General features: G+C 71.7%; 57 protein-coding genes, 1 tRNA gene and 1 riboswitch (2 of these 59 only partly in view). Of the genes, 30 read left to right on the top strand and 28 right to left on the bottom strand.

Annotated features, from left to right (window positions below):
• On the bottom strand, positions 1-405 hold the 5' portion of the coding sequence (locus EV384_RS04635; protein WP_130330436.1) for an SPFH domain-containing protein. 690 nt of this gene lie to the left of the window's left edge; only the first 405 of its 1,095 coding nucleotides appear in the window; its start codon is at positions 403-405; its stop codon lies beyond the left edge, outside the window.
• A gap of 75 nt (positions 406-480) precedes the next feature.
• Here EV384_RS04635 and EV384_RS04630 point away from each other — a divergent pair, with 75 nt between their 5' ends.
• Positions 481-1,164, top strand: coding sequence for an NUDIX hydrolase (locus EV384_RS04630; RefSeq protein ID WP_130330434.1), 684 nt, complete (start codon positions 481-483; stop codon positions 1,162-1,164).
• 123 nt (positions 1,165-1,287) lie between these two features.
• On the opposite strand, the gene EV384_RS34675 is transcribed toward EV384_RS04630, so the two are convergent.
• Positions 1,288-2,049, bottom strand: coding sequence for a hypothetical protein (locus EV384_RS34675; RefSeq protein ID WP_165439875.1), 762 nt, complete (start codon positions 2,047-2,049; stop codon positions 1,288-1,290).
• 503 nt (positions 2,050-2,552) lie between these two features.
• Here EV384_RS34675 and pdhA point away from each other — a divergent pair.
• The 6 genes from pdhA (at position 2,553) to EV384_RS04600 (ending at position 11,754) form a co-directional block, all read left to right on the top strand.
• A complete protein-coding gene (pdhA, locus tag EV384_RS04620; RefSeq protein WP_130330432.1) occupies positions 2,553-3,731 on the top strand; it encodes a pyruvate dehydrogenase (acetyl-transferring) E1 component subunit alpha in 1,179 nt (392 codons plus the stop codon).
• Positions 3,731-4,720 (top strand): alpha-ketoacid dehydrogenase subunit beta, encoded by a 990-nt coding sequence (locus EV384_RS04615; protein ID WP_130330430.1) that lies wholly within the window; start codon positions 3,731-3,733, stop codon positions 4,718-4,720. The genes pdhA and EV384_RS04615 overlap by 1 nt, the downstream gene beginning before the upstream one ends.
• 5 nt (positions 4,721-4,725) lie before the next feature.
• The gene (locus EV384_RS04610) at positions 4,726-6,186 is read left to right on the top strand and encodes a dihydrolipoamide acetyltransferase family protein (protein ID WP_130340241.1); all 1,461 of its coding nucleotides are present in this window, start codon (positions 4,726-4,728) and stop codon (positions 6,184-6,186) included.
• Between the two features lie 223 nt (positions 6,187-6,409).
• Positions 6,410-6,547 carry a hypothetical protein gene (locus EV384_RS34670; protein WP_165439874.1) on the top strand — a complete coding sequence of 46 codons (138 nt, stop codon included), beginning with the start codon at positions 6,410-6,412 and terminating at the stop codon, positions 6,545-6,547.
• 350 nt (positions 6,548-6,897) lie between these two features.
• Positions 6,898-9,804 (top strand): LppU/SCO3897 family protein, encoded by a 2,907-nt coding sequence (locus EV384_RS04605; RefSeq protein WP_130330428.1) that lies wholly within the window; start codon positions 6,898-6,900, stop codon positions 9,802-9,804.
• A gap of 117 nt (positions 9,805-9,921) precedes the next feature.
• Complete coding sequence (locus EV384_RS04600; RefSeq protein ID WP_130330426.1) at positions 9,922-11,754, top strand: NHL domain-containing thioredoxin family protein; 1,833 nt, start codon at positions 9,922-9,924, stop codon at positions 11,752-11,754.
• Positions 11,755-11,791: 37 nt separating this feature from the next.
• On the opposite strand, the gene EV384_RS04595 is transcribed toward EV384_RS04600, so the two are convergent.
• Genes EV384_RS04595 through EV384_RS04585 form a run of 3 tightly spaced genes read right to left on the bottom strand, consistent with a single transcriptional unit; the run spans position 11,792 to position 14,073 of the window.
• Positions 11,792-12,541, bottom strand: a complete 750-nt coding sequence (locus EV384_RS04595; RefSeq protein WP_130330424.1) for a LamB/YcsF family protein — start codon at positions 12,539-12,541, stop codon at positions 11,792-11,794.
• Positions 12,525-13,406, bottom strand: a complete 882-nt coding sequence (locus tag EV384_RS04590) for a 5-oxoprolinase subunit C family protein (protein WP_130340239.1) — start codon at positions 13,404-13,406, stop codon at positions 12,525-12,527. Before EV384_RS04590 ends, EV384_RS04595 begins: the two co-directional genes overlap by 17 nt.
• A gap of 43 nt (positions 13,407-13,449) precedes the next feature.
• Positions 13,450-14,073 carry a 5-oxoprolinase subunit B family protein gene (locus tag EV384_RS04585; RefSeq protein WP_130330422.1) on the bottom strand — a complete coding sequence of 208 codons (624 nt, stop codon included), beginning with the start codon at positions 14,071-14,073 and terminating at the stop codon, positions 13,450-13,452.
• Between the two features lie 106 nt (positions 14,074-14,179).
• Here EV384_RS04585 and trhA point away from each other — a divergent pair, with 106 nt between their 5' ends.
• The gene (trhA, locus tag EV384_RS04580; RefSeq protein WP_130330420.1) at positions 14,180-14,857 is read left to right on the top strand and encodes a PAQR family membrane homeostasis protein TrhA; all 678 of its coding nucleotides are present in this window, start codon (positions 14,180-14,182) and stop codon (positions 14,855-14,857) included.
• A 61-nt stretch (positions 14,858-14,918) separates the two neighbouring features.
• Here the strand turns inward: trhA and EV384_RS04575 are convergent, their stop codons facing one another.
• On the bottom strand, positions 14,919-15,206 hold the full coding sequence (locus EV384_RS04575; RefSeq protein ID WP_130330418.1) for a DUF6458 family protein: 288 nt from the start codon (positions 15,204-15,206) through the stop codon (positions 14,919-14,921).
• A gap of 115 nt (positions 15,207-15,321) precedes the next feature.
• Between EV384_RS04575 and EV384_RS04570 the strand changes: the two genes are divergently transcribed.
• Positions 15,322-15,858: a SixA phosphatase family protein gene (locus EV384_RS04570; RefSeq protein WP_130330416.1), complete on the top strand. Its 537-nt coding sequence runs from the start codon at positions 15,322-15,324 to the stop codon at positions 15,856-15,858.
• Between the two features lie 41 nt (positions 15,859-15,899).
• Here the strand turns inward: EV384_RS04570 and EV384_RS04565 are convergent, their stop codons facing one another.
• From EV384_RS04565 to EV384_RS04550, 4 genes are all read right to left on the bottom strand, one after another.
• On the bottom strand, positions 15,900-16,169 hold the full coding sequence (locus EV384_RS04565) for a DUF6458 family protein (RefSeq protein WP_067300694.1): 270 nt from the start codon (positions 16,167-16,169) through the stop codon (positions 15,900-15,902).
• Between the two features lie 267 nt (positions 16,170-16,436).
• Positions 16,437-18,293: an acyl-CoA dehydrogenase gene (locus tag EV384_RS04560; protein WP_130330414.1), complete on the bottom strand. Its 1,857-nt coding sequence runs from the start codon at positions 18,291-18,293 to the stop codon at positions 16,437-16,439.
• Between the two features lie 114 nt (positions 18,294-18,407).
• Positions 18,408-18,767, bottom strand: coding sequence for a DoxX family protein (locus EV384_RS04555; protein ID WP_130330412.1), 360 nt, complete (start codon positions 18,765-18,767; stop codon positions 18,408-18,410).
• A 12-nt stretch (positions 18,768-18,779) separates the two neighbouring features.
• Positions 18,780-19,448 carry an NAD(P)-dependent oxidoreductase gene (locus EV384_RS04550; protein WP_130330410.1) on the bottom strand — a complete coding sequence of 223 codons (669 nt, stop codon included), beginning with the start codon at positions 19,446-19,448 and terminating at the stop codon, positions 18,780-18,782.
• Between the two features lie 87 nt (positions 19,449-19,535).
• Between EV384_RS04550 and EV384_RS04545 the strand changes: the two genes are divergently transcribed.
• A complete protein-coding gene (locus tag EV384_RS04545; RefSeq protein WP_130330408.1) occupies positions 19,536-20,024 on the top strand; it encodes a MarR family transcriptional regulator in 489 nt (162 codons plus the stop codon).
• A gap of 8 nt (positions 20,025-20,032) precedes the next feature.
• On the opposite strand, the gene EV384_RS04540 is transcribed toward EV384_RS04545, so the two are convergent.
• Both EV384_RS04540 and EV384_RS04535 read right to left on the bottom strand, forming a co-directional pair.
• Positions 20,033-21,160: a PP2C family protein-serine/threonine phosphatase gene (locus tag EV384_RS04540; protein ID WP_130330406.1), complete on the bottom strand. Its 1,128-nt coding sequence runs from the start codon at positions 21,158-21,160 to the stop codon at positions 20,033-20,035.
• 100 nt (positions 21,161-21,260) lie between these two features.
• On the bottom strand, positions 21,261-21,887 hold the full coding sequence (locus tag EV384_RS04535; protein ID WP_207232235.1) for a septal ring lytic transglycosylase RlpA family protein: 627 nt from the start codon (positions 21,885-21,887) through the stop codon (positions 21,261-21,263).
• 130 nt (positions 21,888-22,017) lie between these two features.
• Between EV384_RS04535 and EV384_RS04530 the strand changes: the two genes are divergently transcribed.
• Positions 22,018-22,635: a phosphoribosyltransferase family protein gene (locus EV384_RS04530; RefSeq protein ID WP_130330402.1), complete on the top strand. Its 618-nt coding sequence runs from the start codon at positions 22,018-22,020 to the stop codon at positions 22,633-22,635.
• Positions 22,636-22,711: 76 nt separating this feature from the next.
• Positions 22,712-23,731: a questin oxidase family protein gene (locus EV384_RS04525; protein WP_130330400.1), complete on the top strand. Its 1,020-nt coding sequence runs from the start codon at positions 22,712-22,714 to the stop codon at positions 23,729-23,731.
• Here the strand turns inward: EV384_RS04525 and EV384_RS04520 are convergent.
• Positions 23,724-24,239, bottom strand: coding sequence for an alpha/beta hydrolase (locus EV384_RS04520; protein ID WP_130330398.1), 516 nt, complete (start codon positions 24,237-24,239; stop codon positions 23,724-23,726). The two genes, EV384_RS04525 and EV384_RS04520, sit on opposite strands and share 8 nt — an antisense overlap.
• A gap of 109 nt (positions 24,240-24,348) precedes the next feature.
• On the opposite strand from EV384_RS04520, the gene EV384_RS04515 reads away from it, so the two are divergent.
• A complete protein-coding gene (locus tag EV384_RS04515; RefSeq protein WP_130330396.1) occupies positions 24,349-24,780 on the top strand; it encodes an ASCH domain-containing protein in 432 nt (143 codons plus the stop codon).
• A 12-nt stretch (positions 24,781-24,792) separates the two neighbouring features.
• Here the strand turns inward: EV384_RS04515 and EV384_RS04510 are convergent, their stop codons facing one another.
• The 3 genes from EV384_RS04510 to EV384_RS04500 all read right to left on the bottom strand — a co-directional run bounded on the left by EV384_RS04510 (position 24,793) and on the right by EV384_RS04500 (position 27,510).
• The gene (locus EV384_RS04510; protein ID WP_130330394.1) at positions 24,793-25,674 is read right to left on the bottom strand and encodes an LLM class flavin-dependent oxidoreductase; all 882 of its coding nucleotides are present in this window, start codon (positions 25,672-25,674) and stop codon (positions 24,793-24,795) included.
• 59 nt (positions 25,675-25,733) lie between these two features.
• A complete protein-coding gene (locus tag EV384_RS04505; RefSeq protein ID WP_130330392.1) occupies positions 25,734-26,804 on the bottom strand; it encodes a MerR family transcriptional regulator in 1,071 nt (356 codons plus the stop codon).
• 145 nt (positions 26,805-26,949) lie between these two features.
• Positions 26,950-27,510 (bottom strand): NUDIX hydrolase, encoded by a 561-nt coding sequence (locus EV384_RS04500; RefSeq protein ID WP_242623942.1) that lies wholly within the window; start codon positions 27,508-27,510, stop codon positions 26,950-26,952.
• Positions 27,511-27,872: 362 nt separating this feature from the next.
• Here EV384_RS04500 and EV384_RS04495 point away from each other — a divergent pair, with 362 nt between their 5' ends.
• The 4 genes from EV384_RS04495 to EV384_RS04480 all read left to right on the top strand — a co-directional run bounded on the left by EV384_RS04495 (position 27,873) and on the right by EV384_RS04480 (position 32,307).
• The gene (locus EV384_RS04495; protein ID WP_242623941.1) at positions 27,873-29,510 is read left to right on the top strand and encodes an FG-GAP-like repeat-containing protein; all 1,638 of its coding nucleotides are present in this window, start codon (positions 27,873-27,875) and stop codon (positions 29,508-29,510) included.
• A 204-nt stretch (positions 29,511-29,714) separates the two neighbouring features.
• A complete protein-coding gene (locus tag EV384_RS04490; RefSeq protein WP_130330388.1) occupies positions 29,715-29,987 on the top strand; it encodes a site-specific integrase in 273 nt (90 codons plus the stop codon).
• Positions 29,988-30,017: 30 nt separating this feature from the next.
• Positions 30,018-30,782, top strand: coding sequence for a P-loop nucleotide/nucleoside kinase family protein (locus tag EV384_RS04485; protein ID WP_130330386.1), 765 nt, complete (start codon positions 30,018-30,020; stop codon positions 30,780-30,782).
• Between the two features lie 373 nt (positions 30,783-31,155).
• Positions 31,156-32,307, top strand: coding sequence for a tyrosine-type recombinase/integrase (locus EV384_RS04480; protein WP_479724766.1), 1,152 nt, complete (start codon positions 31,156-31,158; stop codon positions 32,305-32,307).
• 2 nt (positions 32,308-32,309) lie between these two features.
• Here the strand turns inward: EV384_RS04480 and EV384_RS04475 are convergent, their stop codons facing one another.
• The 4 genes from EV384_RS04475 to EV384_RS04460 all read right to left on the bottom strand — a co-directional run bounded on the left by EV384_RS04475 (position 32,310) and on the right by EV384_RS04460 (position 37,065).
• Entirely contained in the window at positions 32,310-32,579 is a 270-nt protein-coding gene (locus tag EV384_RS04475; RefSeq protein WP_242623940.1) for an e9imm peptide, read from the bottom strand.
• A gap of 303 nt (positions 32,580-32,882) precedes the next feature.
• Entirely contained in the window at positions 32,883-34,715 is a 1,833-nt protein-coding gene (locus EV384_RS04470) for a glycoside hydrolase family 15 protein (RefSeq protein WP_130330382.1), read from the bottom strand.
• Positions 34,716-35,416: 701 nt separating this feature from the next.
• Positions 35,417-36,223, bottom strand: coding sequence for a protein phosphatase 2C domain-containing protein (locus tag EV384_RS04465; protein WP_130330380.1), 807 nt, complete (start codon positions 36,221-36,223; stop codon positions 35,417-35,419).
• The gene (locus EV384_RS04460) at positions 36,223-37,065 is read right to left on the bottom strand and encodes a sigma-70 RNA polymerase sigma factor region 4 domain-containing protein (RefSeq protein ID WP_242623939.1); all 843 of its coding nucleotides are present in this window, start codon (positions 37,063-37,065) and stop codon (positions 36,223-36,225) included. The genes EV384_RS04465 and EV384_RS04460 overlap by 1 nt, the downstream gene beginning before the upstream one ends.
• Before the next feature lie 213 nt (positions 37,066-37,278).
• On the opposite strand from EV384_RS04460, the gene EV384_RS35785 reads away from it, so the two are divergent.
• From EV384_RS35785 to EV384_RS04430, 6 genes are all read left to right on the top strand, one after another.
• Positions 37,279-37,722 (top strand): hypothetical protein, encoded by a 444-nt coding sequence (locus EV384_RS35785; RefSeq protein ID WP_242623938.1) that lies wholly within the window; start codon positions 37,279-37,281, stop codon positions 37,720-37,722.
• A gap of 38 nt (positions 37,723-37,760) precedes the next feature.
• The gene (locus EV384_RS04450) at positions 37,761-38,579 is read left to right on the top strand and encodes a hypothetical protein (protein ID WP_242623937.1); all 819 of its coding nucleotides are present in this window, start codon (positions 37,761-37,763) and stop codon (positions 38,577-38,579) included.
• The gene (locus tag EV384_RS04445) at positions 38,579-38,872 is read left to right on the top strand and encodes a hypothetical protein (RefSeq protein WP_130330374.1); all 294 of its coding nucleotides are present in this window, start codon (positions 38,579-38,581) and stop codon (positions 38,870-38,872) included. The genes EV384_RS04450 and EV384_RS04445 overlap by 1 nt, the downstream gene beginning before the upstream one ends.
• Positions 38,862-40,424 (top strand): replication initiator, encoded by a 1,563-nt coding sequence (locus tag EV384_RS04440; RefSeq protein ID WP_130330372.1) that lies wholly within the window; start codon positions 38,862-38,864, stop codon positions 40,422-40,424. Before EV384_RS04445 ends, EV384_RS04440 begins: the two co-directional genes overlap by 11 nt.
• A 64-nt stretch (positions 40,425-40,488) precedes the next feature.
• Entirely contained in the window at positions 40,489-40,698 is a 210-nt protein-coding gene (locus tag EV384_RS04435; protein WP_130330370.1) for an excisionase family DNA-binding protein, read from the top strand.
• Positions 40,691-41,833, top strand: coding sequence for a tyrosine-type recombinase/integrase (locus tag EV384_RS04430; RefSeq protein ID WP_130330368.1), 1,143 nt, complete (start codon positions 40,691-40,693; stop codon positions 41,831-41,833). The genes EV384_RS04435 and EV384_RS04430 overlap by 8 nt, the downstream gene beginning before the upstream one ends.
• 54 nt (positions 41,834-41,887) lie before the next feature.
• Here EV384_RS04430 and EV384_RS04425 read toward each other — a convergent pair.
• Positions 41,888-41,961: transfer RNA gene (locus EV384_RS04425), tRNA-Gly, on the bottom strand.
• Positions 41,962-42,216: 255 nt separating this feature from the next.
• On the opposite strand from EV384_RS04425, the gene EV384_RS04420 reads away from it, so the two are divergent.
• Entirely contained in the window at positions 42,217-43,200 is a 984-nt protein-coding gene (locus tag EV384_RS04420) for a zinc metalloprotease (protein WP_130330366.1), read from the top strand.
• A gap of 69 nt (positions 43,201-43,269) precedes the next feature.
• Here the strand turns inward: EV384_RS04420 and EV384_RS04415 are convergent, their stop codons facing one another.
• Positions 43,270-43,830 (bottom strand): pyridoxamine 5'-phosphate oxidase family protein, encoded by a 561-nt coding sequence (locus EV384_RS04415; RefSeq protein ID WP_130330364.1) that lies wholly within the window; start codon positions 43,828-43,830, stop codon positions 43,270-43,272.
• A gap of 78 nt (positions 43,831-43,908) precedes the next feature.
• Between EV384_RS04415 and dcd the strand changes: the two genes are divergently transcribed.
• The 4 genes from dcd (at position 43,909) to EV384_RS04390 (ending at position 46,570) form a co-directional block, all read left to right on the top strand.
• A complete protein-coding gene (gene dcd, locus EV384_RS04410) occupies positions 43,909-44,493 on the top strand; it encodes a dCTP deaminase (RefSeq protein WP_130330362.1) in 585 nt (194 codons plus the stop codon).
• A gap of 125 nt (positions 44,494-44,618) precedes the next feature.
• Positions 44,619-45,014 carry a hypothetical protein gene (locus EV384_RS34665; protein WP_165439873.1) on the top strand — a complete coding sequence of 132 codons (396 nt, stop codon included), beginning with the start codon at positions 44,619-44,621 and terminating at the stop codon, positions 45,012-45,014.
• 146 nt (positions 45,015-45,160) lie between these two features.
• Positions 45,161-45,943 carry a hypothetical protein gene (locus EV384_RS04395; RefSeq protein ID WP_130330358.1) on the top strand — a complete coding sequence of 261 codons (783 nt, stop codon included), beginning with the start codon at positions 45,161-45,163 and terminating at the stop codon, positions 45,941-45,943.
• 129 nt (positions 45,944-46,072) lie between these two features.
• On the top strand, positions 46,073-46,570 hold the full coding sequence (locus EV384_RS04390) for an HAD domain-containing protein (protein WP_130330356.1): 498 nt from the start codon (positions 46,073-46,075) through the stop codon (positions 46,568-46,570).
• A gap of 226 nt (positions 46,571-46,796) precedes the next feature.
• On the opposite strand, the gene EV384_RS04385 is transcribed toward EV384_RS04390, so the two are convergent.
• The 3 genes from EV384_RS04385 to EV384_RS04375 form a co-directional block, all read right to left on the bottom strand.
• Positions 46,797-47,330: a hypothetical protein gene (locus tag EV384_RS04385; RefSeq protein ID WP_207232234.1), complete on the bottom strand. Its 534-nt coding sequence runs from the start codon at positions 47,328-47,330 to the stop codon at positions 46,797-46,799.
• Between the two features lie 643 nt (positions 47,331-47,973).
• Positions 47,974-48,717, bottom strand: coding sequence for a phosphotransferase family protein (locus EV384_RS04380; protein WP_207232233.1), 744 nt, complete (start codon positions 48,715-48,717; stop codon positions 47,974-47,976).
• Between the two features lie 412 nt (positions 48,718-49,129).
• Positions 49,130-50,116, bottom strand: a complete 987-nt coding sequence (locus EV384_RS04375; RefSeq protein WP_242623936.1) for a C40 family peptidase — start codon at positions 50,114-50,116, stop codon at positions 49,130-49,132.
• A 61-nt stretch (positions 50,117-50,177) separates the two neighbouring features.
• Positions 50,178-50,313: riboswitch (cyclic di-AMP (ydaO/yuaA leader) on the bottom strand.
• 234 nt (positions 50,314-50,547) lie between these two features.
• On the opposite strand from EV384_RS04375, the gene EV384_RS35780 reads away from it, so the two are divergent.
• Positions 50,548-51,855: an N-acetylmuramoyl-L-alanine amidase gene (locus EV384_RS35780; protein ID WP_242623935.1), complete on the top strand. Its 1,308-nt coding sequence runs from the start codon at positions 50,548-50,550 to the stop codon at positions 51,853-51,855.
• Positions 51,804-52,583 carry a hypothetical protein gene (locus EV384_RS35775; protein WP_242623934.1) on the top strand — a complete coding sequence of 260 codons (780 nt, stop codon included), beginning with the start codon at positions 51,804-51,806 and terminating at the stop codon, positions 52,581-52,583. Before EV384_RS35780 ends, EV384_RS35775 begins: the two co-directional genes overlap by 52 nt.
• A gap of 63 nt (positions 52,584-52,646) precedes the next feature.
• On the opposite strand, the gene EV384_RS04365 is transcribed toward EV384_RS35775, so the two are convergent.
• From EV384_RS04365 to EV384_RS04355, 3 genes are all read right to left on the bottom strand, one after another.
• Positions 52,647-53,648, bottom strand: a complete 1,002-nt coding sequence (locus EV384_RS04365; protein WP_207232232.1) for a C40 family peptidase — start codon at positions 53,646-53,648, stop codon at positions 52,647-52,649.
• Between the two features lie 179 nt (positions 53,649-53,827).
• Positions 53,828-54,832 carry a hemolysin family protein gene (locus EV384_RS04360; RefSeq protein ID WP_130330350.1) on the bottom strand — a complete coding sequence of 335 codons (1,005 nt, stop codon included), beginning with the start codon at positions 54,830-54,832 and terminating at the stop codon, positions 53,828-53,830.
• Positions 54,825-55,613, bottom strand: partial view of a hemolysin family protein gene (locus EV384_RS04355; RefSeq protein ID WP_130340229.1) — the 3' portion only. It continues 519 nt past the right edge of the window; 789 of the gene's 1,308 nt are visible here — the last part of the coding sequence; the start codon falls outside the window, past its right edge; it ends in the stop codon at positions 54,825-54,827. Before EV384_RS04355 ends, EV384_RS04360 begins: the two co-directional genes overlap by 8 nt.

The raw sequence follows: 55,613 nt of genomic DNA, 5'->3' as shown, positions 1-55,613 counted from the left end.
CAGCGCCTCCGCCAGCGGCACCCGGGCGAGCAGGTCGAGGGCGGGCTGCTGGGCCAGCTCGGCCAGCAGGGTGGCCACCTGGTCGAGCGGCCGGGACCGGGCCCGCCCGGTGCGCGGGTCGACGGAGAAGTCGAGGCGGCCGGCGGCCCGGGCCGGGTCGGCGACCCGGTAGGTCACCGTGGCCTGGACGGTGATGTCGGCGAAGTCGCCGGTCCGGGCGTGGAAGAGCAGCGGCAGCTCCCGGTCGTCCACCGGCACCTCGCTGAGCACCGCGTTCAGCGGCCGGTACCAGAAGGACTGCCCGGTGCCCTCGCGACGGACCTTGCCGCCCACGTGCAGCCGGACCCAGCTGGTCGGCGTCCCGCGCAGGTGGCGCAGGAACAGTCGCCTCGTCACATCGGCCATGATCAGCCCCTCCCTTTTATCGTCCACCCGACGATAACTGTTCTGCTAGGTTATCGTCAAGGTGGTGATAAAGAGATGGCCGAGTACCCGCCCTTCGCCGTGACGGTCGACCTGGTCGTGCTCACGGTCCGGTCGGACGCGCTGAGCGTGCTGCTGGTCCGGCGCGGCATTCCGCCGTACGAGGGGCACTGGGCGCTGCCCGGCGGCTTCGTCGGCATCAATGAGGACCTGCCCGACGCGGCCGCGCGGGAGCTGACCGAGGAGACCGGGCTACCCGAGCCCGCCGGGCACCTGGAGCAGCTCGGCACGTACGGCCGGCCGGACCGGGACCCGCGCGGCCGGGTGGTCACGGTGGCCTGGCTGGCGCTGCTGCCGGACCTGCCGACCCCGGTGGCCGGCAGTGACGCCGCCTCCGCCGACTGGCTGCCGGTCTCCCGGCTCACCCCCGGGCAGCTCGCCTTCGACCACGACCGGATCCTCGCCGACGGGCTGGAGCGGGCCCGGGCCAAGCTGGAGTACACCCCGCTGGCCAGCGCATTCTGCCCGCCCGAGTTCACCGTGGCGCAGCTGCGCGCGGTCTACGAGACGGTCTGGGGCACCCGCCTGGACCCGCGCAACTTCCACCGCAAGGTCACCGGGACACCCGGTTTCGTCGAGCCGGTCGGTCGTGCCACCGAGGGCGAGCGCGGCCGACCCGCACAGCTGTTCCGGCGCGGCCCGGCCACCCTGCTGCACCCGCCGATGCTCCGTCCACAGTGACGGCACCGCCTCGTTCGCCACCGCAAGCGCCCGATCTCCAGCGCGATTCGGCTCAGCGCCTCATGCTCACCCCGTCGCCCACATCGGAGCCCAGGGCGGGGAGCAGCTCGGCACTGCGGGGCGTCAGCGCGGGTCGCCCGCCACCACGCCGGACGGCGATCCGGACGGCGACGCGGGCGGGCCGGGCGGCGCGGGCGGGTCGGACGGCGGCCCGGGCGGCGCGGGCGGGTCGGACGGCGAGGCGCTGCCACCGGGAGCCGCGGGGCCGCTTCCGGTCGGCACCGGGGGCGGCGGGGTGAGGATGATCGTCGGCAGCGGCAGCGGCAGCGGCAACCGGTCCGGGCCCGACGAGCGGGTCGGCATCGGGCTGGGTGACGGGCTCGGCGACTCGCTCGGCGACGGCTCTCCGCCGCCGGCGGAGGGGGTGGGGCAGGCGGCTCCGGTGGGAGGTGCCGGGGGGACCGGCGTCCGGGGCCGCATGCCCCACGCCGAGTCGGACGCCACCGGCGGGGCGGGGGCGGCGGCGATCTCCGGCGCGCCGGGGCGGGTGACCAGCGGGGCGGGACGGGTGGTGGACGTCACCTCGGGCTGGCTGGTCGCGGGCAGCGGGATCACCACCGGGCCGACCGAGGGCGTCGGGATGAACGGCGTGCTGTTGTCCGGGAGTGCGGTGCTGCCGACGGTGGCCGACCCGGTGCTGATGGCGGCGAGAATCGGCATCGACGCGGTGCCGGCGAGCAGCGCGACCGTGAAGAGGTAGCCCCGGCTCGGGCCGCCCAGTCCGAGCGCCCGGTGCGCCCCGACCACCCGGCGGTAGCCGGCGCCGGGGGCCGGGCGATGGGGGCCGAGGAGCGGAGTTCCGGGACCCTCGGCTGGCTCGGACACCGGCACACTCCTCGTCGTCGACATCGGCGGGACCGTCGGTGGCGCGGACGTCGGGCCTGAAGCGGACAAACGCCGCTTAACGCTCACCAGACACCAGTCAGCTTGGACCAGTTACGCTCAGTTCACCAGCCGCCACCGCGTGTCGACACACAATTTGTCCGTCAAGGGGTAGTCCACCCGCGACAAACAGGGATATCCGTCGCGTAGCCGACGGAACGCCGCGGGCGTGGAGGGCCATATTGTGGGCCCGCTCACCTCCTCTGCAATCATTCAGGCACGACGGCAACGCAGCCGCTACCTCCGCGCACCCCGCGGCTGGTGCGGTACGGCGCCGGCGCTCCCGAACCGGGTTCGCCCCACGAATCCGGCTCAACGCCGCGCGGCAACCCTCACCGGGGCTAGGCGCGGCCGCCAGGGACCAGCCCGGCAGCAGCCGGGCGGCGCACGAGTTGCGCGGCACGGGTCACCCCCGGCGCTGACGCAGACACGACAGGGAGAGACGGATGGCAAAGGGCGACCCCGGGGTCACCACCCGCGGCCGGCGGGCCGCACCCCGTTCCAAGCGACCCGCCACGGCGGGCGAGCCGGAACTCGTACAGCTGCTCACGCCCGAGGGCGAGCGGATCGAGAGCGCGATCGGCCCGGACGGGACCGAGTACCGCGTCGACTTCACCGACGAGGAGTACCGCGGGCTCTACCGCGACCTCGTGCTGGTCCGCAAGCTCGACGCCGAGGCGACCGCGCTCCAGCGCCAGGGCGAGCTGGGCCTCTGGGCCAGCCTGCTGGGTCAGGAGGCCGCGCAGGTCGGCTCCGGCCGGGCGCTGCGCACCCAGGACATGGCCTTCCCGACCTACCGGGAGCACGGCGTCCTCTACTGCCGGGGCATCGACCCGATCATGCCGCTCGGCCTGTTCCGCGGCGTCGACCAGGGCGGCTGGGACCCCAACGAGTTCAAGTTCAACATGTACACGATCGTGATCGGGGCGCAGACCCTGCACGCGACCGGGTACGCCATGGGCGTCCACATGGACGGCAAGACCGGCACCGAGGACGGCGAGGCGGTGATCGCCTACTTCGGCGACGGCGCCACCAGCCAGGGCGACGTCAACGAGGCGTTCGTCTGGGCCAGCGTCTTCAACGCCCCGCTGGTGTTCTTCTGCCAGAACAACCAGTACGCCATCTCCGAGCCGCTGGAGCGCCAGACCCGCGTCCCGCTGTACCAGCGGGCGGGCGGCTTCGGCTTCCCCGGCGTGCGGGTGGACGGCAACGACGTGCTCGCGTCGTACGCGGTGACCCGGCACGCGCTGGACAACGCCCGGCTCGGCCAGGGCCCCAGCCTGATCGAGGCGTACACCTACCGGATGGGGGCGCACACCACCTCCGACGACCCGACCCGGTACCGGATCGCCAGCGAGGTCGAGGCCTGGCGGGCCAAGGACCCGATCGCCCGGATGAAGGCGTTCCTGGAGAAGCAGCAGCTCGCCGACGCGGACTTCTTCGCCGCCGTCGACGAGCAGGCCCGCGCCGAGTCGGTGCACCTGCGCGAGCGGGTGCTCGCCATGCCCAACCCGGAGCCGGTGACGATGTTCGACCACGTCTACCCCAACGGGTCCCCCGAGCTCGACGAGCAGCGGGCGCAGTTCAGCAAGTACATGGAGTCGTTCGAGGGGAGCGCCCACTGATGGCCACGGAGACGCTCACCCTCGGCAAGGCCCTCAACACCGGTCTGCGCAAGGCCCTGGAGAACGACCCGAAGGTCGTCATCATGGGCGAGGACGTCGGCAAGCTCGGCGGCGTCTTCCGGATCACCGACGGGCTCCAGAAGGACTTCGGCGACCAGCGGGTGATCGACACCCCGCTGGCCGAGTCCGGCATCATCGGCACCGCGGTCGGCCTGGCCATCCGCGGCTTCCGCCCGGTCTGCGAGATCCAGTTCGACGGCTTCGTCTACCCGGCGTACGACCAGATCGTGTCGCAGGTGGCGAAGATGCACTACCGCTCGCAGGGCAAGGTGCGGATCCCGATGGTCATCCGGATCCCCTACGGCGGTGGCATCGGCGCGGTCGAGCACCACTCGGAGTCGCCCGAGGCGTACTTCGCGCACACCGCCGGCCTGAAGGTCGTGACCTGCGCCAACCCGCAGGACGCGTACACGATGATCCAGCAGGCGATCGCCTCGGACGACCCGATCGTCTTCCTGGAGCCGAAGCGGCGCTACTGGGAGAAGGGTCCGGTCGAGCTGGACGCCCCGCTGTCGGAGGCGTACCCGCTGCACTCGGCCCGGGTCGCCCGCGCCGGCACCGACGCCACCGTGCTGGCGTACGGCCCGATGGTGCGGACCTGCCTGGACGCGGCGACCGCCGCCGCCGAGGACGGCCGGGAGCTGGAGGTCATCGACCTGCGCACGCTCTCCCCGCTGGACCTGACCGCCGCGTACGAGTCGGTGAAGCGCACCGGCCGCTGCGTGGTCGTCCACGAGGCCCCGGGCAACCTGGGCCTGGGCTCGGAGATCGCGGCCCGGATCACCGAGGAGTGCTTCTACTCCCTGGAGTCCCCGGTGCTGCGCGTCACCGGCTTCGACACCCCCTACCCGGCCAGCCGGGTGGAGGAGGAGTACCTGCCCGACCTCGACCGGGTGCTCGACGCCGTCGACCGCACCTTCGGCTGGTGAGCGGCATGTCACGGATCAAGGAGTTCAACCTCCCCGACCTGGGTGAGGGCCTGACCGAGGGCGAGATCCTCGCCTGGCTGGTCAAGGTGGGCGACGTCATCGAGCTGAACCAGCCGATCGTCGAGGTGGAGACGGCCAAGGCGGCGGTCGAGATCCCGGCGAAGTGGGCCGGCCAGGTGCAGGCGATCTTCCATCCGGAGGGAACCACGGTCGAGGTCGGCACGCCGATCATCGCGATCGACACCGACCCGGGCGCCGGCCCGATCGAGGAGTCGACGACCGGTGCGCCGGCCGCCGCGCTGCCCACCCCGTCGGCGGCCTCGCTGGCCGCGGTCGAGGTGGCCCCGGCCGAGGGCGCGGTCGAGCCGGGCCTGATCGGCGGTCCCGCCCCGGGTGGGCGGACCGCCGTGCTGGTCGGCTACGGCCCGCGGACCACGGCGGCGAAGCGCCGGCCGCGCAAGGGCGGCCCCCCCGCCCAGGCGCCGGCCGCCCCGGTCCAGGCCGCGCCGGCTCCGGCGCCGGTCGCGCCGGTGTCGCCGGCTCCTCCGGTCAACGGCAACGGCTGGACCGGCGGGCCGGTGCTGGCCAAGCCGCCGGTGCGGAAGCTCGCCAAGGACCTCGGTGTCGACCTGGCCACGCTGACCGGGTCGGGGCCACTGGGCTCGATCACCCGGGAGGACGTACAGCGGGCGGCGAGCGGGACCCCGGCGGCGGCCGAGCCGCTGACGGTCGCGGCGCCGGCCACCGCGGCCGCGAGCTTCGGCGCGGACCGCGAGCAGCGCATCCCGGTCAAGGGGGTACGCAAGCTCACCGCCGAGAACATGTCCCGCTCGGCGTTCACCGCCCCGCACGTGACGGAGTTCCTGACCGTCGACGTGACCCGGGCGATGAAGGCCCTGGACCGGCTCCGGGAGCGGCGGGAGTGGCGCGACGTGCGGGTCTCGCCGCTGCTGCTGGTGGCGAAGGCGGTGCTGCTGGCGGTCAAGCGTCACCCGATGGTCAACTCGACCTGGGCCGGTGACGAGATCGTGGTCAAGGACTACGTGAACCTGGGCATCGCGGCGGCCACCGAGCGCGGCCTGATCGTGCCGAACATCAAGGACGCCGGCCGGCTCTCGCTGCGCGAGCTGGCGGACGCGATGACGGCGCTGGTGCAGACGGCCAAGGCCGGGAAGACCTCCCCGGCGGACATGTCCGGCGGCACGCTGACGATCACCAACGTCGGTGTCTTCGGCGTCGACACCGGTACGCCGATCCTGCCTCCGGGCGAGTCGGCGATCCTGGCCTTCGGCGCGGTCCGGGAGATGCCGTGGGTGCACAAGGGCAAGGTGAAGCCACGCCTGGTCACCACGCTCGGCCTGTCGTTCGACCACCGGATCATCGACGGTGAGCTGGGTTCGAAGTTCCTCCGCGACATCGGGGACTTCCTGGCCGATCCGGAGGCGGCGCTGCTCGCCTGGACCTGACGGTCCTCGACACCAGGCCACGGCCGGTGTGCCACGGGTTAACGCCCGGCACACCGGCCGTTGCCGTTGGGGGAACGAAATCATGGCTCCGGCTACCCGTTGACCTACGATCCGTAGGTCCGTGGTTCAGCTCACCTAATAATCGATGGAAGTTGGCGGCGTTATGCGCTTCAATAGAGACATCAAGGGGCTGACAACCGAATAGCCAGGAGGAGAGACCCAGATGAGCATGATCGAGCGAATCCGCAACCGCCGCGACGCCAGCCGCCGTGCCCGCGCCATCGAGCACGCGCTGCGTTCCGCCAACTCGCCCGCGGTCCGCGAGGAGCTTCTCGCCATCGCCCAGCGTCACATGAGCTGACGCTCCTCGACTTTCCTCACCTCCTCCAGTTCGAGGACCCGCCCGGCACAGCCGGGCGGGTCCTCGGCGTTTGGGGGTGATTGAGACCGGGATTCCACCTCGCCGCACCGCCCGGTACGGTGGGGCTCGGTCGCCACCCATCCGCCCCGGGACCAGATCGCGCCGATAGAAGCCGATCGACACCGTCCGGCAACGGTGAGTGACGGCCGGTGCTCCCCGGACACCTCCGGGCGGCCACCGGATACGGTGCGGGGAGCCCGCACGGCCGGTACCCGCCGGCGACGCCGGCAACGATGCCGACGGTCCCCGATCGGCATCGGCGGCCGACATGTGATGGAGGAGGCGCACCCATGACGTCCGAGGCCCCGCACCGCCCCGGCCAGGAGCCGGGCGAGGTGTCGCCGGGCGCCGGCGGACCGGCGCCGTACGGCGACCACCCGGCGCAGCAGGACAACGGGTACCCCAACGCCCCCGACCTCGGCTGGGCGCCACCCCCGCCGGCCGGTCGGCCGAGTCAGCCCGCCCCCGCCTGGGCCGGGCAGGACGACCAGTCGCCCGCCCCCGCCTGGGCGCAGCCGGTTGGCCAGCCACCGAACCCCGCCTGGGGGGCCGCCCAGGTGCCGCAGCAGACCGAACCGGATGCCTGGGCCGGCTCGCCCCAGCCCGCCTGGGCCGCGCCGGAGCAGGCCGGCCCCGCCTGGGCCGCCGCTTCCGCGCCCGGCGCCAACCCGACCACCCCCCCGGAGCAGCCCTCGCCCGCGTGGGCGACGCCCGAGCAGGCCGGCCCCGCCTGGGCCGCCGGACCGGGCGGCGACCAGCCGGCCTGGGCGCAGGCCGCCGACCAGAGCGCCCGGGGCGCGGCGCAGGTGCCCGCCGGGCAGTCGCACGACGACCCGGCCCGCTCCGGCGGCTGGGCCACCACGCAGCAGCAGGACGACCCCGCCCGTTCCGGAGGCTGGAACACGGCTCCCGCCACCCAGGACGGCCGCTCCGGCGGCTGGCCCGTCGGGACCGGTGCGCAGCAGCAGGACGATCCCGCCCGCTCGGGCGGCTGGACCAGCCCGCCGCAGGACGACCAGCCGGCCTGGGGCCAGCAGGGCGAGCAGTCCGCACCCGCCTGGGCCTCCGCCGCGCCCACCGCCCGCGCCGCCGCGCAGGTGCCCGCCCCGGCGGGGCAGCCGAACGAGGCCTGGGGCACGTCGAACGACCCGAACCGCTCCGGCGGCTGGCCAGCCGGCAACCCGGAGCAGGACGATCCCGCCCGCTCGGGCGGCTGGGCCGCGGGCGTACCGGCCCGGCAGGACGAGGCGGAGCCGGCCCGCGGCTGGTCCGCCCCGCAGCAGGACAACGCCGGCGGCTGGGAGACCGGGCCGCGCGACGACGACCCGGACCGCTCCGGGGGCTGGGCCGCCGGACGGGCCGCCACGCACGGCGAGCCCGCGCAGCAGCCCGGCTGGGGCGCGCCGGACGACCAGCGTCCGGCCACCGGCTGGAGCGGCGCCGCCGCCGTACCGCAGCAGCAGGACCGGCCCGCGTCGGAGGAGTCGGCGCAGGCCGGCCCCTGGGGCGCCGCCGCCCCGGCCCAGGACGACCGGCCGGAGGCCGGCGGCTGGACGCCGCCGGAGCCCTCGCCGGCGCGGGCCACCGCCTCGGTGCCGTCCCCGGACGGCCCGCCGGCCTGGGGCGCCAACCAGGACGACGCGCCGCAGTGGACCCGCGGGGACCGCCCGGCCGTGCCGGACGCCGAGCCGTGGCCGGCCAGCGAGGTGTGGGGCCGCTCCGCCGAGGCGGAACCCGCCGCACCCCAGTCGAACGGCTGGGAGTCGGGCCGGGCCGAGGAGCCGGCGGCCTACCAGCCGGCACCGGGCCCGGGCATCTCACCCGGGAACGCCGTACCGCTGCCGCCGCAGGAGCAGCGGGTGCCGGGCGCCAGCCTGGCCGCGTCGCCGCCGGCCGACTACCGGCCGCCGGCGCAGTTCGCCCCAGCCGCGGAGGCGCCCGCCGAGCCGGCGGGCCGGGACCCGCAGGCGTACGAGTCGGAGCAGTCGGGCGCCGTGCCCGGCTGGGGCCCGGCAGAGGCGTCGCACCAGGAGCCGCAGTCGCCGGCCGGGCCGGTGGTGCCCGCGCCGCGCATCTCCCCGGAGGCCGGCGCCGTCTCCGCCAGCGCGTCGGTGCCGCTGGCCAGCCGGGTGATGCCCCCGACCGACCAGGCCGTGCGGCCCGCCGGCTCGCCGGCCCCGCAGCCCCGGGTGTACGGCCGCCCGACCCGGCCGGAGCCGGAGGAGGCCACCGGGCAGGACGCCCCGAACGGCTACCCGGAGCAGGGCGGCCAGCGCTTCGACGAGCCCGGCCAGCAGTCCGGCTTCGACGACCAGGGTCAGCGCCCCGACGACCGCGGCCAGCAGCCCCGCTACGACGACCAGAGCCCGCAGTCCGGCTACGACGACCAGGGCCGCCCGGCGGGGCCGCACGGCTTCGCCGAGGCGCAGTCCGCGCCGCCGTCGTCGCCCGCGGGCCCGCCGCCGTTCCCGCCCGGCGTGCCGTCCTTCGTGGACCCGGCCGCCAACCACCGTCCCGCCAACGGGGTGCACCCGCACAACGGCGAGCGTCCCGACCCGTTCGGCGGTCCCGGCGGCCACGCCGGTCCGGGTGACCCGTACGGCAGCCCCGGCCAGGGCGATCCGTACGGCGGTCCGGGGCACAACGACCCGTTCGGGGGTCAGGGTGGCCCGGCCGGTGGCCGCGCGTCGGTCGGCGTGCCGGGCCAGGGGCCGGGGGCGATGCACGAGCAGGGGCCGGGTGGGTTCCCGCCAGCCTTCCCGCCGCCGCCCCAGCAGGCACCGCCGGCCTGGCAGCAGGGCCTGGGCGGCGAGCCGGAGCAGGGCCGCTTCGACGCGTTCAAGCCCGACGCCGAGCCGAAGACCGAGGCGCCGGCGCCGAAGGTGCGCAACGGGCGGGTGCTGGCCCTCGTGCTGATCGCGGCGGTGCTGATCCTGGCCGTTCCGCTCGGCCTGCTCACGCTCCTCGGCAAGGTCGGCGGCGACGACAAGCCGGCGGGCTTCGACCCGGCGGTGGGCTCCTGCGTGAAGCAGTCCGGCGCGGGCGCGGTGGCCGCCAACTGCGGCGAGCAGGGCGCCTTCACGGTCGTGTCGAAGGTCGACGCGCAGGACAAGTGCGGCGACCCGACGCAGCCGCACGTGGTGCTGCCGGGCGAGGGGACCAACCGGGTGCTCTGCCTGAAGCCGGCCGGCAAGTAACGACCCTCCGACGGCGGGGCCACGGTGAACCGTGGCCCCGCCGTCGTACCCCGGGTGTGAACGAGCCCGCTCGGGGTGCCGGCCGGTCCGGGCCGTCCGGTCCGGCAGACTGGAGGCATGAGCGCACGAGTACGGGCACCCGAGCTGCGCGGCCGGGGCTGGCTGAACACCGGCGGCAGGGACCTCAAGCTGGCCGACCTCCGCGGCAAGATCGTCCTGCTGGACTTCTGGACCTTCTGCTGCATCAACTGCCTGCACGTGCTCGACGAGCTGCGGCCGCTCGAGGAGAAGTACGGCGACGTGCTGGTCGTCATCGGCGTGCACTCGCCCAAGTTCGAGCACGAGAAGGACGCGGAGGCGCTGGCCGCCGCCGTCGAGCGGTACGGGGTGCACCACCCGGTGCTCGACGACCCCGAGCTGGACATGTGGCAGCAGTACGCGGCGAAGGCCTGGCCGACGCTGTCGGTGGTCGACCCCGAGGGTTACGTGGTGGCCACGATGGCCGGCGAGGGGCACGCCGAGGGGCTGGCCCGGCTGGTCGACGACCTGATCGCCACCCACGAGGCGAAGGGCACCCTGCACCGGGGCGACGGCCCCTACGTCCCGCCGGCCGAGCCGGACACCACGCTGCGCTTCCCCGGCAAGGCCGTGGCGCTCGACGGCGGCAACCTGCTGGTCTCGGACTCGTCCCGGCACTCGCTGGTGGAGCTGGCTCCGGACGGCGAGAAGCTGGTCCGCCGGATCGGTGCCGGTGCCCGGGGCCACGCGGACGGCCCGGCGGAGACGGCCACCTTCTCGGAGCCGCAGGGGCTCTGCCTGCTCCCGACGCACGTCGCCGAGGTGGCCGGTTACGACGTGGTCGTCGCCGACACCGTCAACCACCTGCTGCGCGGGGTGCGGCTGGGCACCGGCGAGGTCGTCACGGTCGCCGGCACCGGCCGGCAGTGGCGGTCGACGGTCGACGACCACGCGCACGACGGGCTCTCCGTCGACCTCTCCTCCCCGTGGGACGTGGCCTGGTACGACGACAAGGTCGTCATCGCCATGGCCGGCATCCACCAGCTCTGGTGGTTCGACCCGATCCGCCGGACCGCCGGCATGTACGCGGGCACCACGGTCGAGGCGCTGCGCGACGGCCCGCTGCCGGACGTCTGGATGGCGCAGCCCTCCGGCCTCTCCGTCTCGGCCGACGGCGCCCGGCTCTGGATCGCGGACAGCGAGACCAGCGCCCTCCGGTACGTCGAGAACGGCGTCATGGGCACCTCGGTGGGGCAGGGCCTCTTCGACTTCGGCCACGTCGACGGCCCGGCCGACCGGGCGCTGCTCCAGCATCCGCTGGGGGTGTGCGCGCTGCCGGACGGCTCGGTGCTGATCGCCGACACGTACAACGGCGCGGTCCGCCGCTTCGACCCGGAGACCGACCAGGTCGCCACGGTGGCGGACGGGCTGGCCGAGCCGAGCGACCTGGTGCTCACCGCCGAGGGCGAGGTGCTGGTGGTGGAGTCCGCCGCGCACCGGCTGACCCGGCTGGCCCCGGGCGCGCTCTCCGCGGCGGGCGCCAGCACCGTGGACGGCCCCCGGCACCGGGCCGAGCGGAAGCCGACCGACGTGGCGGCCGGTGAGGTCACGCTCGACGTGATCTTCACGCCCGCGCCGGGGCAGAAGCTGGACGAGACGTACGGGCCGTCGACCCGGCTGGTGGTCACCGCGTCGCCGCCGGAGCTGCTGATCGAGGGCGCGGGGACGACGACGGACCTGTCCCGCCGGCTGGTGGTCAACGGCGAGGTGGCCGGCGGGGTGCTCCAGGTGACCGCGCAGGCGGCCACCTGCGACGCCGACGTCGAGCACGCCGCCTGCCACCTGACCCGGCAGGACTGGGGCGTCCCGGTCCGGGTGGTGGACGGCGCCGCCACCCGACTTCCCCTCGTCCTGCGCGGCCTGGACGCCTGAGCGCCTGACCGCCGGGGCGCCGCACGGGCCCCGGCGGTCAGGCGAACGGGGAGAGGATGACTCCGGCGTCGATCAGCGCGGCCCGGACCAGGGCGGCGGAGGCCACCGCGCCGGGGGTGTCGCCGTGCACGCAGATCGACTCGACCTGGCAGGGCACCACCCGGCCGTCGACCGCGACCACGGTGCGCTCGGTCGCCATCCGGACGGCCCGGTCGGCCACCTCCTCCGGGTCGGTGACCAGCGCGTTCGCCGCGGTCCGGGGCACCAGTGAGCCGTTGGGCAGGTAGTTCCGGTCGGCGAAGCCCTCGGCGACGACCCGCAGCCCGGCGCCGACGGAGAGCTGGGCGAGCACCGAGCCGGGCGCGCAGAGCACGGGCAGCTCGTGGTCGTACCCGCTGACCGCGGCGACCAGGGCGGCGGCCTGGGCCTCGTCGCAGGCCGCCGCGTGGTAGAGCGCGCCGTGCGGCTTGAGGTAGCGGACCCGGGTGTGGAACAGCCGGCAGAACGCCTCCAGGGCGCCGAGCTGGTAGGTGACCTCGTCGCGGAGTTCGGCGAAGTCGTACGCAATGTGCCGGCGGCCGAAGCCGGCGAGATCCCGGTAGCCGACCTGGGCGCCGACGGCGACCCCGCGCTCGGCGGCGGCGGCGCAGACCCGGCGCATGGTGGACGCGTCGCCACCGTGGAAGCCGCAGGCGACGTTGGCGGAGGTGACCAGGTCCAGCAGCGCGTGGTCGTCGCCGAGCCGCCAGATGCCGAATCCCTCGCCGAGGTCAGCGTTGAGGTCCATGGAACCTCACCGTAGTCCCTGGTCGGGCCTGCGCGAGCGGGGTCACGTCGTCCACCACACCCACGACCGGGTATCCACCGGTGGTCGGATGGTCGGCGAGGAAGATCAGCGGCTGCCCGTCGGCCGGCACCTGCACCGCCCCGAGGACCAGCCCCTCGCTGGGCAGCTCCCCGGTCACCGCGCGGGGCAGGGCGGCGCCGGTCAGTCGCGCGCCGACCCGGTTGCTCACCGGGCTGACCTGGTACGCGGTGCCGAAGAGCAGGTCCAGGGCGGCCGGGGTGAACCAGTCGTGCCGGGGGCCGGGGCGCAGGCTCAGCCGCAGCTCGCCCGGTACGGCCGGGGCGACGGTGACGTCGACCGGCGCGGGGTGCCCGACCGGCTCGCCGAGGGGCAGCCGGTCGCCGTCGCGTACCGGGGGCGGACCGAGTCCGGAGAGCGTGTCGGTGGCGCGGCTGCCCAGCACCGGCGGCACGTCGATGCCACCGGAGACGGCCAGCCAGGTGCGCAGGCCGGCCCGGGGCGGGCCGATCCGCAGCGTCGCCCCGGCCGGCAGCGAGAGGGGCCGGCCGACGTCGCCCGGACGACTCACGTCGGGCGGGCGGTGGCCGGCCGGCTCGCGGTGGATCCGGACCTCGACCTCCGCCCCGGTCAGCGCGACGCAGGCGGCATGATCGAACCGCAGTTCGCAGCCGGTCAGCGTGATCTCCAGCCCGGCGGCGCCCTCCGGGTTGCCGACGAGCCGGTTGGCCAGCCGCAGCGCAGCCGGGTCGAGCGCGCCGGAGCGGGGCACGCCGAGGTGGGCGTAGCCGGGTCGGCCCTGGTCCTGGACGGTGGTGAGCGCGCCGGCCCGGAGCACCTCGATCACGCTGAGCACGCCGGTTCGCGACTGCGGGGCTCGCAAGACCGGCTCACTCCTCGCGCTCACGGGACACCAGCCGTACGGGGGTGCCGGGGGTGAGCCGGGCCGGCGGGTCGGCGTGCACGTCGAAGAGGACGAGATCGGTGCGGCCGACCAGCAGCCAGCCGCCGGGCGAGGCGGTCGGATAGATCCCGGCGTACGGCCCGGCGAGCGCCACCGCGCCGGCCGGCACCCGGGGCCGTGGCGTGGCCAGCCGGGGGACGGCCAGCTCGGCGGGGAGCCCGGTCAGGTACGCGAAGCCGGGCGCGAAGCCGCAGAAGGCCACCCGGAACTCGGTGCGCCGCAGCCGGTCGACCACCTCCGGCACTGTCATCGCCCAGTGGCCGGCGACGACGGGCAGGTCCTCCCCGTCGTACACCGTGGGGACCTCGACCGGGTCGACGGCGGCCGTGGTGGTGACCGGCCGCGGGGTCCAGCCGGCGATCCGAGCGGCGGCCCCCGCGGGGTCCGGTACGCCGTCCAGCAGCACGGTGGCCGCGGCCGGGACGATCTCCGTGGCGGTCAGCTCACCGGTCTCGCGGCGGCGCCACAGCTCGGCCCGCCACGCCTGGACCTGGTCGGGGTCGTCGCAGTCGAGCAGGAGGGCGTGCGCGCCGACGGGTCGGATCCGCATTCCGCCATACTCGCGGATGGACGGACTCGCCAGGGTCCTCCGGCCGGACGGTCCGTGACCGTACACACTACTTGCAAGTAACCTACGGTGCCGTAGCCTATTGGGCGTGACCACCTCCGCACCGCTTCGGCTCAAGCCGGTCGACATCGGTAAACCCCGGATGCGCGGCTGGCTGCACACCTACGCGTTCTTCGTCGCGCTCGTCTGCGGCATCGTGCTCTGCTCGATCGCGGCCGCCCGGCCCGGCTGGGCGCCGCTGGTCAGCTGCCTCGTCTACAGCCTGACCGTCTGCGGCCTCTTCGGCACCAGCGCCCTCTACCACCGGCGGGTCTGGTCCGAGCGCGGCTACCAGATCATGCGCCGGCTGGACCACTCGATGATCTTCTTGTTCATCGCCGGCACGTACACACCGTTCTGTGCCCTGCTGCTGGACACCCGGCACGCCAGCATCATGCTCGGCCTGGTCTGGGGCGGGGCGCTGGCCGGGGTGGCGGTGAAGCTGATCTGGCCGCACGCCCCGCGCTGGGTCTCGGCACCGCTCTACCTGGCGCTCGGCTGGGTGGCCGTGACGATGCTGCCGGAGATCCTGCACTCCGGCGGCGTGACCGCCCTGGTGCTGCTGATCGTCGGCGGCGCGATCTACAGCGTCGGCGCGGTCTTCTACGCGCTGCGCCGGCCGAACCCGTGGCCCACGGTCTTCGGGCACCACGAGTTCTTCCATGCCTGCACCCTGGTCGCGGCGATCTGCCACCACATCGCGATCTACTTCGCGCTCTTCTCCTGACCCGGAGACGGTTCGAGGGCCCCGCGCCGTTGCGGGGCCCTCGAAAACTCTGCGGTACGGCTCAGGCCGGGTAGCCCGGGCGGCGCACCTCGCGGTACTCCTCGCGCACGACCCGGTCGTCCTGCACCGGCACCACCGGCTCGGCCACGACCCGCTGGCGCACCGGCGCGGCGACCACGGTACGGCGGCGGGTGTTCCAGAAATAGAGCGTGGTGATGAGGCCCGCGACGCCGGCGAGCATCAGCACCCAGCCGACGACGTTCAGGTCGAGCCATCCCAGGTTGGCGTCGATGGCGAACGCGAAGATCGCGCCCAGCGCGATCAGGAAGATGCTGGCACCGATGCCCATGACGTCGCCTCCTTGGCGTTCTGCTGGCGTTTCCTACCCGCCGCGGCCAGGATGAGGTAGCGGCATCCATCGACTTACCCAGGCGCTCAGATCGCCAATCAGGCAAGCTGTGCCCATGACGGACGGCAGGAACCAGGAGCGGACGCTGGTGCTGCTCCGGCACGCCAAGGCCGAGCAGTCCCAGGACGCCCCGGACGCGGAACGGCCGCTGACGGCCCGGGGCCACGCCGACGCGGCCGCGGCCGGCGCCTGGCTGGCCCGGCACGCGCTGCTCCCCGACGTGGTGGTCTGCTCCACCACCCGGCGGACCCGGCAGACCTGGCACGGGGTGGCCATGGGCATGACGGGATCCCCGCCGGAGGGCGGACCGGCGGGGTCGACACCGGTGGTGCGGTACGAGGCAGGGGCGTACGAGGCGCAGCCGGACGAGCTGCTGGCGCTGGTCCGGGCGGTGGAGCCGAGCGCGGGCACGGTGCTGCTGATCGCCCACAACCCGGGCGTCTCGCTGCTCTCGGCGCTGCTCGACCCGCAGCGGGCGGATCCGGACGGGCTGCGCACCACCGACCTGGTGGTGCACCGTCCGACCACCCGCTGGGCGGGACTCATCCCGGGCGGCGCGCCCATCACCGCCCGGCACACCGCACGCGGCTGAGGTGCGGGCAGGGGCTCGGCCACGGGCCCTGCCGGGTCGGATCAGGACGGCGGGGCCGTCGGCGGCGGCGGGTCGGGCGGCGGCGGCATCATCGCAGTCGGGTGGGAGAGGCGGTTCTCCTCCACGATGAGCGTACGGGCCCGCTTGCGCCGGTCCTGCCAGAACCAGAGCGTGGTGAGCAGGACGGCCAGCCCGGCCAGAATGAACACCCAGCCGACGGCGCGCAGGTCGATCCACCAGACGTTGGCCCGGATGGCGAAGGTCATGATCGCGCCGAGCGCGATGAGAAAGATGCCGCTACCAATGCCCATGTGCGCTGCACTCCCCCGTGCGGTGGCCCTTGGGCGTGCCCTGACGTCGTTCGCGACGGTTACCCGCCCCTTGACCGCGCTACCCGGCCGGGCCACGCCAATCCCGGTCCGCGCCCGGTGACCGGGCCCGCTCCACGGCAGGGCGCAGGGTCGGAACGGGACGGAGACCGCGATATGCCGCAACCTTGTGCCGGACGGGAAGACGGCGGCGGCCGGCGAGCACATGCTCGCCGGCCGCCGGTCGTCACTGCCGGGTCCCGTCAGGGATCAGAAGGCCTCCTCCGGGAGGTCCATGATCTCCAGGTCGGCGCCCTCGATGATCCGCCGGTCGGCGCCGATGCGGGGCAGCACCTCGCGGGCGAAGAACCGGGCGGCGGCCACCTTGCCGGTGTAGAACGCCTTGTCGGCGGCGGAGGCCTCGCCGGCCAGGGCCTTCAGCGCCACGTCCGCCTGCTTCTGCAGCAGCCAGCCGACCACCAGGTCGCCGATCGCCAGCAGGAAGCGGCGGCTGCTCAGGCCGACCTTGTAGAGGCTGCGCGCGTCGCCGGCCTGCGCCTCGCCCAGCCAGCCGGTCATCACGCCGAGGATGTTCTGGATCTCGGCGAGCGCCTTGCCGAGCGCCTGTCGCTCCTCCTTGAGCTGGCCGTTGCCGGCCTCGGAGGCGATGAACTCCTGGATCTCGCCGGCGACCGCCATCAGGGCCTTGCCGTTGTCCCGGACGATCTTCCGGAAGATCAGGTCGAGGCTCTGGATCGCCGTGGTGCCCTCGTACAGGGTGTCGATCTTGGCGTCCCGGACGTACTGCTCCAGCGGGTAGTCCTGCAGGAAGCCCGAGCCGCCGAAGGTCTGCAGCGACTCGTGGCCGAGCAGTTCGTACGCCCGCTCCGAGCCGACGCCCTTGACCAGCGGGAGGAGCAGGTCGTTGACCCGCTTCGCCAGCTTGGTGGCCTTCTCGTCGCCGGCCGCCTCGGCGATGGCGACCTTGTCCTGCCAGGACGCGGTGTAGCAGACCAGCGCCCGCAGGCCCTCGGCGTACGACTTCTGCAGCAGCAGCGAGCGGCGCACGTCGGGGTGGTGGGTGATGGTCACCCGGGGAGCGGTCTTGTCGGACTGCTGGATCAGGTCGGCGCCCTGCACCCGGTTCTTGGCGTACTCCAGGGCGTTCAGGTAGCCGGTGGAGAGGGTGGCGATCGCCTTGGTGCCGACCATCATCCGGGCGTACTCGATGATCATGAACATCTGCCGGATGCCGTCGTGCTTCTCGCCGAGCAGCCAGCCCTTGGCCGGTACGCCGTGCTCGCCGAAGGTCACCTCGCAGGTGTTGGAGACCTTCAGGCCCATCTTGTGCTCGACGTTGGTGGCGAAGACGCCGTTGCGCTCGCCCAGCTCGCCGGTCTCCTCGTCGAAGTGGTACTTCGGCACCACGAAGAGGGAGAGGCCCTTGGTGCCCGGGCCGCCGACGCCCTCGGCGCCGACCGGACGGGCCAGCACGTAGTGGACGATGTTGTCGCTCAGGTCGTGCTCACCCGAGGTGATGAAGCGCTTGACGCCCTCGATGTGCCACGAGCCGTCCGGCTGCTGGACCGCCCGGGTCCGACCGGCGCCGACGTCCGAGCCGGCGTCCGGCTCGGTGAGCACCATGGTGGAGCCCCACTGCTTGTCGATGAAGAGCCGGGCCCACTTCTTCTGCTGCTCGGTGCCCTCGACGTGCAGCACGTGCGCGAAGGACGGGCCGGAGGCGTACATCCAGATCGGGGCGTTGGCGCCGAGCACCATCTCGGCGAGCGACCACCAGAGGGCGCGCGGGGCGTTGGTGCCGCCGAGCGCCTCGGGGAGGTCCAGCCGCCAGAACTCGGAGTCCATGAACGACTGGAAGGACTTCTTGAACGACTCCGGCAGCGGCGCGGTGTGCGTCGCCGGGTCGAAGACCGGCGGGTTGCGGTCGCTGTCCGTGTAGCTGGCGGCCAGGTCCTCGCGGGCCAGGCGGTCGACCTCGGAGAGGAAGCTGCGGGCGGTGTCGACGTCCAGGTCCGTGTACGGCGCCTGGCCGAACGTCCGGTCCGCCCCGAAGACCTCGAACAGGTTGAACTCGAGGTCCCGAAGGTTGCTCTTGTAGTGGGTCATGCTCGCTGGCCCCGCTTCCGGACAGTGTTACCGATCAGTAACCCCGACTGTATTACTCACCGGTAGGCAACGACAAGCCGATCGAGGAAGTGACAGCGATTACACACTTCCAGTTCAGCTTCCGGTCAACCCCAGCGCCAACGCGGCTCCGGAGAGCACCAGGAGGCCGTTCGCGAGCAGAAACTGGGCCGAGCGGTCGTGGGCCAGCAGGTGGGTGTGCACGGCGCAGGCGAAGAAGAGCACCAGCCCGGCCGCCGCGGCCACGCCGACCAGTGGGACGCCGAGCAGCCCGAGCAGCAGCCCGACCGCACCGGCCGTCTTCAGCGTGCCGATGGGGAAGGTCAGCCAGGATTCCGCCACCCCCGCCGCCGCCATGCCGGGCAGGATCGGCCGGAAGTGGAGCAGGGCCGCGATCCCGGAGAACCCGGTGGCGGCGACGGCGAGGGCGGTCACGACGACGTACGCGATGTGCACGACGCGCTCCGTTCAGTTGGCGATGCCGACGGTCCGACCGACCGACTCCGGCCGGTCGAGCAGGTGGCGCATGGCGTGGGCGACGTCGGCCCGGGAGACCGTGAGCCCGCCCCGCACGTTGCGCCCGTACGCCGTCCGGTAGGCGCCGGTCAGCGGCCGGTCGGTCAGCCGGGGCGGGCGTACCACCGTCCAGTCGAGGCCGCTGTCCCGCAGCACCTCCTCCATCAGCGCCAGGTCGGCGTAGTGGCGGCGCAGCACCCGCCTGATCGCCGGCCCGAGCAGGTACCGCATCAGCGGGCCGTCGCCCGGGTCGCGCCGCGGCGGGTGCGGCCGGCCGGGGGTCGGGACCGTGCCGACCGGGGCCGCGCTGACCACGACGATCCGCCGTACGCCGCCGGCGGTCATCGCCGCGAGCAGGGCCCGGGTGCCCCGGGTGGCGATGCCGGCGTCGGCCGACGAGCGGGGACCGAGGCCGGACAGGACCGCGTCGGCGCCCTCGACCGCGCCGCGCAGCGCCGTCGGGTCGGCCGTCGCCAGATCGGCCGCGACCACCCGGACCGGCGCCCCGGCCAGCTTCCCGGGGTCGCGCACCACGGCGGTGACGTCGTCCCCGGCGGCGACCGCCTGGTCGACGAGGTGCCGGCCGATACCGCCGCTGGCGCCGACGATCGTGAGCTTCATAAAACGCCTCCTCGCCATCGACCGCGCTCGGCGGTCGGGCCTCGTAAGATATGGAAACCGTAACAGTTGATACGAGGCTCAAACAATATGGATTCCGTAGAACTTGAGGACGCGCGTCGCCGCCGGCGCACGGCGACCCGGATCAAGGAGACGATGCGCGAGCTGAACAATCAGCTCGCGCTCCTCAACCACCACGTCGGCGTACGCCTCTCGCTGCGTGACGTGGACCTGGACTGCCTCGACCTGATCGCCCGGCACGGACCGCTCAGCCCCGGCGCGCTGGCCCGGCGGGCCGGGCTGCACCCGGCGACCGTGACCGGCATCCTCGACCGGCTCCAGCGCGGCGGCTGGATCGTCCGGGAGCGGGACCCGGACGCCACGGACCGCCGCTCGGTCACCGTCCGCGCGCTGCGCGAGCGCAACGCGGAGCTGTACGGCCTGTACGCCGGCATGAACAGCGCGATGGACGAGATCTGCGCCGGGTACGACGGGACCCAGCTGGAGGTGATCGCCGACTTCCTCCGCCGGGCCGGCGAGGCGGGCCGGCGGGCCACCGACGAACTCGCCGAGGACTGACGGCGAGGTCAGCTCTCGGCCGCGCCGACCTCCCAGCTCGGCACGGCGGCGGTCGCGCCGCTGCGCGGCCCGGTGTACTCCATCAGCACCAGCGCGATGTCGTCGTCGAGCCGGCCGTGCACCCACTCGACCAGGGCGGTCTCCAGCGAGGCCAGGCCGTCGCCGACCGTGCCGTGCCCGAGCAGCCGCCAGGCCCGGTCGGCGGTCGGGAAGAACTCGCCGTCCCGGCGGGCCTCGCCGAGGCCGTCGGTGAAGAGCAGCAGCCGGTCGCCCGGTTCGAGCCGTTCCACCCGGGGGCGGACCACCGGCATGAAGCCGAGCGGCGGCGCGGGCGCGGGCGGTTCGAGCGGGATCACCGCGCCCCGGCGCAGCAGCAGCGGCGGCGGGTGTCCACAGTTGACGATGGTGAGCGTGCCGCCCCGCTCCTCGACCAGCGCGGCGGTGACGAAGTCCTCGTCGCCCACGTTGCGGGCCACCGCCCGATCAAGGTCGGCCACCACGGCCCGCAGGTCCGCCCGCTCGTAGGCGACGTGCCGGTACGAGCCGAGCACGATGCTGGCCAGCCGGACCGCGTCCAGCCCCTTGCCCCGGACGTCCCCGATGATCATGCGCACCCCGTACGGGGTGTCCATCGCCTCGTAGAGGTCGCCACCGATCTCGGCGGTGGCGGTCGAGGAGATGTAGCGCCCCGCCACCGCGAGCGTGCCCACCTGCGGGCCGAGCGGCCGGAGCACCGCCTGCTGGGCCACCGCCGCCAGCTTGGACAGCTCGGCGATCTGTTCGGCCTGCCGCTGGCGCACCGAGGCGACCGCGGCGGCGATCGCGGTGGCCAGCGCGATCCCGGCGACGTTGACCGCGCTGACCAGGGACATGGTCCGCTCGGCGAGGGCGAAGCTGGCGCCGATGACGGTGGCGAGGACGCCCACTCCGAGCACCACCCGCCAGGAGGCCAGGGCGGCGGCGAGGAAGGGGGCGGCCACCATCAGCGCCACGTAGTGCGCCGGCCGGCCGTCGGCCAGCTCCACGGCGGAGACGAGTGCGAGCAGCGCGAAGGCCGCGCCGAGACCGGCGCGGGATCCGGGGCTCAGCGGGCCGCGGCCCGACTGGAAGGGTTGCGTGCGTACACCGGACAGCATGCCTGATGGACGTGAACAGGAGAATGCACCTGGCCCGTCGTCCGAGGACGTTCTGTCCGGCCGGATCGCCCCGCCGGCCCGATCGCCGTCGATCACCGGATCAGCCGAGCACCTCGTACTTCACGTCGACCTCGCCGAGGTCGACGGAGGCGATCGCCGCGAAGGCGGCCCGGGAGAGGTCCAGGCAGCGCCCGTCCACGTACGGGCCACGGTCGTTGATCCGGACGGTGACCGACTTGCCGTTGGCCGGGTTGGTCACCCGCACCTTCGTGTTGAAGGGCAGCGTCTTGTGCGCGGCGGTCAGCGCGTCGGGGTTGAAGGCCTCCCCGTTGGCGGTCATCTGGCCCTCGTCGTAGAAGGAGGCGCCACAGGAGCCGCTGTCGACGATCTTCGCCGCCGCGACGGTCTTCTTCGCCGTGACGGTCGGCGACGGGCTGGCGGTGCGGGCCTTGCTCCGCGAGGCGGCCTGGGTGCGGGTGGCCTTCGGGCTGGGGGTGGCCGTCGGCGAGGGGCTCCGGGTCGGTGAGACGGACGCGCTGGGCGAGGGGGACGCGGGCGCCAGGGTGCTGGGCAGGGCCTCGGCGACGGTCGGCTCGGGAGCCGCCGAGCCGGAGGTGAGCTGGACCGCCCCGACGGTGCCGCCGACGACGAGCGCCACGCCGACCGCCGCGGTGGCCGCGATGGCGACGGGCGAGAACTTGCGGGTACGGAAGTGCCTACCAGCCACCGGCCCGGTCCTTTCGTCATCTGAACAAACCGGCTCGGACCGTAACGAGAGAAGTACTTCCGAAGTCAACGTGATCATGGCGGTATGTCCATATTTACCCTGGTACGTGTAGCCGGTCGGCTCGCTCGCGATGGCCGATCGGAGGAATGGTGGCTGGCCACGGCCTGTCCGGCATCGTCTGGCGTCGGTGTCCGAGGATGGGACGGTGCTGAGTGAACGCCTGATCGAGCTCTTCCGCTGGGTCGACCCCGGCCCGGGGAGCGACCACCTGGTCAGTGATGTCTCCGGCTGGTGGCGGGACCCGGAGGTGCTGCTCGCCCTCGGTCCGGCCCTGGTGGCGCCCTTCCGGCCGACCAGCCCGACCGTGGTGCTCGCCCCGGCGGTGACGGGACTGCTGCTGGGACCGCTCGCCGCGACCGCGCTCGGGGTGGGCTTCGTGCCGGCGTTCAAGGTGGGTGACGGGCGGGTCCCGGCCGGGGCGGTCAGCTGGGCGGAGAGCCCACCGGACTTCCGGGGCCGGCGGGTCACCCTCGGCGTCCGGGACCGCCACCTCGGCCCAGGCGACCGGGTGCTGCTGGTGGACGACTGGGTGGCCACCGGCGCCCAACTGCGCGCCCTGCACGACCTCTGCGCGGCCCGCGGCGCCGAGGTGGTCGGCACCGCCGCCGTGGTCGCCGACTGCCCGCCGGAGGTCGCCACCGAGCTGGGCGTGCGCGCCCTGGTCGACGCCGCCCGCCTCCTCGCCTGAGCGGATCACGCCCGCCCGACCCGAGGTGCGGATCGATCTTGACTTCAAGCGCGCTTCAGGTTCGAGGATCGTCGGCATGGACCACGGCATCCTGGACGAGGCGTACCAGCGGCTGCACCGGACCGGCCCGGAGTTCGAGGGCTGGCTCTCCAACCACGGCCCGATGGCGGTCGAGGCACTGGTCCGGCACGGGCACGGGACGCGGGTGCACCGCTGGCTGGACGACTACCTGCGCCGCCTCGACGAGCTGCCCCGCGGGCTGCGCCCGGTCGACGACTGGCGGACGGCGCTCGGCGACCCGAAGCGGGCCGGCGACTGGCTCACCCACTTCGACCGTGAGCTGCGCGACCGCCCCTGGCGGGAGGTGCTCGGCACCTGGTGGCCCCGGTTGCTGCCGGGCATCGCCGCCGGCGCCACCCACGGGGTGATCCGGGTCGGGCACGCCGTCCGGGTGCTGCTCAACGACGGCGCCGGACCGGACCGGCTGGCCGAACTGGGCCAGGCGCTCGGCTACTGGGCCACCCGGTGGCAGCCGGTGCCCGGGGCCGGACCGCTCACCGGCCGGTCGGACGTGCCGGCCGCGCTGGCCGGGGTGCCCCGGATCGCCGAGCAGACCGGCGGCATCCGGGAGCGGCTGGGCCGGCTGCCCGACCTACCGCAGTGGCCCGGCGTGGTGACGGCGCTCCGCCCGCCGACCACCCCGGCGGAGGCCGAGCGGACCCTCACCGACCTGGTGCACCGGGCGGGCCTGGACTACCTCCGGTTCGGGCACGGCAACCCGGTGATGCTGGTGCACGCGGTGACCGCGCCGACCGCGGTGCTGCGTACCCTGCCGGCCCTGGACCCGGAGCTGTGGGCGCCGAGCGTCGCCGCGGCCTGGTCGGCCACCGCGGCCGTGACCTCGGTGTACGCCGCGCCGGCGGCGGTCCCGCCGCCAGCGGTCGCGCCCGGCGGCCCGGCGGAGGTCTTCGCCCGGGCGGCCCGGCACGGCGACGCGCACGTGGTGAAGCTGGCCGACGCGGTGCTCGACGCGCACGCGGCGACCGGCGACGACCGGGTGCTCGCGGCGGCCGGCTACGCCGGACAGCTCATCTGACGAAGTCCTCGACGGCGGTGCAGACCCGGCCCAGCACCTCGGCGGAGCGGGCCTGCGGGCCGGGCACCAGCATCGAATGGTCGGCACCGGGGATCTCCAGCACGTGCGGGGTGAGCCGGCGGGCCACCTCGCCGTCCCAGAGCTGATCCGCCGTGCCGCCGACCAGCAGGAACGGCTCGCTCGCCCGGCTCAGCGCGGCGGTCACGTCGGCCCGGTTGAGCAGCGGGGTGAGCCAGACCGCCCGCAGCCCCCGGTCCGCGGCGAGCGGGGCGGCGAAGGTGCCGAGCGACTTGCCGACCAGCAGGTCGGTCGGCTCCCCGAGGGCGGGCGTCACCTGCTCGGCCACCCACGGCGCGGCCCGGTCGCCGCCCAGGTCCCGGGGCACCTGCCAGGTGACCTCGTGGGTGTCGAAGCCGAGCCGGCGCAACGCCACGCCGACGTGGACAAAGAGCGGGGCCCGGGTGTCGTAGCCCCGGCCCGGGATGAGCACCGCGCGCCGGTCCGCCATGGTCGCCTCCTCGTGGTCCAGACCGCCCTCACGCTAGCGCCGACGGGGCCGCGGGTGGGGGACGCGAAAGGGCGCGACGGGAGATCACCCAGCCACTAGCCTCGGCAGGATGTGGCCCCGCATCGGTGGACTGCGCTCGCTCGCCCTCGGTACGCCCGGCGAGCTGCGCGCCACGCTCAACACCCTGGTGCTGGCCGGCGTGAAGACCGCCACCGCCGGCCTGATCAGCGAGTACGCCCAGGAGAACGAGGAGCTGGAGCAGGTCGGCGAGCGGCTGGCCCTCGTCGACGACCACGACGCACTGATCGGGGTCGTCGAGGTCACCGGCGTCGAGGTGGTCCGCTTCGTCGACGTGCCCTGGGACTTCGCCCGCTCCGAAGGGGAGGGTGACCGCTCCATCGAGGAGTGGCGGGATGGCCACGGCGCCTACTGGGCGCGGCAGGGCACCCCGGTCACCGACGACACGCAGATCGTCTGCATCCGCTTCCGGCTGGTCTCGGGCGGCGACGGCGGCATCAGCACCGGCGACCTGAGCACCTGAGCGGGCCCGTCCTCAGGCGCGACGCAGCTCCGGCAGGAGCCGGGTGGCGACGTCGACCAGGACCTGCTCGTCGCCGGCGTACCAGCTGCTGGCCCGGGGCCAGTGCGTGGCGACGTCGGTGAAGCCCAGCCGGGCGGCCCGGCCGACCTGCTCGGCGAAGAAGTCCGCGCTGCTCAGCGAGAAGACCGGGGCCGCGTCGAGCGACAGGTGACGGTCGAGGGTGGCCGGGTCGCGGCCCGCCTTCTCCAGCGTCTCGTCCATCCGGGCCGAGACCTCCGCGACCGAGGACCACCAGCTCTCCAGATCGTCACCGCCCGTGCCGGTGGTCACCCAGCCCTGACCGAAGCGGGCGACCAGCCGCATCGAACGCGGCCCGTTCGCGGCGAGCACGAACGGCACCCGGGGTTGCTGCACGCAGCCCGGGTTGTTCCGGGCGTCCACGGCGGCGAACCACTCGCCGCGCCAGGTCGTCCCGTCCTCCCGCAGGATCAGGTCCAGCAGCTCGATGAACTCGGCGAACCGGTCCACCCGCTGCCGCGGCGGCAGCGTGTCGCCGCCCAGCACGGTGGCGTCGAAGCCGATCCCGCCGGCGCCGATACCGAGCAGCAGCCGGCCGTCCGAGACGTCGTCCAACGCGGTCACCTGCCGGGCGAAGGCCGCCGGGTGCCGGAAGTTGGGCGATGCGACCAGCGTGCCGAGCCGGATCCGCGAGGTCACCGTCGCGGCGGCGGTCAGCGTGGTCATCGAGTCGAACCACGGCCCGTCGACCAGGTCCCGCCAGCCCAGGTGGTCGTACGTCCAGGCGTGGTCGAAGCCCCACTCGTCGGCCTGGCGCCAGCGGCGCTGCGATTCCGACCAGCGCTGGTCCGGGAGGATCACGATGCCAATCCGCATGATCGCCAGACTACGGCGTGGCCGCCCGGCCCGAGCGGGTCCGGCCGGCCAGGACGGGATCAGTCCGCCACGACGTCGGCGACCACGCAGGCGATGTTGTCCGGCGCGCCCTCGGCGTACGCGAGGTCGACCAGGCGCCCCACTGCGCTCTCCGGGTCGTCGGCCCCGGCGAGCGCGCGGTGCAGCGCCTCCTGCCCGACGACGGCGGAGATTCCGTCGGAGCAGAGCAGGTAGCGGTCCCCGGCCAGGGCGGTCCGCAGCGCCAGATCCGCCTCGACCTGGTTGCCACCGGCGCCGAGGGCCCGCACCAGCAGGGCACGCTGCGGGTACGCGGCGACCTGGTCGGGCGCGAGTCGACCCTGGTCGACCAGCGACTGCACGTACGTGTGGTCCTGGGTCAGCCGGAACAGCTCGCCCGCGCGCAGCAGGTACGCCCGGGTGTCCCCGACGTGCACCAGTGCGAGTTGCGATCCGCGCCGGAGCAGCGCGGTCAGGGTGGTGACCGGCTGGTGCTCCTCCGTCGCCGCGTCGCGTACCGTGCGCTCGGCCGACTGGACCGCCCCGGCCAGCGTGGCGAGCAGGTCGGCGGCCGGCGCGTCGGCGAGTTCCAGCGGCCTCAGCGCGTCGACGGCGGCGGCGCTGGCGGCGGCGCCGCCCGGACCGCGCAGGCCGTCCGCCACGGCCAGCAGGTTCCCGCTCGCGTACGCGGTGTCCTCGTTGCTGTCCCGGACGGCGCCGGCCTCGCAGCGGACGGCGTGGCGGAAACCGAGGGCGGGTCTGGTGTCGGACATGGTGCTGCTCCCTCCGGAGAGCTGTTCGACGAGGTCGGTGACGACGCGGGCGCGGGCGGCGGTGTCGGCGCTGACCCGTCGCCAGTAGGCGTCGATCGCCTTCGCGGCCGCGGCCCGGTCGAGACCGCAGACGGCGCGGACGTCCGCCAGCGGCATCCCGGCCCGGCGCAGCGCGGCTATCAGCCGGGCTCGGTCGAGCTGACCCGGCTCGTACAGCCGGTACCCGGAATGCGGGTCGACGGCCGCCGGCGGCAGCAGCCCGAGTTCGTCGTAGAGACGCAGGGCCTTCGGCGTCAGCCGCGCTGCCCGGGCGAACGCCCCGATGGTCAGCAACTCCACGTCGGCATCCTCCTCGTACCGGTCCGGATGACCGGCACGGACCAGGCTGTGGCTTGCCCCAAGGTCAAGGTCAAGGTCGCGACCGGGGACCGATCACGCTCGGACTGGCGGTCGCCGCCGGCTGAGGTCGGCGGCGCGGGTCGGATCAGGCGGCCAGGCCGGCCAGCATCCGGCCGAGGTGGGGTTCGCACCTCGACCGGTCGGCGGCGACCTCCTGCGGCGTCCACCAGCGGACGCCGCGGAACTCACCCGGGTCGGGGATCAGCTTCTGATCCCGGCTGCCGCTCAACACGAACCAGAGGCTGACGTCGGTGTGCCGCTCCTCCGGCGCGCCGACGGTGTCGGTCACGGTGAGGAAGGCCGGACGCTCGCCGAAGCGCGGTGCGAAGACGGCCGGCACACCCAACTCCTCCACCACCTCCCGGCGCACGGTCTCGGCCGGATGCTCACCCGGCTCGACGTGACCTCCGCTGGGCAGCCACAACCCGGCCTTGCGGTGGTCGACCAGCAGCACGCTGCCGTCCGCCTCGTCGTGGAGCAGGAAATACGCCACCAGGTGCGGCGAGGGGGTGCGGGGCTTCTCCCGGCGGAAGATGTCGTCGGTCCCGGCCAGCCAGGCCAGGCACTCCGCCCGGTGCCGCGCCGCCAACTCGTCCACCGGCGTCAGCGCCTCGACCAGCTCCCGGATCTCCGCCTCCACCCGCATGCCCCGAATGCTGTCAGCCGGGTACGACAGCCCGCACTGGCCTTGCGATTAGAAGACGATCGCAGATGGCTGGTAGGACAGGCACCCCTTCCCAGCGCCGCTGTCCCGACTCGAGCGCGAGGGCGCCACCGGGCGCTGTTCCACCGGCCGCTGGTGGGGGGCCCGGAGATGCGCCTCTCACGGCCGTGCGTGGGCAGATGAGGATGGAATTACCATCCCGGCCGCATCGACCGTTTGGTCGGCGGCGATACCCAGTCGTCGTTGAATATGCCCATCCACCTGGCTATGGCTATTGATCACCTCCTTTAGTGTCGAGGCGTCCACAGCGAGCGGGGGTTCCAGTGCGTCGGAAAATTGCGAGCGTGTCGGTTCTGGCTGTGTTGGCCGGACTGGCATTCAGTGCCCCCGCGGAGGCGGCGGACGACGTTCGGACCGTCATCCGGGACGGCGTCGTCCTGCAGTACCACCGGGTGGCGAAGACGAGCACCCCGGTGAAGGGGACCGGCGCCACCCGCTCCGACTTCGATGGCGACGGCATCGACGACGTGGCGGCCACCGCCGATCCCTTCCAGTACGTGCTGCCGTACAGCCCGACCGGTGTGGTCGCCGTCCGTTACTCGTCGGCGCCGCAGGTCGACTACTTCATGGGTGCCTTCTCGTCGGACGGCGGCTGTCTCTGCTTCGGCATCGCGCTGGTGGCGGGGGACTTCAACGGCGACGGTTACGACGATCTGGCGATTGGTGACTCGGACGAGGTCGATCCGAGCAACCGGGCCCACGCCGGCAGCGTCTGGGTCATCCCGGGCAGCCGCACGGGCCTGCTGGTCGACTCGGTGCGTCACTTCAACCAGCGCTCGCCGGGCGTGCCCGGCGACCCGGAGAACTTCGACTCGTTCGGGGCGGCGCTCGCGGCTGGCGACATCAACGGAGACGGCCGCGATGACCTCGCGATCGGCGCGTTCAAGGAGTCGTTCGGGACCAAGGTGGAGGCCGGCGTGGTCACCGTCCTCTTCGGCGGATCGGGTGGCTTGACGGGCACCGGCGCCCAGTACTTCCACCAGGACCAAGCCGCGGTGCCCGGCACGGCGGAGCGCAACGACCACTTCGGCTGGACCCTCGCGATCGGGAAGGTCAACAACGACCGGTACGCCGACCTGGTCATCGGCACTCAAAATGAAGACGACGGCCAGGCCTGGAACGGCAGCGGCATGGTCACCCTGATGTGGGGCTCGGCGGGTGGTGTCCAGTCCACCGGCGCCACCGGGGTCACCGGCGCCGCGGTGCACGGGGCGACGGGCCACCCGGACACCGTCGCGTGGTACCTGGGTGAGGCTCTCGCCGTCGGCGACGTGAACGGCGACGGACTGGGCGAGGTGATCGCCGGGGCGCCCTTAGCCCAGACCACGGCCATCAACGCTGGTCTCATCGCGGTCTTCACGGGCCGCTCCGGTGGCCTGTCCAGCAGCGCCGTACGGGTCATCACCCAGCGCACGGCGGGCGTACCGGGAGAGCCCGAGGCAGACGACCGGTTCGGTGGGACGCTCGCGGTCGGCGACGTGACCGGCGACGGCAAGGCGGATGTGCTGGTCGGTGCGCCCGGCGAGACTATCGTCTCGGCAACTCAGGCGGGCGTCATCACCCTGCTCAAGGGCTCCGCCGCCGGTCTGACCGGGAGCGGTGCCCAGGAGTTCGACCAGAACCACCCGGTCGTCCCCAGCGCGCGGGAGACCGGAGACTACTTCGGCGCTTCCGTCGCGCTGCTCAACCTCAACGGCACCGGCGGGCTGGACGCCGTCGTGGCCGCGACCGGGGAAGAGGTAGCCGGCGACCTCGCCGGAAACGGGTCGGGGCTCATGGCTCGTTTCGACGGCTCCACCGGCGGGCTCGTACCGCAGTCCACCTCGTGGAGCGGTCTGTCCCTGCGCACCGACCGCATCTGGCCCCAGAGTTATGGCATGCGAATCGCTGGGCCGCAGAGCGGCGGCAGGCTTTACTTCTGAGCTGCTCCAGGACCGGGAGGAGAGCAACCATTGCCACGGGCGGTCCCGGTTGTGGTCTCATTCGTCGGGGTGCCGGGAGTCTCAATGGCGGTTGTCAAGCGTCGGCGTTGACGACCTCTGGGCTTCCCCCTGAGATGTGGACACCCTGAGACTGGACGGCGGGTTGATCCTCGGTCCGCCGAAGTCGCGTGCTGGCCTGCGTGCGTGTCGGTGCCGGCGGCGATCCTGCCGGTGCTGCGGGATCACCTGGCGGCCTTCGTCGACGACAACCCCGCGGCGCTCGTCTTCGGCAGTCCGAACGGGCGGCCAATCTGGCGCGGCAACCTCAACAAGGTCATCGGCTGGTCGGGGGCGATCGGCAAGCTCGGCGTGCCGGGTCTGCACTTCCACGATCTGCGGCACACCGGTAACACGATCGCGGCGCGCACCGGGGCGAGCACACGGGAACCGCTACTTGCCCCTGGTGCCCGCTCATGACCGCTGCCGGCCGCCGCTACTGGCCCATGGATGGCCCGTCACGCCCTGGTGCTCACGCTCGGCACGTCGACAGCGCGTCTGCGGGTCTGCCAGGATCGGCGGATGTTGGTGAGGGAACGGCCGGTGGTGATTGCTGTATGCGGGTGTCCGGGGGCCGGGAAGACCACCATTGCCTCTGCAACGGCTGGCCGCTTCGGTATCCCGTTCCTGACGCGCGATGAGATCAAGACAGGTCTTGGGCTGTCCTCCGCCTCCGTCGCCGAGGACGGGCGGGTCCGGCTCGACCGGGACTTCCACGTTGCCGGTGGTCCCGTCAGCCGCCGGGCTGAGGCCGTGATGGTCGACGCAATCCGGCTGCTCGCGGCCTCAGGGGTGAGCTTCGTCGTGGAGTCCTCGGTGTTGTCCCGCGAGCTGCTAGGCGTGCTGCTTGCGTGTGACACCCGAGTGCTGGCTGTTCACGTCGTCGCCCAGGAGGCGGTCATCGGCCGGCGACTTGGCGCTCGGGCGGCCGAAGGCGGGGCCATCGACCAGCAGCTCCTATCCCTGTTCCAGCGGGGTAAAATGAAACGGTCGATCTTCGAACCGCCGGAGGGCGTCGACGCCGTCGTTGAGATCGACACCTCAGACGATGAAGCTCCGGCCATCGAGACGATCGTGGCAGCAGTCGTCGCCCTGCTTGGGCCGTCAAGAACGGGAGGCGGCTCGTTACCGATCGAGCCAGCAACGAACCATCGACCAGAGCCCGCAGGTAACTGGCGTCCTGGCCAGTCGGTGGAATCGCTCCGTTTGAGCTGAGCGAACCATCATGGTGCGCAGACAGTCGTCCAGCGTTGTCCGCCGCTTAGCGGATCTCCTCATCGGGCAGTCGTAGACCGTCCAGCCTCCCCGGACGGGGACAAGGTGGAGCGCCCCACCGGACGTACGACCTTGGCCCCGTCCGGGGAGGCTGGTAGCCCTCGTGGTGCCCGATGAGGTGACCGCCCCGGCCGATCTCTGAGGAGGGCCGGGGTCCGGGGCAGAGCCCCGAGGTCTTCAAGGGCTTTAGTCGTCCCAAGCGTGGCCGGCCGGCCCGGCCGATGCCGGCCGGAGGTCGGGTGTGTGGCGCGAGCTGCGGCAGGTGGCGTAATGGCGAACAAGGAAGGGCACCCGGTTCGGCAACGTCCGCAAGCTGCCGTCCGGGCGTTACCAAGCGCGCTACCCAGGGCCGGACGGCCGCATGCGCAACGCCCCGGAGACGTTCGGGCGCAAGTCCGACGCGGATCGATACCTCACGCTGGTAGAGGCGCAGATGGCGCGGCGGGAGTGGGTCGATCCTGACCGAGCCAAGGTGACGCTTGGGGACTATGCGCGGTTGTGGATCGATCAGCGGCCGAACCTGCGGCCCCGGACGGTTCACCTGTACGGCTGGCTCCTGGACATACACATCGTGCCGTACCTCGGCGGGGTGGAGCTGGGCCGGCTGGACACGCCAATGGTCCGCGACTGGCGGGCAAAACTGCTCGGCAACGGCGTCGCGGAGACCATGGCCGCCAAGGCGTACCGGCTACTGCGTGCGGTACTGATGACGGCGGTCAAGGAAGACGAGATCCTGACTCGGAACCCGTGCGAGATACCGGGCGCCGACCAGGAGAAGCCGGCCGAGCGTCCGGTGCTGACCCTCGCCCAGGTCTTCAAGCTGGCCGGCATCGTGCCGTCCCGGTACCGCGCCCTGGTCCTGGTCACCACGTTCGGCTGCCTGCGTTGGGGTGAGGTCGCCGCCCTCCAACGACAGGATTTCGACACCGCAGCCGGCACAATCCGGGTCCGGCAGGCGTACACCGAACAGCGCGGCGTCGGCCTGGTCCTCAGTCCACCGAAGTCCCGGGCCAGCCAGCGCAGGGTCAGCCTGCCGCCGGCCGTGGTCGAGGTCGTCTGCGAGCACCTGCCGGCAGAGGTCGACGACAGGCCGGACGCGTTCGTGTTCACCACCGAGAGCGGGCGGCCGATCTGGCGCGGCAACCTCAACAAGCTGATCGACTGGAAGGCGGCCGTCGCGCGGATCGGGCAACCGCATTTGCACTTCCACGACCTGCGGCACACCGGGAACACCCTCGCCGTGCGGACCGGAGCGAGCACCCGCGACCTGATGGCCCGGATGGGGCACGACTCATCCCAGGCCGCGCTGATCTACCAGCACGCCACCGCTGAGGCGGATCGGGCCATCGCCCAGGCGCTGCACGAGGCGGTACGCGCGGACCGGAAGAAGGCGAAGAAAGTCAGCCGGCAATGGCAGGCCCAAGGACAGGGCCGGCAAAGGGAGAAGGAGCGTGGGGAAGGGTGAGGCTATGTGCTCGGCGGCGGCTGCGTCCATGGCGTGGACCGCATCTGGATCGGCTGATAGGCCAAGGCTCGGTCAACCACCTCAGCAGCCGTCAACTCGGGGTCAGTCCAGAAGATCAGGCCGGAGACACTGCCGTCCGGGCAGACGAGGTCTCGCTCAAGTTGGTCCAGCCACCCGTCCGCCTCAGCGTCGTCCGCGTAGTCGCCGCTCATGATCCGCTCCACGAGGGCAATCGCCTCGTCTCGGGTCAGTTTCGCTGCCAGGTCGCTCACCTCCGACCGCACGCTAATGGCACGCCAATGGCACGGGCAACAGCCGCAGCCTGGGAAACGTCGAAGGCCCTGGCTGGGACTTGCGTCCTGGCCAGGGCCTTCTCGATGGAGCGGGTGACGGGAATCGAACCCGCACTGTCAGCTTGGGAATCGGGTTGATCTACACCCCCGGTGACTACCTGACCCGGCCAGCGGCTACGCACCGTCAATTGACGGCCCTGTGCCGTGTCGAGTCGTACCCCTGTTGACCCCTGCATCGGGCACGGGTCGGGCACGAGCTTGTCAGCAAGCCTAGAGTCGGGCTCAGGGGCGGGCGTCGAGTAGGCGGTCGAGTTCCACGGCCGCGCCAATCAGGGAGAGGTGGCTGAACGCCTGCGGGAAGTTGCCGGTCTGCTCGCCGGTGGGGGCGATTTCCTCTGAGTAGAGGCCGAGGGGGCTGCTGTAGGTGAGCATCTTCTCGAAGGTCAGCCTGGCGTCTTCGAGCCGTCCGGACTGCGCGAGGGCCCGGACGTACCAGAAGCTGCACATGGTGAAGGTGCTCTCCTGGCCGGGCAGGCCGTCAGGTGACGCGGCCGGGTCGTACCGGTAGACCAGGCTGTCGGCGACCAGTTCTGTGTCCATGGCCCGCAGCGTCGACTGCCACATCGGGTCGTCGGGCGACACGAATCCGAGCCAGGGCATCACAAGCAGCGACGCGTCCAGGACGTCGGTCGCGTAGTGCTGCACGAAGGCACGGCGTCCGGGGTGGAAGCCACGCGACATGATCTGGTCGTAGATCTGGTTCCGGGTACCCACCCACCGGCTCGTGTCGGCTGGTCGTCCGCGTCGATCAGCGAGGCGGACCGCGCGGTCCAGGGCTGCCCAGGACATCAGGCGCCCGTAGGTGAAGTCCTGCCGGCCACCGCGCGTTTCCCAGATCCCGTCCTCGGGCTGGTCCCAGTTGTCGCACAGCCAGTCCATCTGCCCTACCGTGTTCACCCACCCCTCGTGAGGGACCTGCAGACCGTGACAGTCGGCGACGTGGAGGGAGTTGAGTACCTCGCCGTAGATGTCGAGTTGCAGCTGGTTCGCGGCGCCGTTGCCAATGCGCACGGGTGCTGATCCGCGGTACCCCTCGAAGTGGTCGAGCACCTCCTCGCTGAGATCGGGTGAGCCGTCGACGCGGTACATGATCTGGAGCGGCACCGCCCGTTCCCTGGCCTCCCGGACCCGGTCGTCCAGCCAGTGCATGTACTGCCGCGCTTCGTCGGTGAAGCCCAGGGCGAGCAGGGCGTGTATGGAGATTGACGAGTCGCGGATCCAGGTGTAGCGGTAGTCCCAGTTGCGTTCCCCGCCGATCTGCTCCGGCAGCCCGGCGGTGGGGGCGGCGACCAGCGCGCCGGTCGGCGCGTACGTCATGAGTTTGAGCGTGATCGCGGACCGATGGACCATTTCCCGCCACCGGCCGGTGTAGCGGGAGCGGGCCAGCCAACGCCGCCAGAAGTCACGGGTCTGCTCCAGCAGCTCCTGCACCGCGCAGGGGGTGTAAGTGCGTGGCCGGTCAGGCGACACTCCTGTTTCCAGGACCACAGCCCCGGCCTCGCCCTCGCGCAGCGTGGTGATGGTCCACATGCCGCCCTCCTTACTCAGGACTCCGTGCTCGAGCGGCCGGGTTTCGGGGTATTGAACGAGGCTCGCGGCAAGGGAGAGCGCAGGGCTGCGGAAAACGTGCCCCTCGGGGTAGGTCTCGATCTCGTGCGGATCCCGCCCGTAGTTGAAGCGGGGTTGGCAGTCGATCCGGAACCGCATCGTGCCTCGGACCATCCGCAGCATCCGCACCAGGCGGTGGCGGTCGGTAGGCTGATCCCCCGCGACGGGCATGAAATCCACCAGCTCACCTACGCCGTCCGCGCTGAGGAAGCGGGTGATCAGGATCGGCGTGCCGGGCAGGTACAACTGCTTACTCGTGTAGTCGACGCCATCGGGCGAGACCTTGAAGTAGCCGCCGCTGTGTCGATCGAGCAGCCCACCGAACACGCTCGGCGAATCGAAGCGTGGGGCGCAGAACCAGTCCAGCGTCCCGTCCATCGCCACCAGCGCCGCGGTCTGCAGATCACCGATCAAGCCGTGGGCCTCCACCGCAGGGTACGAGTCCACCCAGCCCTCCCATCTCACCTCATCGACCGCGCCACTACCTACCCGTATTACGGCTCGTAACGCACGAAAGCACCACCACCTGGTGGCACACATGTACGCACTTTCATCGGCAGGTCCCTGAGATACGCCACCCGACTGTCCGCCATCCCGGCTGCCGTCGACCCGCCCTCCTGGGGAGCGGGCCACCGCCCGGCCCGCCACCGTCAAGCGGACCTTGACGGCTCGAACGGGCGCTGGCGGGTCGGGCGGTGGTCTGCTCGGCTCGCCCGGGTCGATGGCAGGCGGGATGGCCTACCGCAACCACCCACGGACCCGGCGGCTGCCGACGATCTTCGCCATCCCGGAGCCGGAGCGCCCCCGCCGGAGGCGCAGTAGCCGCAACCCCGCGCGGTGTCAGCTCGCCGACGTGGCCGGCGTGCGATCCGCTACCCCGCGTGGGTCCCGGCCGCGCGGCCCGGCCGGCTGCCGGCCCACCACATCGCCGGTCAAGGCTGCTGTCGTTCTTCGGCGGCCCCGTGGGCTTCCCGCTGTCCGCGCCAGCCGCCGGGCGTGTTGCGTGGCCGGAGTCGGAGCGCCAGCGGAGCGACGGACGCGCGCCCTGGCGGCGGCGCGCGCGGCCCGTTCAGGGCCGCCTTGAAGACGTACAGAAAGTTCTCACCACCTCGGCCGGCAGCCGGCGGCTCTGCTCGCGTATTGGCTGCTCAGGCTGCGTAGACGGCGGTGGCGTCGTCGCTGCGTTTGTTGCGTGCCCACTTCATGCAGGACGGGTCGGCGGCCTCAATGGCGCGCACCCGGCTGATCAGCTCGGTCGGGCCGTTCTGCTCCAGGACGTCGAGCACGTCGGGCCAGTCGAGCAGACCGAACAGGGCCACGAGTCGCGCGGCTCCGTCGGTCAGCACGGCGACTCGCCGGACGCTGTCGAGCGGCACCTCCCCGGTGATGGCGTGCTGTGCGGCGAACGGGTCCGCGGCTGCCACCCAGTACCCGCCGGGCTGGTTGCGGGCAGCAAGCTCGGCGTGCTTCATCCGCAGCAACGCGGCCTGCTTCTCGGCCGACCCGAACGGGTACCGGTCGGCTTCCTCGCGTTCCGCGCGGGCGGTCTTGTCCACCCGGTCGTCGGTGATGACCTGGATGCCATCGACGGTGTCGATGAGCACCGTGACATCACCGAGCACCAGGTACTCCAAAGCGGTGTCCTTGAGCCGCAGGATCGCCGTCGCCGCCGAGGGAGTGCCGGGGTGGCTGAGGTCGCAGGTGTCTCGATGCTGATCGGCGGTGAACCGGATGGCGTACATCAGCGCGTTGGACAGCGCGGAGTCGCGGTCGGCGGCCAGGCCGGCGAGGGCCGAGCCGAGCTTGGCGGCGTACCAGGCGATGCCATGGACACAGCCGGTGCCGGTGCGGGCGGTGGCACCGTCGAGAACCACGATCAGGTTCTCGCTAGCCATTGCCCAGTCCTCGTTGGGCGACTTCGGGTTGCCGGCCTCCGACGCGGTGGCGACGCGCATCAGGCCACACCCTCGCTGCGGTAGATCGGCGTCAACGCGTCGACCTTCGTCACGGCCCGCTTCGCCGGGTCGTACGTGCACCTCACCAGCAGCGAGAACCGGCGGTTCTTCACCTCGCGGTACAGCTCGTCTAGGTGGTCTTCCAGGTACTGCGTGACGCCGAGAGTGCCCATGGCGTGGATGCCCGCCAGGTACAGGAAGGTGCCACGCCCGTCGGGCCGGGGTAGCCGGCCGATGTACCCGTAGTCGACCGGCTCGCCGCTGTCCGACGGAGAGTGGAACTCCTCGCCGGTCTGGTGGTTAACCAGATACAGGCCGCCGTCGTCCTTGCCGAAACCGAGCTTCGGGTCAGAGGCGAGCACCTGCCCGACGAAGGGCAGGATCCGAGGGCTGCCGACCACAACCAGATTGGTGCGGTTCAGGTCGACCATGCCCGGCGGGGGCACCACCTCGTACTCCGTCTTCAAACCAAGCCCACGTGCGAGGTTGGAAAGCTTCTCGTACGCGGCCAGCATCTCGGCCGAGACGACCGCGTACGGGTCCTTCTTGCCCGCCTCGAACTTCCCACCTACGGCAACGGTCAGCGGCCCGGTGCCGAGCATCGCACGCTCGGGGCGGGGTCCGGATGACAGGAGCTGGCCCACCCGCGCGCGGGTCATGCCGACGACCTGGGCAATCTGCGCGTGCGTCATGCCCTGCGACACCATCTCGTCCAGCGCTTCGCGGCGCAGCCGCGACAGCTCGTTGACGGCCGCCTGATGCTCATCGATCAGGTCGCTAGCCTTGCGCGCTCTCTCGCCTGGGTCCTGGATGTCGGCCAGGCCGTGCGGGCTGATTTCCACGGGTCTCCTCCTGCTTGCCGCCTCGCTCAAGCGACACATGGAAGCTTATCGCACTACAGGGCTTGACCCGCGCAATAGCCCTTGCCTACCCTCGGTCATACATCGATGCGCAATCCCCCTTTACAAGGGATATGGGGAGCGCAAAGAGGAGGCCCCGACGGGATTGCGGCCCGTCGAGGCCCAGTGCATCGGCCCTCTGCGAAAGGAACGACGATGCCTGTCCAGCGTACCGTTCACCCTGCTCACTGCGCCTCGGGCCACTCCTCGGCGCTGTCCGATGCTCGCCTGCTGTCTGCTCTGGCGACGCTTCGGGACGCGCTGGCCCCGGGTGAGGCGCTGAACCTGCCTGCGGTGCTCGATCACACCGCTCTGCTGGCCTGCCTGTCCGTGCTCGGCACGAACTCCACCCCCACCACCGTGCGCGCACCGCGCGGCTCCTACCTGCCGCCACGTTGCAACTTCGCCGGTTACTGCGTCATGTGCGGCCACCAGGCCTGCCAGTCCCCGGCATGTATCGCCGAGTTCGCGCAGACCGCATGGGCGGTCTGCAACCAGTGCCACGGAGCCGGAGCCGACCCGGCCTCCTCGCTCCCCTGCTCCTGCTGGGGCGGCCTCACCCAGGTCGACACTGAGTTGCCCGTGGCGGTGGCCCGATGACGGCCACCTCGATCCGTCGGCCGGTGGCGTCGACCCCTGTGAGGGCGTCTGTCGACGCGCCTGCTGGTGCTTGCTCGCACCTGTCTCCCGCTGACCTTCGGCCCACCACCATCCGCACCGTCACCAGTCCCTGCAACGAACGGCTCCGCGAGACTCTGCTCTCGCTCAACGAGTCACCGGCTGACTTCGCCGGCAAGCTCGGCGTCGATCCGAAGACCGTGGAACGGTGGATCGGCAACGCCAACCGCCACCCGCACCCGCGTACCGCCTACCTGGCCGCGCGGCTGCTCGACGTCGACGTCACCTACCTGTGGCCATCCATCCACGGCAACCGCACCAGCAAGATCTCCGGCAGCGATGAGCTGACCGCCTGCTGGCCCGGCCGCGCCGCCGTCCCCCACGACCTGTGGCCCCGCCTGCTCACCGAAGCGCAACGGCGAATCACCATCATGGGCGACTTCGGTCTGCCCGACCTCATCCCCAACCTGCCACGCCTCCTGGCCGACAAAACCGCCCGACGCATCCAAGTCCGGATCATCATCACGGACCCGCACACGGCCACCAACCCCATCGACACGGCCCGCGCCCTCGCGGCCGAGGCCACCTACCTGCCCCTGACCGACCACGGCGTCAACGTCGCCCGCTACCCGGGCAATCTGGCCACCACGATCCTGTGGGTCGACGACGACCTGATCGTGCGCACCGGCATCGACGGCTGCCCCGCCGCCTTCGCCCCGATCATCCACCTACGCGCCCTGCCCAACGGGCCGCTGTCCCGGCTCTACCTGACCAGCCTCGACACCATCACCGAAACCGCCATCCCGGCGGCCTCCACGACCTTGCGGGCGGTGGCCTGATGACCACCACCCCCGCACCCACCGTCTACCGCTGGCGTCAACCCCGGCTGGCCCGAGGCTGGGAACCCGTCCAGCTCATCGGCCGCATGAAGATCCTCGCCCAACGGGACGGGATCGAGCTGCCGAAGACCTACCAGCTCATCCGCGACATCTACCTGTGGGAACACCACCGGGCCGACCTGCCCGCGCACGTGGCGTCCTTGCTCGGCCGGATCTTCGAACACCCGAACCCGTTCGGCACTGGCCCCATCACCCACCTACCCACCAAGGCGGTCCGCACCCGTGGCCGCTGACCTCACGACCGTTGTCCCGGGCCAGGCTCACCCGTCTGGTCCGGGGCACCGGCCCCACCCCGCCGCCTCGACCGGCTTCGTCGGCCGTGACGAGTCCGCCTTCACCCGGGCCACCACCCCGGACTACTTCGGCTGGCTGGAGCACGTGAAGGCAGCCGCGGGCTGCTCCCACCCCATCCGCCTCTCGGGCGAGGTCGCGACCATCGACCGGGGCACCGGCCAACTCCTGGCCGCGACTCGGACCGAGGACATGCCGGACGGAGAGATCTACAAGCCCTGCGGCAACCGCCGCCACGCCGTCTGCCCCTCCTGCGCCCACACCTACCAACGCGACGCCTACCAGCTGCTGCGCGCCGGCCTCGCCGGCGGCAAAGGCATCCCCTCCACCGTCGCCCGGCACCCGGCCGTGTTCGTCACCTTCACCGCGCCGTCGTTCGGCACGGTGCACACCCGGGTCGTGAAGCGCCACACCTGCGGCAACCGCCGCCGCTGCGACTGCCGGCCCGAACCGTGCCACCCCCGCCGCGCCAGCGACCCCACCGCCGCCCCGTGTGAGCACGGCCAACCGTCGGTCTGCTGGGCACGCCACGAAGACGGCGATCCCCGGCTCGGTCAGCCGCTGTGCCTGGACTGCTACGACTACCAGGCACAGGTCGTGTGGAACCACTCCGCCCCTGAGTTGTGGCGCCGCACCACGATCGCCGTCACCCGCCATCTGAACGCCCGCGCCCGCGCGCTCGGCCTGCCATGGGTCGCCCAACTCACCGCGAGCGGGAAGACTCGCCGGGTGCCGCCGGTCAAACCGTCGTTCGGCAAGGTCGCCGAGATGCAACGCCGCGCCGTCGTGCACTACCACGCCGTCATCCGCCTCGACGGCGTCCACCCCACCGACCCCGAGGCCATCGTGCCGCCACCGGCCGGAATCGGCGTTGACGACCTGGTCGCCGCCGTCGAACACGCCGCCGCCGCCGTCGCCTTCACCACCCGCCCCCACCCAACCAACCCGGCCGGCTGGCGCATCACCTGGGGTGAACAGGTCGACGTGCGGCCGATCAGCGCGGACGGGGAGATCACCGACGGGAAGGTCGCCGGCTACCTCGCCAAGTACGCCACCAAGAGCACCGAAGCCACCGGGCACGTCTCGCGCCGCCTCGACGGCGAGGTCATCGACCTGTACGCCAACGAGCACGGCACCCACCCCGAGAGGCTTGTTGACGCCTGCTGGACCCTCGGCGCACACCGCGACTGGCAACAGCTCCGACGGTGGGCGCACATGCTCGGCTTCGGCGGCCACTTCCTCACCAAGAGCCGCCGCTACTCCACCACCTTCCGCATCCTCCGCGACGCCAGGATCCTCTGGCGACGCACCGAAACCGGCCACGAATACGCCGACCAACCCGACGGCGACGACACCACCCTCATCGTCGGCCTGCTGACCTACGCCGGCTCCGGCTGGCGCACCACCGGAGACGCCCTCCTGGCCAACACCGCCGCCGCCATGGCCCGGGAGCGACACGAGATCGCACGAGAGGAGATGACCGCTGCTGCCTGACCCCGCACGACCCGCCCGTCATCACGAGAGGAGTACCGCGCTGAACGAACCCCGCGACGTCGACATGCTCACCGTCGAGCAAGCCGCACAGCGCCTCGGCACCGGAGTCCGCTTCGTGCGCCGCATTGTCGCTGAGCGCCGCATCCGCTTCTACAAGGTCGGCAAGTACGTCCGGTTCCACCCCGACGACCTCACCGACTACATCCGTCAAGGCCGCATTGACGCCATCCGGCCTGTCCTGCGCTACCGGAAGGGAGAGCACGTCTATGGCTAGCAAGCGCCGCTTCGGCCGCGTCCGAAAGCTGCCTTCGGGCCGCTTCCAAGCTCGCTATCTCGGCCCGGACGGCGTCGATCGACCGGCACCGCACACCTTCGCCAGCAAGACCGACGCCGACCGGTGGCTCTCTGGTGTCGAGACGGATTTGAACCGGGGAACCTGGCGTAACCCTGATCTCGGCCGTGTCGCTCTCGGCGACTACCTCACCGAGTGGATCGATCACCGGCCGGGCCTGCGGCCCCGGACCCTCGACCTCTACCGCTGGCTGCACCGGAAGCACATCGCGCCTGGACTCGACGACTACTTCCTCACTGACCTGACGCCCGGTGCCATCCGGGCCTGGCGCGCTGATCTCCTCGCTGACGGGGTGAGCGCCACCATGACGGCCAAGGCGTACCGCCTTCTTCGTGCCGTGCTGAACACCGCTGTTGATGATGAGCTGATCCGGCGTAACCCCTGCCGTATTCAGGGTGCGGGCATCGAACGGCCCACGGAGCGACCGACTGCCACAGTCGCCCAGGTCTTCCAGCTCGCCGACATCGTGCCCCGACGTCTGCGCGTCCTCATCCTGCTGGCTGCCTTCGCCAGCCTCCGCTACGGAGAGCTGGCCGCCCTTCGTCGCCGCGACTTCGACCCGCGCTGTCGGACCCTGACGGTCCGCGCGACTCTGGTCGAGCGCCAGGACGGCACCCTGACTTTCGGTCCGCCCAAGACCGATGCCGGCGTGCGGACCGTCACCATCCCTGCGGCGATCCGCCGCGACGTGCGTACGCACTTGGCCGACTTCGTTGATGAGGACCAGGGCGCGCTCGTCTTTACCGGCGCGACCGGCGCTGTCCTGCGCCGCTCCAACTTCCAGCGCACCTGCAACTGGCGCGTGTCCGTGGCGGCGGTCGGCTTGCCCGGCTTCCACTTCCACGACCTGCGGCACACCGGGAACACCCTCGCTTCGCGGACCGGGGCAAGCCTCGCCGACCTGATGGCCCGGATGGGTCACGCCTCGACCCGGGCAGCGTTGATCTACCAGCACACCGCTAAGGAGCGTGACCAGCACATCGCCGACGGCCTCAGCGAGCAGATCAAGAAGGGCCGCGATCGGGCACGTAGCGGGCACGGCAAGCCGAAGAAGTGATCTGAATGAATGAGGCCCTGGCTGGGACTGTCGTCCTGGCCAGGGCCTCGATCGTGGAGCGGGTGACGGGAATCGAACCCGCACTGTCAGCTTGGGAAGCTGATGTTCTGCCATTGAACTACACCCGCAGGCGGCACCACTGTACCTGAGGTCACCGCGCCCGTACATCCAGGTACCCCCGGCGCGCCCGTCCCGACCCCCGGCCCCGGCGAAACCGGCCTGACACGATCTTGAAATCACCGGCGTGCTCGGATGCAGCAAAAAGTTTCCGTGCGGCAACATATGGCCGTTCTCAAATCCGTCGATCGGTTGTAACGTCACCCGCACGTTCTCAGCCACGGTGCGACATACCCCCTGTCGTGCCGCCAGAAAGAGGTGGGCCCATGGGACTGCGTCCCAACCTGCTGACCCGGCGTGCCGCCGGTGTCGCGTCGACGACCCTCGCGCTGCTGCTCAGCACCGCTGCCGTGGGCGTCGTTCCCGCTGCTTCCGCCCTCTCGGCCGCCCCCGGCGCGTCCTGCGCCGAGCCGACCGACGTCCACTCGGACGCCCGGGTGAAGAAGGGCGGCTCGGCCAAGCTGGACCCGAACGAGCTGACCGCCAAGCAGGTCCGTGACCGCGAGGCCGACCTCGCCGCCGCGCTGCGCGAGCGGGCGAACTTCCGCGCCGGCGCCGGTGCGACCACCCTGGCCACGGTCACCGTCCCCGTTGTCGTACACGTCATCCAGCGCGACACCACCCGGGCCGGCGGCAACATTCCGGACTCGATGGTCACCGCCCAGATCGACGTGCTCAACGAGGCCTACGGCGGCGCCACCGGCGGCGCGCCCACGGCCTTCGGCTTCCAGCTGCAGAAGGTCCACCACGTGACCAACGCCGCGTGGTACCCGATCGTGCAGGGCTCCTCCGCGGAGCGGCAGATGAAGACCTCGCTGCGCGAGGGCGGCAAGAACACGCTCAACATCTACCTGGGCGAGCTCAGCGACAACCTGCTGGGCTGGGCGACCTTCCCGAAGCGCAAGCTGGACAGCATGGACGGCGTGGTCGCGCTGAGCGAGTCCCTGCCGGGCGGCACCGCCACCAACTACAACCAGGGCGACACCGGTACCCACGAGGTCGGCCACTGGCTGAACCTCTACCACACCTTCCAGGGCGGCTGCTCCGGCTCCGGTGACAGCGTCAGCGACACCCCGGCGGAGTCGTCGCCGGCGTTCCAGTGCCCGACCGGGCGGGACACCTGCACCACGGCCGGCCTGGACCCGATCACCAACTTCATGGACTACACCTACGACTCGTGCATGTACCAGTTCACCCCTGGTCAGGCGAGCCGCATGCTGACCGCGTGGAACGCCTACCGCGCCGCGTAACGCAGCCGTACGACGACTCGGTGCCGGCTCCGTCCTCGGACGGGGTCGGCACCGGCGTTTGCGAGGGCCTCAGGCGGCCGAGCGGCGGGTGTCGAAGCCGTGCCGGCCGCGCCGCCCCTCGGCAGCGGCGGCGCCGACCCGACGCGCCGGAGGGCTCGCCCGCGGATCGAGCCAGACCTGCACCGCCGGACCGGCGGAACCCTCGACCGGACCGGCCGCGCCACCCTGGTCGCGCCGGGTCAGCATCGCCACGTCGACGGTGAACTCGAAGAGCCGCCAGTCGACCTGCGGCGCGGCCCGACCGATCTCGGCGACCCGGGCCACCCGGGCCTGGTCGGTGACCGGGCGGGCGCGGCCCGCCACGTACGCCTCGTCGTCGCTCTCCTCGGGCGGGAACGAGTGCAGCGCGTAGCGGCCGTCGCGTTCGAGGTCGCGCCGTTTCGGCGAGTCGATGACGAAGCAGAAGAGCCCCTCGTCGGTGATGACCGGCGAGACCGGGTGGACCCGGGGGCCGCCGTCGGCGCGGACCGTGGCGAGATAGCCGAAGCCCGGCCCGTACTGCTGCATGAGAAGGCGGATCTCGTCGGCGAGGCGCGGCTCGTCGGCGGCGAATTCGGACCAGGAAGCCATGCCGACATTCTATCGAACACACGTACGAACGCGCAGTCCGACACGCAGGTCGACCGTACTGGTCGCTATGGTGTTCCGATGCTGCTCTCCGACCGCGACCTGGTCTCCGAGATCAAGACGGGCACGCTCGCGCTGGAGCCGTTCGAGCCCACGCTGGTGCAACCGTCCAGCATCGACGTACGCCTGGACAAGCTCTTCCGGGTCTTCAACAACCACCTCTACACGCACATCGACCCGTCGGTCCAGCAGGACGACCTGACCTCGATGGTGGAGGTGCCGGAGGGCGAGCCGTTCGTGCTGCACCCGGGCGAGTTCGTGCTCGCCTCGACGCTCGAGGTGATCTCGCTCGGCGACCAGCTCGCGGGGCGCCTCGAAGGGAAGAGCTCACTGGGCCGGCTCGGGCTGCTCACCCACTCCACCGCCGGTTTCATCGACCCGGGCTTCTCCGGTCACGTCACGCTGGAGCTCTCCAACGTGGCGAACCTGCCGATCACCCTCTGGCCGGGGATGAAGATCGGGCAGCTCTGCATCTTCCGGCTCTCCTCGCCGGCCGAGCACCCGTACGGGTCGGCGGTCTACGGCTCCCGCTACCAGGGGCAGCGCGGCCCGACGCCGAGCCGATCGTGGCAGAACTGGCGCACCTGGCCGACAAGTAGGCGCTGACCTGCTGTGCAATAGATCCACTCGCATCTCAGGCCGTCCCCAGGCCGTGAGCATCGATCAGGCCACGGCCGAGGATCGCGTCCACCGCCCGCCTCGTACGCGCCTCGCTCTCCGGCATGAGATGCGTGTACGTACGCAGCGTGAATCCAGGATCGTGGTGGCCGAGATACTCCGACACCGCCTCATTTGCGGTTAACCGCCGTCTGCATCGAAGTGGAGATGAAAAGCCGGACCGTCTCCGGCGCTTCTGGGCAGCACGAGCACTCGGCGCTACCGGCGACGAACGAGCCGAGAAGCTGCTGACGCACCTCGCCGCCGAGGACCACGCCACGGTGCGAACCGGCGGGCACGTCAGTACCGCCAAGAAGGCGCTGAAGACGCTGCGAAAACATCCGCAAACACCGGCGGAAAGCACGCGCCCGAGAACAGACCACGTGATCGCGTCAGGCAGGTACTGGGACTCCGATCTCAAGCATCTGCCGGGACAGCACGTCGCGCTGTCCGCCGCGCTGTCGCTGTGATCCGACAAGAGATCCGCGGCACATGCCCGCCAACAGATGTGCGACAGGTCCAGCGACCTAGGGGCGGCCGGTTGGCCGCCGACGAAACGGCCTGTCATAGCCGAGATGAGGATGCTTTCCCTTCGGTGCCGGAAGGAACCGCGGCAATGCTGGATCTTGGAATGTTCGGCGCCCCTTCCGAGGATGTGGGCGTGACCGACGTTGCTGTTGAGGGATCCCGTCGTACCCATGCCGCGGTGGTCGCAACTGCCGCTGTTGCGCTTGGCCTGCTCGCGTTCGCGGCCGACTCCGTCGCGGGCGTTGTGGGGCAGGTCCTGATCGCGCTGACCAGCAGCGGCTTCGCTTGGGGCATGGCAGCCTTCCTGGCCGGCCGTTCGGCTGCCACGGCGAAAAGAGCGGTTGGCGGTGCCACCTCGCTGTTGGTGCTGGCCACGCTGCTCTATTACCTGCTTGTGCTGATGGTCAGTCGCCGCTGGAGTGGGGGCACCCTGGAGGACGGCACGTCGGCCGACCTGCTGGGGCTGCGCTCGGTTGCCATCATGACGGCGCTGTGGCTGACCGGGTCCCTCGTCGCGGGACCGATGCTCGGACTGCTCGGCCATATCGTGCGAGTCGGCAAAGCGTCGACCTCGACGCTGGCCGCGGGTGCGATATGCGGCCTTCTCTCCGGCGAGGGCTGGCAGGCCGTGATGCAGGCACCGCCCTGGCAGCTGTTGACCGTGGCCGACCCGTACCAAGCAGAGTTCTTCCGAGGCGTTGTGGTCGGGGAACTCGTCAAGATCGTGCTTCCGATCGTCGTCCTGGCCTGGCTGGCCACGGCGCACCGCCTCTGGCGCGCATGGCCGATGCTGCTTACCGCAGCCATCTCAAGCGGTGCCCTGAGTGCGGCGCTGTGGTACGTGCTCTACGCCGCAGCAAACAGCAGCTGAACGCGCGCCGGCCAGACCGCAGGCGCGGGTGATCAAGTGCGTCGGGCATTCTGATCTGCCGCTGTGCGCGGGCACCGTCGTGCCGCTACGTGCGCGTCGACAGCAGAGGCCGGTCGATAGGGTTCGACCATGCCGGGTGCCGTCGAGCGTCCGTTGCTCTTCCTTGATGTCGATGGGCCGCTGATTCCGTTCGGATCTCGCCCGGCTGGCCGTCCACACCGAGAGATGGCGGTGGGTCCGATCGAGTTCGCCAATCCGCTGCTCACCCGGCTCGACCCGGACGACGGACCGCGGCTGCTGGCGCTACGGTGTGACCTGGTGTGGGCCACGAGTTGGATGGCCGAGGCGAACGAGGTGATCGGGCCGCTGCTCGGACTGCCGCAGCTTCCGCTCGTAACGTGGTCCGACAGGGCCGATCAGCATGACAGCGGGCTGCACTGGAAGACCCGTGACCTCGTCGAACGGGCGGCCGGTCGCTGCTTCGTCTGGATCGATGACGAGATCACGGAAGCCGACCGTGCGTGGGTGTCGGCCCACCATCCGGTAGCTGCGCTGCTGCACCGTGTCGACCCCCGCCACGGCCTCACCGCCACGGACTTCACCACCATCAACGAATGGCTCGCCTGAGCTGACCCAACCGAATGGTGACCGTCCGGTGCGCACCCCCGCCACGACCGCAACGTGCAGCCCGCGCTTCCGCTCAGCCGCGATCAGCGCGCCGAGGTGTCGCAGATCAGCTGGCGGACGAATGTCGCGCATCAGTCGACGGAGGACACGCCGTGCTGTCCGCTGTCGGGTCCCACCACATGTTTGACGGATCCGTCCCACCACATATTTGACCGGCCGGTCTAGATCAATGGGGGGTTGAGTCGGCCGGCGTAAGCATGACCCGTCGAGTGTGATCTAGATGCCGGGCAATCGTGTACCTGCCGGTGGCGCCAACCGTTGGGGCCCCGCGGCTCCATTCCAGGGCCGACGAGCAGTCTTCGAACCGCACCACGTACTCCCTGTTGGAGGTGAAAACGTGAGTGACGGTCCCGGTGATCGCGGAGCCGACCGGGAAGCGCATTTTGATGGACAGCCACTCGTCGTGGCTCAGGCTGGTGGGCAGGTAGGTCCCTGAGCGGAACGACGCGTCGAGAGGCAGTAGCCCGACCTGACCTGGCCTGTGCTGGAGAACCTCGAACCTCATCACTGTGCCCAGCGAAGGCCAGTCGACCGGATCGTGCGGCAAGGCCAGGACGTCAACGAAGCCCTCCGGCTCTTGGCCCAGGTCCACAAGCAGCCCGATGGCGCCAGGCCTCGGTATGCGGATGACTTGACCCGTGACGTGGTCACCCACAGGAAAGCGACGGCGGGCCACATCGAGCTGATTCGGCTCTGCCACGCTCGACAACCTCCTCGGCCGCTCTGGAACCATGCCGCCGACAAGCGGAGGTCCTGCAAGCGAGTTTCTCGATCATGTCTAGCATCTGGTGGGACGCCACTGTCAAGCATGTCCCGTGACGGGACACGCCGCGCTGTCCGCGCGTTGCCGAATTCCGCTCCATCAGATCAAGGCGGCCCGCAAGCGGGCCGCACCGGTCCGGCCTCGGCCTGCTGGCGACCTCCGGCCGGCATCGGCCGGGTCGGCCGGTGAGCTGGGGCCTGCCGATTCCATGAGGTGACAGCGGACACGACGCCGCCGAGGCTACGGATCAGAGGACCGGCCGGGCCATCTACGGGACCGGTAGGACTGCGTATTCGATTGATGCGAGTTCTCGGCCGCACCATGCGGTAGGCGACCCACGCGAACATGACAACGACCGCGAGCGTGGTTGGAGCGTCTCCTGCCGCGTCAGGCAACGTTCGCCCTGTCCTCCAACGGCACATCGGGGCGGTGCCCCAACCCGATATGTCCGCGGGTGTTCGGCCACCACCTCATGTTCACCAGGACCATGACCTCGGCGGCCGGGAAGACGACGGGTTTCGGGAGATGGCCCGGCGATCGCGGCAGAACGGGCACTCGTAGCAGGCGGGCTATTGCAGCCTTACGGCCGGGATCGCAGCACGGCGACCTCGGGGAACTCGTCCGGCGAGCCGTAGCCGTGCTCGGCCAGCCAGCGTACGTTAGTCAGGCATCGCAACGACCACCATGCGCGGATGAGGTCGCGGTCGACGTCGGTGCCGTAGCCGGCGACGACGTCGCCAAGGTGCTCCTTGTGTCCGAGCGTGAGGACGGCGAGGTCGAAGAGCGCGTCGCCCTGGGACGCCTCGGACCAGTCGACGACGCCGGTGACCTCGTCACCGGCGACGAAGACGTGGTCGACCTGCAGGTCGCCGTGGATGAACACCGGTGTCCACGGCCGGAGCGCAGTCTCGGCGAGCCGGCGGTTGCGTGTGACCACGTCGGCGGGAAGGACGTCGTTGGCGACGAGCCACTCGCACTCATCGGCGAGGCGCGATGCGAGCTCGTCGAGGCTCCGACCGGGCCATGGCGGCAGCGGCGCGTCGTGCAGCATCCGGGCGGCGGCACCCGCCGCGGCCCACGCGGCCGACGAAGCGGTAGATGGCTCGCCGAGGTGGCCGAGTGCCGTCCCCGGGAGAGCGGCGAGCGCGAGTACGGGCGGCTTCCGCCACAGGATCTCCGGGGTTGGGACCGGCGCCATCGCCATCGCCTCGACCTCGACGTCGGTGCGGGTCTGATCAGCGTCGATCTTCACGAACACGTCGCCGACGCGCAGGGTCGCGCGCTCGTTATGGGCGACGACAACCTCGACCTCGTCTACGTCCATGTCGGCCATCATTGCGGAAATGACCACCGACGTCGCCGGGGTTATCTCGTGCGACTGCGCGCCGGCTTCTACGTCGACACGCCACAGTCAACCCCACCACCTGAGAGCGCGACGAACAGGCGGAACGCGACCCTTCGAGCCGATCTTGCCCAAGCTGACAGTGCGCTTCGATTCCGGTCAGCGGAGCAGGCCTGGCGTTCGGTTTCCGCGACCGCCAGGCCGTCTCCAGGCCGTCACAGGTTCGCGACCGGCCACCGATGTCCCCCACGCCTCACCACTCCCGCCGCAGGTGAGAGGCACGATGACCACCGCCACCAGTGACAGCCAAGCCCGCATGGCATCTCTGGCGCACCTGGCCGATCCGCTGACGGCGGAAGGGGGCCCCCGCCACGCGGGAGCCCCTTCCGGTGGATCAGCCCGGTCGGCCGTAGCTGTTGATCTGGCCGTCGTCGACGCGTTTCATCGTGATCGGCTTGCCGGACTGGGAGGCGTGCACCACCCAGCCGCCGCCGACGTACATGGCGACGTGGTGCAGGTCGCTGTAGTAGAAGACGAGGTCCCCGGCGCGCAGCTCGCTCCGGCTCACCCGGCGGGTGACGTCGTGCTGCTGGCGGGCGTTGTGCGGCAGCGAGACGCCGGCCTTGGCCCAGGCGGCCATGGTCAGGCCGGAGCAGTCGTAGTGGTCCGGGCCGGCGGCGCCCCAGACGTAGATCTTGCCGATCTGGGCGCAGGCGAACTTGACCGCGATTCCGGCGGGGCCGCCCGGATAGCCGGACGGACAGGGCGCGGGCCGCAGCGGACCGCCGCCGCCGCTGCCGTAGACCTTCAGCCGGAGCTTGTCGAGGCGGGCGATCTCGGCGTTGATCTGCTTCTTCTTCGCCGCGAGCTGGGCCTCGGTCCGGGTCAGCTGGGCGACCATCTCGTCCAGCGGCTTCTTCTTGGCGGCCAGCTGGTCGCGGAGTACGACGACGTTGCGCACCTGCTGCTGCTGACGGTGGGCGAAGCGGTCAAGCAGTTCGAGGCCGGCGACCACGTCGCTCGGCGACCGGCTGCCCAGCAGCGCGTTCACGGTCGACAGGTTGTCGCCCTTGTACGCGTCGGCGGCGAGACCGCCGACCTGGCCCATGGCGAGGTCGACCTGGAGCTGCAACGGGGTGATCTGCTTGGCCAGGGCCGCCGCCTGCTTCCGCTTGACGGCTAGGTCCTGGCGAGTGGCGTTGTGCTGCTCGATGATCGGTTCGAGCTTGTTCCAGTCCTGGTCGATCTGGCGCTCGATCTCGGCGACCGTCGGTTCGGCGTGGGCCGCCGTGGCGCCGCCGGTCAGGATGACGGCGGTGCCGGCCAGGGCGGCGAGTGCGGTGGTGAAGCGGGACCAGCGTGGACGCGGCGCAGCCGTCATCCGGTCGACCGACCGGACCGACGGTCGCCGCGGGGCATGGTGTGCCACCGGGCTTCCGTACTCCTTCTTCGCTGACCGCCTACCGGGTTAGCTGACGGGTTCGGACGGGAAGGGAGCCGCCCTACCGCAGTGCTGCGGATTCACCCCGGTTACCTGGGTCCCCGGCTCGCCCGGAGGCGACTCGGCGGTGTCGGACCGTCACCACCCGGGTTGGACGGTGCACACACCGGCCGACGATTGACCAGAGTAGAGATGGCTGTTATTGATCCGCAACCCGCGACGCCGTGACACTCCGTACCCGAAGTTCGGATCCGGCGAGAACCGGCTGAAGAAAACTTTCATCGAACATCGTTTACAGGTAAGTATTGACCCGAGACTGCCTCCGGGGCGAGGGTGAGCACGCAGTTACCCCCACCTGACCGGGAGGTTCCATGCACCGCCCACCCTCGCCGCCACGCGGCCGGATCCTGCTCGCCGCCGCCATGGCGGCGGCCACCGCGCTCCTCTCCACCGGACCGGTCGCCGCGGAACCCCTCACCGCCGGACCGACCGAACCCACCGACCGTCAGCAGCAGTACGCCGCGGCCGCGGCCGAATACGGCGTGCCGGAGAGCGTCCTGCTCGGCGTGTCGTACCTGGAGTCCCGCTGGGACACCCACCCCGGCCAGCCCAGCACCAGCGGCGGCTACGGGCCGATGCACCTGACCGACGCCGACCAGGTCGCCGCCACGCCCTCCGGCTCGCACGTCGACGAGAACGAGGACCCCCGGGGCGACGAGTCCCGGCCCCTGGTCGTCGATTCCACCGTGGCGGCCGAGCCGACCGGGGACCTGCTGCCACGGGCGTCCCTGCAGACCCTCGACGCCGCCGCCGCGCTCACCGGCGTACCCGAGGAGACGTTGCGCACCGACGCCACCGCCAACATCCGCGGCGGGGCGGCGCTGCTCGCGTCGTACCAGCGGGAACTGGCCGCGCCGGTCGGCGCCGGCAGCGACCCGGCGGCCTGGTACGGCGCGGTGGCCCGGTACTCCGGCGCGGACACCGAGGACGCCGCGGCGGCCTTCGCCGACGAGGTGTACGACCAGATCAGCGTCGGTGCCGCCCGGACCACCGACGACGGCCAGCGGGTCACCCTCGCCGCCCGGGAGGTGACCCCCGACGAGTCCGGGCTGCACCGGCTCGGGCTGCGCCGCGCCGAGCGGCCCGACGGCCTGGAATGCCCGGTCCGCCTGGCCTGTGAGTGGATCCCCGCGCCGTACGAGAAGTACGGCCCGAACCCGGGCGACTACGGCAACCACGACCTCGGCGACCGGCCGGCCCAGCAGAAGATCGAGTACATCGTCATCCACGACACCGAGGGCTACTTCGGCCCGAGCGTGAAGCTGGTGCAGACCAAGACCTACCTGGGCTGGCACTACACGCTGCGCTCGGTGGACGGCTACGTGGCCCAGCACATCAAGGCGAAGGACGTCGGCTGGCACGCCGGCAACTGGTACGTCAACGCCAAGTCCATCGGCATCGAGCACGAGGGCTTCGCCGGCCACGGCACCTGGTACACCGAGGCGATGTACCGGACCTCGGCCAAGCTGGTCCGGCACCTGGCGCTGCGGTTCCAGATCCCGCTGGCCGGCAGCACATCCTCGGCCACGACAACGTCCCCGGCACCGTTGCCGGCAACGTGGCCGGGATGCACTGGGACCCGGGCCCGTACTGGGACTGGTCGCACTACTTCGACCTGATGAAGGCGCCGTTCCACTCGACCGGCACGCCGCAGACCGGCCTGGTCACCATCGACCCGGACTACGCCACCAACCAGCCGGCCTTCATCGGCTGCAACCAGCAGCCGCCGGGCGTGCCGAAGCCGGTGCCGCCGGCCGTGCCGTGCCCGCTGCGCGCCTCCTCCTCGGTCATCCTGCGCACCGCGCCGAGCCCGGACGCCCCGCTGGTCAACGACCGCGGCCTGCGGCCGAACGGCACGCCGGACACCATGTACGTCTCCGACCACGGCGCCCGCGCCTCGGCCGGTCAGACGTACGCCCTGGCGGACGTCCAGGGTGACTGGACCGCGATCTGGTACCTCGGCCAGAAGGCCTGGTTCCTCAACCCGGCCTCGGCGCCGACGGCGAAGTGGGCGCAGGGCTTCGTGGTGACCCCGAAGCCGGGCAGGGCCACCATCCCGGTGTACGGGCGGGCCTACCCGGAGCAGGCGGCCTACCCGGCCACCATCCCGTACCAGTCGATCTCGCCGTTGCAGTACACCTTCCCGGCGGGCCAGCGGTACGCGCTCGGCGGCGTCCTGCCGGGCGAGTACTACCGGGCGGTCTCCTTTGACGGCTCCGCCCCCGGCGACCGGACGGTGGTCCGGGGCGAGAACCGGTACGTGCAGATCCAGTTCGGCCACCGGGTGATGTTCGCGAACCTGGACGACGTGCTGATCCTGCCGGCCGCGGTGGGCGCGCCGCAGTAGTCATCGCATCCACGACGAAGGCCCCCGGTCAGCTCGACCGGGGGCCTTCGTCGTCGGATCGGATCAGGTGACCCGGCGGTAGCCGGCCACCGGCATGTAGTTGACCTGCGTCACCTGGACCGGCTTGCCGGTCCGGGGCGCGTGCACCATCAGGCCGTTGCCGAGGTAGAGGCCGACGTGGTGCAGGTCGCTGTAGAAGAAGACCAGATCACCGGGGCGGGCGTCGGAGCGGGAGACCGCTCGGCCCTCGTTCCACTGGGCTCCGGTGAAGTGGGTGAGGTAGATGCCCGCCGCCTTGTAGGCGTACTGGGTGAGGCCGGAGCAGTCGAACGAGTTCGGGCCGGTGGCGCCCCAGACGTACGGGTCACCGACCTGCTGGCAGGCGACCCGGATGGCGGTCTGCGCGGCGCTGCTGACCACGCCGTTGATGGTCGGGCAGCCCGCCACCTTCACGGTGGTCTTCGGCAGCGAGGCGGTGAGGCGCTTGATCTCGGCGTCGATCTGCTTCTTCTTCGCCCTCAGCTCGGCTTCCTGCTTGACCTGGGTGGCGATCAGCGCGTCGAGCTTCTGCTTCTCGCGGTTGTACTTGTCGCGGATGGCGAGGATCCCGGCGACCTGCTTGCGCTGCTGGGCGGCCAGCCGGTCGAGGATGGTGAGCTGCTCGGCGAGCGTCCCGGGCTTGGCGTCGACCAGCAGGGCGCCGACCTCCTGGGACGGGCCCCGCATGTAGTAGCGGGAGGCCAGGTCGCCGACCCGGTTCATGGCGAGCGCGGACTCCAGCTCCAGCGGCGCCATCTTCTTCTGCAGGTCCGCCGACTTCTTCTTGTTGACCTTCAGCTGGGCGCGAACCTTGTTGTAGCCCTCAATGGTGGGCTCCAACTGCTCCCACTGCTTGTCGATCTGCGCCTCGATCTCGTCCACGGACGGCGCGGCGTGCGCCGGCGCGGCGACGAGTCCGGCGCCGACGGCGACGGCAGCGACCAGGGTGAGCAGACGGTGTACGACCCGGCGCGCGCCGACCGGTCGGACGGGCGGCTGACTCCGGGCGTGACGATGAGGGGGCATGGTTGCCACCGGCACCGACTCCTTTTGCAACCGACCGCCGGGCGCCTCGTGAGGGGGAAGATCGAGGCAGACGACCCACAGCGGTCGGTGCCCCACATTAGGGAAGGCGCGGGGTGATATCAAGGCGGCCATTTGTTCAATCACGTCTGAGCAACCGCTTGCACACCAAGGGTATTCATTCACTTTCCAACGATCGCTGTCAATACGTCATCGAGTGTCACCACACCGAGCGGCCGGCGGCCGTCACTCACCAGGACCATGTGCCGCCGCTCGCGCCGCATCGACAGCAGGAGGTCGGCCAGCGTACGGTCCGGCGGCACCACGGCCAGCGGCCGGTAGACCTCCGCCGGCACCGGCTCGCGCCGGCGCGCGCCGGCGTACCCGAGCACGTCCTTGACGTGCACGAAGCCGAGCACCCGGCGGGTGGAGCGCTGGACCACCGGGAAGCGGGACCGGCCGGTGCCGGTGGCCAGCACCTCCAGCGAGGCGGGTGAGACGTCCTCGGCCACCGTGGTCACCGTCGACCACGGCTGCAACGCGTCCGCCGCCGTCCGGCTGTGCAGGGCGAGCGCGCCGGTGATCCGGGCATGCTCCTCCGCGTCGAGCAGCCCCTCGGTACGCGCCTGGGAGACCAGCCCGGCCAGCTCCTCCGCCGTGAACACCGTCTTCACTGCCTCGGTCGCCTCGACCCGCCACAGCCGCAGCACCTGCCGGGCCGACCACTTCATCGCCAGCAACAGCGGCTTGGTGGCCACGCAGAACGCCAGCATCGCCGGCCCCAGCCAGAGCGCCGACGGCTCCGGCCCGGCCAGGGTGATGTTCTTCGGCACCATCTCGCCGACCACGGTGTGCAGGAAGACCACGACCCCGAGGGCGATCACGAACGCCAGCGGGTGCACTGCGCCGACGGGCAGTCCGAGCGCCTCGAACGGCGTCTCCAGCAGGTGGGCCAGCGCCGGCTCGGCGATCGCGCCCAGCCCCAGCGAGCAGATGGTGATCCCGAGCTGTGCCCCGGCGATCATCAGCGGGATCTGGTTCATCGCCGACAGCGCCCACCGGGCCCGCTTGGAGCTGGCGGCGAGCGGTTCGAGCACCGTACGGCGGGAGGCGATCAGCGCGAACTCGCTGCCCACGAAGAAGGCGTTGCCGAGCAGCAGCAGGACGGCGAGCAGCAGCTCAGTCATCGTCGTCGGGCTCCTCCGGACGGAGCACCCGGACCTGCTCGATCCGGTGCCGCTCGACCTCGACCACGGTGAACTCGTGCCCGCCCTCCGCGACCGTCTCGCCCGGCACCGGGATGTGGCCGAGCCGGGCCATCAGGAAGCCCGCCAGGGTCTCGTACGGGCCCTCGGGCAGCCGGAAGCCGGTCTGCTCGGCCAGCTCGTCCTCGCGCAGCACACCGTCCACCAGGACGGTCCGCTCGCCGCCCGGCACGGTCAGCTCGGCCGGCCCGAGGTGGTGGACCGCATCCGGGTCGAACTCGTCGGCGATCTCCCCGACCAGCTCCTCGACCAGGTCCTCCACGGTCACCACGCCGTCCGTGCCGCCATACTCGTCGACCACGATGGCGAGGTCGGCGCCGGCCGCCTTCAGCGCGGCGAGGACGCCGTCCAGGTCCAGGCTCTCCGGGACGTACACCGGTTCCCGGGCGACCGCGGCGACGGTGGTGGACGCCCGGCGGTCCAGCGGCACGCCGAGCGCGTCCGGCACCCCGGCCACCCCGGTGACCAGGTCCAGGGTCTCCTCGAAGACCGGGAACCTGGTCCGCCCGGTCTGCTGGGAGAGGCTCAGCAGCTCGGCCACCGTGGCGGTGGCCCGCAGCGCGATCACGTCGACCCGGGGGGTCATCGCCTCGGCGGCCCGCTTGTCGCCGAAGCGGATGGTCCGGCGCAGCAGCATCGCGGTGTCCGGCGGCAGCGCGCCGGCCCGGGCGGAGATCGCCGCGAGGAGCCCCAGCTCCTCGGG

The organism is Micromonospora kangleipakensis (assembly GCF_004217615.1).
Lineage (GTDB): Bacteria > Actinomycetota > Actinomycetes > Mycobacteriales > Micromonosporaceae > Micromonospora > Micromonospora kangleipakensis.
The sequence above is the reverse complement of the archived record's forward strand: the minus strand, read 5'-3'. Positions and strand labels throughout refer to the sequence as shown.

Bases quoted from the DNA above. Each gene is read 5' to 3' on its own strand.
- EV384_RS04630 (WP_130330434.1), top strand. From the start codon at position 481: ATGGCCGAGTACCCGCCCTTCGCCGTGACGGTCGACCTGGTCGTGCTC.
- pdhA (WP_130330432.1), top strand. From the start codon at position 2,553: ATGGCAAAGGGCGACCCCGGGGTCACCACCCGCGGCCGGCGGGCCGCA.
- EV384_RS04615 (WP_130330430.1), top strand. From the start codon at position 3,731: ATGGCCACGGAGACGCTCACCCTCGGCAAGGCCCTCAACACCGGTCTG.
- EV384_RS04610 (WP_130340241.1), top strand. From the start codon at position 4,726: ATGTCACGGATCAAGGAGTTCAACCTCCCCGACCTGGGTGAGGGCCTG.
- EV384_RS34670 (WP_165439874.1), top strand. From the start codon at position 6,410: ATGAGCATGATCGAGCGAATCCGCAACCGCCGCGACGCCAGCCGCCGT.
- EV384_RS04605 (WP_130330428.1), top strand. From the start codon at position 6,898: ATGACGTCCGAGGCCCCGCACCGCCCCGGCCAGGAGCCGGGCGAGGTG.
- EV384_RS04600 (WP_130330426.1), top strand. From the start codon at position 9,922: ATGAGCGCACGAGTACGGGCACCCGAGCTGCGCGGCCGGGGCTGGCTG.
- EV384_RS04595 (WP_130330424.1), bottom strand. From the start codon at position 12,541: ATGGACCTCAACGCTGACCTCGGCGAGGGATTCGGCATCTGGCGGCTC.
- EV384_RS04585 (WP_130330422.1), bottom strand. From the start codon at position 14,073: ATGCGGATCCGACCCGTCGGCGCGCACGCCCTCCTGCTCGACTGCGAC.
- EV384_RS04575 (WP_130330418.1), bottom strand. From the start codon at position 15,206: ATGGGCATCGGTGCCAGCATCTTCCTGATCGCGCTGGGCGCGATCTTC.
- EV384_RS04570 (WP_130330416.1), top strand. From the start codon at position 15,322: ATGACGGACGGCAGGAACCAGGAGCGGACGCTGGTGCTGCTCCGGCAC.
- EV384_RS04565 (WP_067300694.1), bottom strand. From the start codon at position 16,169: ATGGGCATTGGTAGCGGCATCTTTCTCATCGCGCTCGGCGCGATCATG.
- EV384_RS04560 (WP_130330414.1), bottom strand. From the start codon at position 18,293: ATGACCCACTACAAGAGCAACCTTCGGGACCTCGAGTTCAACCTGTTC.
- EV384_RS04550 (WP_130330410.1), bottom strand. From the start codon at position 19,448: ATGAAGCTCACGATCGTCGGCGCCAGCGGCGGTATCGGCCGGCACCTC.
- EV384_RS04545 (WP_130330408.1), top strand. From the start codon at position 19,536: ATGGATTCCGTAGAACTTGAGGACGCGCGTCGCCGCCGGCGCACGGCG.
- EV384_RS04540 (WP_130330406.1), bottom strand. From the start codon at position 21,160: ATGCTGTCCGGTGTACGCACGCAACCCTTCCAGTCGGGCCGCGGCCCG.
- EV384_RS04530 (WP_130330402.1), top strand. From the start codon at position 22,018: ATGGCCGATCGGAGGAATGGTGGCTGGCCACGGCCTGTCCGGCATCGT.
- EV384_RS04525 (WP_130330400.1), top strand. From the start codon at position 22,712: ATGGACCACGGCATCCTGGACGAGGCGTACCAGCGGCTGCACCGGACC.
- EV384_RS04520 (WP_130330398.1), bottom strand. From the start codon at position 24,239: ATGGCGGACCGGCGCGCGGTGCTCATCCCGGGCCGGGGCTACGACACC.
- EV384_RS04515 (WP_130330396.1), top strand. From the start codon at position 24,349: ATGTGGCCCCGCATCGGTGGACTGCGCTCGCTCGCCCTCGGTACGCCC.
- EV384_RS04510 (WP_130330394.1), bottom strand. From the start codon at position 25,674: ATGCGGATTGGCATCGTGATCCTCCCGGACCAGCGCTGGTCGGAATCG.
- EV384_RS04500 (WP_242623942.1), bottom strand. From the start codon at position 27,510: ATGCGGGTGGAGGCGGAGATCCGGGAGCTGGTCGAGGCGCTGACGCCG.
- EV384_RS04485 (WP_130330386.1), top strand. From the start codon at position 30,018: ATGGCCCGTCACGCCCTGGTGCTCACGCTCGGCACGTCGACAGCGCGT.
- EV384_RS04465 (WP_130330380.1), bottom strand. From the start codon at position 36,223: ATGCGCGTCGCCACCGCGTCGGAGGCCGGCAACCCGAAGTCGCCCAAC.
- EV384_RS35785 (WP_242623938.1), top strand. From the start codon at position 37,279: ATGCCTGTCCAGCGTACCGTTCACCCTGCTCACTGCGCCTCGGGCCAC.
- EV384_RS04445 (WP_130330374.1), top strand. From the start codon at position 38,579: ATGACCACCACCCCCGCACCCACCGTCTACCGCTGGCGTCAACCCCGG.
- EV384_RS04435 (WP_130330370.1), top strand. From the start codon at position 40,489: ATGCTCACCGTCGAGCAAGCCGCACAGCGCCTCGGCACCGGAGTCCGC.
- EV384_RS04430 (WP_130330368.1), top strand. From the start codon at position 40,691: ATGGCTAGCAAGCGCCGCTTCGGCCGCGTCCGAAAGCTGCCTTCGGGC.
- EV384_RS04420 (WP_130330366.1), top strand. From the start codon at position 42,217: ATGGGACTGCGTCCCAACCTGCTGACCCGGCGTGCCGCCGGTGTCGCG.
- EV384_RS04415 (WP_130330364.1), bottom strand. From the start codon at position 43,830: ATGGCTTCCTGGTCCGAATTCGCCGCCGACGAGCCGCGCCTCGCCGAC.
- dcd (WP_130330362.1), top strand. From the start codon at position 43,909: ATGCTGCTCTCCGACCGCGACCTGGTCTCCGAGATCAAGACGGGCACG.
- EV384_RS04395 (WP_130330358.1), top strand. From the start codon at position 45,161: ATGCTGGATCTTGGAATGTTCGGCGCCCCTTCCGAGGATGTGGGCGTG.
- EV384_RS04390 (WP_130330356.1), top strand. From the start codon at position 46,073: ATGCCGGGTGCCGTCGAGCGTCCGTTGCTCTTCCTTGATGTCGATGGG.
- EV384_RS04380 (WP_207232233.1), bottom strand. From the start codon at position 48,717: ATGGACGTAGACGAGGTCGAGGTTGTCGTCGCCCATAACGAGCGCGCG.
- EV384_RS04375 (WP_242623936.1), bottom strand. From the start codon at position 50,116: ATGACGGCTGCGCCGCGTCCACGCTGGTCCCGCTTCACCACCGCACTC.
- EV384_RS35780 (WP_242623935.1), top strand. From the start codon at position 50,548: ATGCACCGCCCACCCTCGCCGCCACGCGGCCGGATCCTGCTCGCCGCC.
- EV384_RS35775 (WP_242623934.1), top strand. From the start codon at position 51,804: ATGCACTGGGACCCGGGCCCGTACTGGGACTGGTCGCACTACTTCGAC.
- EV384_RS04365 (WP_207232232.1), bottom strand. From the start codon at position 53,648: ATGCCCCCTCATCGTCACGCCCGGAGTCAGCCGCCCGTCCGACCGGTC.
- EV384_RS04360 (WP_130330350.1), bottom strand. From the start codon at position 54,832: ATGACTGAGCTGCTGCTCGCCGTCCTGCTGCTGCTCGGCAACGCCTTC.